This is a genomic window from Hydrogenophaga borbori (genome assembly GCF_003417535.1).
In the GTDB taxonomy this organism is placed as follows: Bacteria; Pseudomonadota; Gammaproteobacteria; order Burkholderiales; family Burkholderiaceae_C; genus Hydrogenophaga; species Hydrogenophaga borbori.
Map to the genome: position 1 here is coordinate 1 of NZ_QVLS01000011.1, position 56979 is coordinate 56979.

Annotated in this window: 49 protein-coding genes (1 of these 49 only partly in view); 42 read left to right on the forward strand and 7 right to left on the reverse strand. The window is 71.1% G+C overall.

Translation table 11 applies throughout. The features are described from left to right. The 3 genes from DY262_RS16225 to DY262_RS16235 form a co-directional block, all read right to left on the reverse strand. A partial coding sequence (locus tag DY262_RS16225; RefSeq protein WP_147326253.1) for an electron transfer flavoprotein subunit beta/FixA family protein occupies positions 1 to 609 on the reverse strand: 609 nt, incomplete at its 3' end. After that, positions 606 to 1451: an HpcH/HpaI aldolase/citrate lyase family protein gene (locus tag DY262_RS16230; RefSeq protein ID WP_116960152.1), complete on the reverse strand. Its 846-nt coding sequence runs from the start codon at positions 1449 to 1451 to the stop codon at positions 606 to 608. The genes DY262_RS16225 and DY262_RS16230, both read right to left, overlap by 4 nt. After that, a complete protein-coding gene (locus DY262_RS16235) occupies positions 1451 to 1771 on the reverse strand; it encodes a 2Fe-2S iron-sulfur cluster-binding protein (protein WP_116960153.1) in 321 nt (106 codons plus the stop codon). Before DY262_RS16235 ends, DY262_RS16230 begins: the two co-directional genes overlap by 1 nt. A 124-nt stretch (positions 1772 to 1895) precedes the next feature. Here DY262_RS16235 and DY262_RS16240 point away from each other — a divergent pair, with 124 nt between their 5' ends. The 21 genes from DY262_RS16240 to DY262_RS16340 all read left to right on the forward strand — a co-directional run bounded on the left by DY262_RS16240 (position 1896) and on the right by DY262_RS16340 (position 24610). After that, positions 1896 to 3185 carry an aromatic ring-hydroxylating oxygenase subunit alpha gene (locus DY262_RS16240; RefSeq protein WP_116960154.1) on the forward strand — a complete coding sequence of 430 codons (1290 nt, stop codon included), beginning with the start codon at positions 1896 to 1898 and terminating at the stop codon, positions 3183 to 3185. Beyond that, positions 3185 to 3676 (forward strand): aromatic-ring-hydroxylating dioxygenase subunit beta, encoded by a 492-nt coding sequence (locus DY262_RS16245; RefSeq protein WP_116960155.1) that lies wholly within the window; start codon positions 3185 to 3187, stop codon positions 3674 to 3676. The genes DY262_RS16240 and DY262_RS16245 overlap by 1 nt, the downstream gene beginning before the upstream one ends. Before the next feature lie 22 nt (positions 3677 to 3698). After that, positions 3699 to 4523: an enoyl-CoA hydratase/isomerase family protein gene (locus tag DY262_RS16250; RefSeq protein WP_116960156.1), complete on the forward strand. Its 825-nt coding sequence runs from the start codon at positions 3699 to 3701 to the stop codon at positions 4521 to 4523. Beyond that, positions 4524 to 5264, forward strand: a complete 741-nt coding sequence (locus DY262_RS16255; protein WP_116960157.1) for an SDR family NAD(P)-dependent oxidoreductase — start codon at positions 4524 to 4526, stop codon at positions 5262 to 5264. A gap of 116 nt (positions 5265 to 5380) precedes the next feature. Beyond that, entirely contained in the window at positions 5381 to 6280 is a 900-nt protein-coding gene (locus tag DY262_RS16260) for an alpha/beta hydrolase fold domain-containing protein (protein WP_116960158.1), read from the forward strand. Beyond that, complete coding sequence (locus DY262_RS16265) at positions 6277 to 7740, forward strand: 3-oxoacyl-[acyl-carrier-protein] synthase III C-terminal domain-containing protein (RefSeq protein ID WP_116960159.1); 1464 nt, start codon at positions 6277 to 6279, stop codon at positions 7738 to 7740. Before DY262_RS16260 ends, DY262_RS16265 begins: the two co-directional genes overlap by 4 nt. An 11-nt stretch (positions 7741 to 7751) precedes the next feature. Beyond that, positions 7752 to 8954, forward strand: coding sequence for an acetyl-CoA acetyltransferase (locus DY262_RS16270; protein ID WP_116960160.1), 1203 nt, complete (start codon positions 7752 to 7754; stop codon positions 8952 to 8954). A gap of 5 nt (positions 8955 to 8959) precedes the next feature. Continuing rightward, the gene (locus DY262_RS16275) at positions 8960 to 9754 is read left to right on the forward strand and encodes an enoyl-CoA hydratase/isomerase family protein (protein ID WP_116960161.1); all 795 of its coding nucleotides are present in this window, start codon (positions 8960 to 8962) and stop codon (positions 9752 to 9754) included. Then, a complete protein-coding gene (locus DY262_RS16280) occupies positions 9751 to 10533 on the forward strand; it encodes an enoyl-CoA hydratase-related protein (RefSeq protein ID WP_116960162.1) in 783 nt (260 codons plus the stop codon). The genes DY262_RS16275 and DY262_RS16280 overlap by 4 nt, the downstream gene beginning before the upstream one ends. Before the next feature lie 25 nt (positions 10534 to 10558). After that, on the forward strand, positions 10559 to 12076 hold the full coding sequence (locus DY262_RS16285; protein ID WP_116960163.1) for a 3-hydroxyacyl-CoA dehydrogenase: 1518 nt from the start codon (positions 10559 to 10561) through the stop codon (positions 12074 to 12076). Then, entirely contained in the window at positions 12073 to 12927 is an 855-nt protein-coding gene (locus tag DY262_RS16290; protein WP_116960164.1) for an HTD2 family dehydratase, read from the forward strand. The genes DY262_RS16285 and DY262_RS16290 overlap by 4 nt, the downstream gene beginning before the upstream one ends. Positions 12928 to 12963: 36 nt before the next feature. Then, the gene (locus DY262_RS16295; RefSeq protein ID WP_116960165.1) at positions 12964 to 14280 is read left to right on the forward strand and encodes a phytoene desaturase family protein; all 1317 of its coding nucleotides are present in this window, start codon (positions 12964 to 12966) and stop codon (positions 14278 to 14280) included. An 8-nt stretch (positions 14281 to 14288) separates the two neighbouring features. After that, positions 14289 to 15971 (forward strand): acyl-CoA dehydrogenase family protein, encoded by a 1683-nt coding sequence (locus DY262_RS16300; protein WP_245981053.1) that lies wholly within the window; start codon positions 14289 to 14291, stop codon positions 15969 to 15971. Between the two features lies 1 nt (position 15972). Further along, positions 15973 to 17196 carry a CoA transferase gene (locus tag DY262_RS16305; RefSeq protein WP_116960166.1) on the forward strand — a complete coding sequence of 408 codons (1224 nt, stop codon included), beginning with the start codon at positions 15973 to 15975 and terminating at the stop codon, positions 17194 to 17196. Between the two features lie 348 nt (positions 17197 to 17544). Then, positions 17545 to 18585: a TRAP transporter substrate-binding protein gene (locus DY262_RS16310; RefSeq protein ID WP_116960167.1), complete on the forward strand. Its 1041-nt coding sequence runs from the start codon at positions 17545 to 17547 to the stop codon at positions 18583 to 18585. A 3-nt stretch (positions 18586 to 18588) separates the two neighbouring features. Beyond that, entirely contained in the window at positions 18589 to 19080 is a 492-nt protein-coding gene (locus DY262_RS16315; RefSeq protein WP_116960168.1) for a TRAP transporter small permease, read from the forward strand. Between the two features lies 1 nt (position 19081). Beyond that, entirely contained in the window at positions 19082 to 20389 is a 1308-nt protein-coding gene (locus DY262_RS16320) for a TRAP transporter large permease (RefSeq protein WP_116960169.1), read from the forward strand. After that, a complete protein-coding gene (locus DY262_RS16325; protein WP_116960170.1) occupies positions 20386 to 21462 on the forward strand; it encodes a phosphotransferase family protein in 1077 nt (358 codons plus the stop codon). Before DY262_RS16320 ends, DY262_RS16325 begins: the two co-directional genes overlap by 4 nt. Continuing rightward, positions 21459 to 21914: a hypothetical protein gene (locus DY262_RS16330; RefSeq protein WP_116960171.1), complete on the forward strand. Its 456-nt coding sequence runs from the start codon at positions 21459 to 21461 to the stop codon at positions 21912 to 21914. The genes DY262_RS16325 and DY262_RS16330 overlap by 4 nt, the downstream gene beginning before the upstream one ends. A 5-nt stretch (positions 21915 to 21919) precedes the next feature. Next, on the forward strand, positions 21920 to 23035 hold the full coding sequence (locus tag DY262_RS16335; protein ID WP_116960172.1) for an Rv3169 family protein: 1116 nt from the start codon (positions 21920 to 21922) through the stop codon (positions 23033 to 23035). 21 nt (positions 23036 to 23056) lie between these two features. Then, a complete protein-coding gene (locus tag DY262_RS16340) occupies positions 23057 to 24610 on the forward strand; it encodes an acyl-CoA synthetase (protein WP_116960173.1) in 1554 nt (517 codons plus the stop codon). On the opposite strand, the gene DY262_RS16345 is transcribed toward DY262_RS16340, so the two are convergent. Further along, positions 24552 to 25226 carry a TetR/AcrR family transcriptional regulator gene (locus tag DY262_RS16345; RefSeq protein ID WP_116960174.1) on the reverse strand — a complete coding sequence of 225 codons (675 nt, stop codon included), beginning with the start codon at positions 25224 to 25226 and terminating at the stop codon, positions 24552 to 24554. The two genes, DY262_RS16340 and DY262_RS16345, sit on opposite strands and share 59 nt — an antisense overlap. A gap of 115 nt (positions 25227 to 25341) precedes the next feature. Between DY262_RS16345 and DY262_RS16350 the strand changes: the two genes are divergently transcribed. From DY262_RS16350 to DY262_RS16380, 7 genes are all read left to right on the forward strand, one after another. Continuing rightward, positions 25342 to 26607 (forward strand): NAD(P)/FAD-dependent oxidoreductase, encoded by a 1266-nt coding sequence (locus DY262_RS16350; protein ID WP_116960175.1) that lies wholly within the window; start codon positions 25342 to 25344, stop codon positions 26605 to 26607. Positions 26608 to 26738: 131 nt separating this feature from the next. Beyond that, positions 26739 to 27569, forward strand: a complete 831-nt coding sequence (locus DY262_RS16355) for an ABC transporter ATP-binding protein (protein WP_116960176.1) — start codon at positions 26739 to 26741, stop codon at positions 27567 to 27569. Then, the gene (locus DY262_RS16360) at positions 27566 to 28357 is read left to right on the forward strand and encodes an ABC transporter ATP-binding protein (RefSeq protein ID WP_116960177.1); all 792 of its coding nucleotides are present in this window, start codon (positions 27566 to 27568) and stop codon (positions 28355 to 28357) included. Before DY262_RS16355 ends, DY262_RS16360 begins: the two co-directional genes overlap by 4 nt. Continuing rightward, the gene (locus tag DY262_RS16365) at positions 28350 to 30212 is read left to right on the forward strand and encodes an AMP-dependent synthetase/ligase (RefSeq protein WP_116960178.1); all 1863 of its coding nucleotides are present in this window, start codon (positions 28350 to 28352) and stop codon (positions 30210 to 30212) included. Before DY262_RS16360 ends, DY262_RS16365 begins: the two co-directional genes overlap by 8 nt. 58 nt (positions 30213 to 30270) lie before the next feature. Then, positions 30271 to 31143 carry a branched-chain amino acid ABC transporter permease gene (locus DY262_RS16370; protein ID WP_116960179.1) on the forward strand — a complete coding sequence of 291 codons (873 nt, stop codon included), beginning with the start codon at positions 30271 to 30273 and terminating at the stop codon, positions 31141 to 31143. Then, positions 31143 to 32189, forward strand: coding sequence for a branched-chain amino acid ABC transporter permease (locus tag DY262_RS16375; RefSeq protein WP_116960180.1), 1047 nt, complete (start codon positions 31143 to 31145; stop codon positions 32187 to 32189). Before DY262_RS16370 ends, DY262_RS16375 begins: the two co-directional genes overlap by 1 nt. 53 nt (positions 32190 to 32242) lie before the next feature. Further along, positions 32243 to 33400: an ABC transporter substrate-binding protein gene (locus tag DY262_RS16380; protein WP_116960181.1), complete on the forward strand. Its 1158-nt coding sequence runs from the start codon at positions 32243 to 32245 to the stop codon at positions 33398 to 33400. Between the two features lie 21 nt (positions 33401 to 33421). Here DY262_RS16380 and DY262_RS16385 read toward each other — a convergent pair whose 3' ends face one another. Beyond that, positions 33422 to 34015 carry a TetR/AcrR family transcriptional regulator gene (locus DY262_RS16385; protein WP_070399268.1) on the reverse strand — a complete coding sequence of 198 codons (594 nt, stop codon included), beginning with the start codon at positions 34013 to 34015 and terminating at the stop codon, positions 33422 to 33424. A gap of 142 nt (positions 34016 to 34157) precedes the next feature. On the opposite strand from DY262_RS16385, the gene DY262_RS16390 reads away from it, so the two are divergent. Genes DY262_RS16390 through DY262_RS16410 form a run of 5 tightly spaced genes read left to right on the forward strand, consistent with a single transcriptional unit; the run spans position 34158 to position 39402 of the window. Then, positions 34158 to 35321: an acyl-CoA dehydrogenase family protein gene (locus DY262_RS16390; RefSeq protein WP_116960183.1), complete on the forward strand. Its 1164-nt coding sequence runs from the start codon at positions 34158 to 34160 to the stop codon at positions 35319 to 35321. A 3-nt stretch (positions 35322 to 35324) separates the two neighbouring features. Next, complete coding sequence (locus DY262_RS16395; protein WP_116960184.1) at positions 35325 to 36500, forward strand: CaiB/BaiF CoA transferase family protein; 1176 nt, start codon at positions 35325 to 35327, stop codon at positions 36498 to 36500. Further along, positions 36497 to 37036 carry a DUF2889 domain-containing protein gene (locus DY262_RS16400; protein ID WP_116960185.1) on the forward strand — a complete coding sequence of 180 codons (540 nt, stop codon included), beginning with the start codon at positions 36497 to 36499 and terminating at the stop codon, positions 37034 to 37036. The genes DY262_RS16395 and DY262_RS16400 overlap by 4 nt, the downstream gene beginning before the upstream one ends. Beyond that, complete coding sequence (locus DY262_RS16405; RefSeq protein WP_116960186.1) at positions 37033 to 37842, forward strand: enoyl-CoA hydratase-related protein; 810 nt, start codon at positions 37033 to 37035, stop codon at positions 37840 to 37842. The genes DY262_RS16400 and DY262_RS16405 overlap by 4 nt, the downstream gene beginning before the upstream one ends. 33 nt (positions 37843 to 37875) lie before the next feature. Next, on the forward strand, positions 37876 to 39402 hold the full coding sequence (locus DY262_RS16410; protein ID WP_116960187.1) for a cryptochrome/photolyase family protein: 1527 nt from the start codon (positions 37876 to 37878) through the stop codon (positions 39400 to 39402). A 9-nt stretch (positions 39403 to 39411) separates the two neighbouring features. Here the strand turns inward: DY262_RS16410 and DY262_RS16415 are convergent, their stop codons facing one another. Beyond that, positions 39412 to 40410, reverse strand: coding sequence for a sodium-dependent bicarbonate transport family permease (locus DY262_RS16415; RefSeq protein ID WP_116960188.1), 999 nt, complete (start codon positions 40408 to 40410; stop codon positions 39412 to 39414). 88 nt (positions 40411 to 40498) lie between these two features. Between DY262_RS16415 and DY262_RS16420 the strand changes: the two genes are divergently transcribed. The 5 genes from DY262_RS16420 (at position 40499) to DY262_RS16440 (ending at position 50546) form a co-directional block, all read left to right on the forward strand. Continuing rightward, the gene (locus DY262_RS16420; protein ID WP_116960189.1) at positions 40499 to 41386 is read left to right on the forward strand and encodes a LysR family transcriptional regulator; all 888 of its coding nucleotides are present in this window, start codon (positions 40499 to 40501) and stop codon (positions 41384 to 41386) included. Between the two features lie 161 nt (positions 41387 to 41547). After that, on the forward strand, positions 41548 to 42759 hold the full coding sequence (locus tag DY262_RS16425; RefSeq protein ID WP_116960190.1) for an efflux RND transporter periplasmic adaptor subunit: 1212 nt from the start codon (positions 41548 to 41550) through the stop codon (positions 42757 to 42759). Between the two features lie 10 nt (positions 42760 to 42769). After that, entirely contained in the window at positions 42770 to 45982 is a 3213-nt protein-coding gene (locus tag DY262_RS16430; RefSeq protein WP_116960191.1) for an efflux RND transporter permease subunit, read from the forward strand. 6 nt (positions 45983 to 45988) lie between these two features. Continuing rightward, the gene (locus tag DY262_RS16435) at positions 45989 to 49132 is read left to right on the forward strand and encodes an efflux RND transporter permease subunit (protein ID WP_116960192.1); all 3144 of its coding nucleotides are present in this window, start codon (positions 45989 to 45991) and stop codon (positions 49130 to 49132) included. A 4-nt stretch (positions 49133 to 49136) separates the two neighbouring features. After that, positions 49137 to 50546 carry an efflux transporter outer membrane subunit gene (locus DY262_RS16440; RefSeq protein ID WP_116960193.1) on the forward strand — a complete coding sequence of 470 codons (1410 nt, stop codon included), beginning with the start codon at positions 49137 to 49139 and terminating at the stop codon, positions 50544 to 50546. Between the two features lie 39 nt (positions 50547 to 50585). Here the strand turns inward: DY262_RS16440 and DY262_RS16445 are convergent, their stop codons facing one another. Beyond that, entirely contained in the window at positions 50586 to 52472 is a 1887-nt protein-coding gene (locus DY262_RS16445) for a hypothetical protein (protein WP_116960194.1), read from the reverse strand. Between the two features lie 304 nt (positions 52473 to 52776). On the opposite strand from DY262_RS16445, the gene DY262_RS16450 reads away from it, so the two are divergent. The 4 genes from DY262_RS16450 to tcuA form a co-directional block, all read left to right on the forward strand. Further along, positions 52777 to 54078, forward strand: coding sequence for an FAD-binding oxidoreductase (locus DY262_RS16450; protein WP_116960195.1), 1302 nt, complete (start codon positions 52777 to 52779; stop codon positions 54076 to 54078). A 52-nt stretch (positions 54079 to 54130) separates the two neighbouring features. Beyond that, positions 54131 to 54871, forward strand: a complete 741-nt coding sequence (locus tag DY262_RS16455) for an SDR family oxidoreductase (RefSeq protein ID WP_116960196.1) — start codon at positions 54131 to 54133, stop codon at positions 54869 to 54871. Between the two features lie 85 nt (positions 54872 to 54956). Beyond that, positions 54957 to 55922 carry a LysR family transcriptional regulator gene (locus DY262_RS16460; RefSeq protein WP_116960197.1) on the forward strand — a complete coding sequence of 322 codons (966 nt, stop codon included), beginning with the start codon at positions 54957 to 54959 and terminating at the stop codon, positions 55920 to 55922. A gap of 100 nt (positions 55923 to 56022) precedes the next feature. Further along, positions 56023 to 56979, forward strand: partial view of an FAD-dependent tricarballylate dehydrogenase TcuA gene (gene tcuA / locus DY262_RS16465; protein ID WP_281272930.1) — the 5' portion only. It continues 459 nt past the right edge of the window; only the first 957 of its 1416 coding nucleotides appear in the window; the start codon lies at positions 56023 to 56025; the stop codon falls past the right edge of the window.

Genomic DNA, 56979 nt, shown 5'->3' on the forward strand with positions numbered 1-56979 from the left:
CTTCACCGTCTCCAGCGGCTTCTTCTTGGCCTTCATGATGTTGGGCAGCGTCACGTAGCGCGGCTCGTTCAGCCGCAGGTCCGTGGTGATGACGGCCGGGGTGCTGATGGAGAGCGTCTCCAGGCCGCCGTCGACTTCGCGCGTGACCTTGGCCTTGTCACCCTCGATCTCGACCTTCGAAGCAAAGGTCGCCTGCGGCAGGCCGGCCAGTGCGGCCAGCATCTGGCCCGTCTGGTTGCAGTCGTCGTCGATGGCCTGCTTGCCCAGGATCACCAGGCCCGGCTGTTCCTTGTCCACCAGGGCCTTGAGCAGCTTGGCCACCGCCAGCGGCTGCAGCTCTTCAGCGGTTTCCACCAGGATGGCGCGGTCGGCGCCAATGGCCATGGCCGTGCGCAGCGTCTCCTGGCACTGGCTCACGCCGCAGGAGACGGCGATCACTTCGCTGACCACGCCCTTTTCCTTCAGGCGCACCGCCTCTTCCACCGCGATCTCGTCGAACGGGTTCATCGACATCTTCACGTTCGCAATGTCGACGCCGCTGCCATCGCTTTTCACGCGGACCTTGACGTTGTAGTCGACCACCCGTTTCACGGGCACCAGAATCTTCATGCGTTCTCCTTCGGGTTGTGGTCTTGGGCGAAGCGGCGCGCGCGCGCCAGCACCGGGGCGTCCACCATGGCGCCCTCGAACCGGAAGGCCCCTTCGCCGTGCGCGGCGGCGGCCACCAGTACGCGCCGCGCCCAGGCGCTCTGTTCCTCGCTGGGGCCCAGGGCCGCGTTGACCGGCGCGACCTGGGCCGGGTGTATGCACAGCTTGGCGCCGAAACCGAAGCGGCGCGCGCGGCGTGCATCGGCGCCCAGGCGCTCGGTGTCCTGCAACGCGGTGGTCACGCCGTCCACGGGCGGCGCCAGGCCGGCGCGGCGCGAGGCCTGCACGAAGGCGAAGCGCACCGGCGCCAGTTCGGCCTCGTCGCCGTCGCAGGCCATGCCCAGGTCGGCCTGGAAGTCGAGGTGGCCGAAGGCCAGGCGCAGCACGCCGGGCACGCGCGCGATGGCGTCGATCTGGCCCAGGCCTTCGGCCGATTCGATCAGCGGCAGCCAGCGCCGCGCGGGAAAGGCGGCGAACAGGCGCCGCAGGTCCGAAGGGCTTTCCACCTTGGCCGGCATGGCGGCGCCCAGGCCCTGCAGCCCGCCGAGCAGGGCCGCGTCGTCCGCGTGCCAGGGCGTGGCCGAGGCATTGAGCCGCACCAGCAGGCGCGAGCGAACGCTGGCGCCCAGCGTGGGCCACAGGCGCGCCAGCGCCTCGCGCGCGCCGGCCTTGCGCTCGGGCGCCACCGCGTCCTCCAGGTCGAGGACCAGCGCGTGCGCGCCGCTGGCGAGCGCCTTGGGCAGGCGCTCCAGCCGGTCGGCGGGCAGAAACAGGAGGCTGCGGGCGAGGGCGATGCCGTGCATCAGACCTGCTCGTCCGGCAGCTGGATGCGCATGCCCGCCAGCGCGGGCTGCATGCGGATCTGGCAGCACAGGCGGCTGTTGCCGCGCAGGTCGGGCACGCCTTCGAGCATGAAGACCTCGGTCTCCGAGCGCGGGGGCAACTGGTCGAGGAAGGCCGGGTCCACGTAGCCATGGCAGGTGGCGCAGCTGCACACGCCGCCGCAATCGCCCAGGATGCCGGGCACGGCGTGGTCGATCGCGACCTGCATGAGGCTGCGGCCATCGGGGGCCTCGACCGCGTGCTCGCTGCCGTGGGGGTCGATGAAAACAACGGTGGGCATGGGTGAATCGTCCTTGGTGAAAACCCCGAGATGGCGGTTTGACATAGTCCGTCTCGTCGGACTATTATTCCACCAACCGACGCACCGGACAACACACATTCCATCCCCAACGGAGGACCCCGAATTGGACCACTGCGCCCCCGTGATTCCCATCGCCAGCGCGCCCGCCGCCGAGCCGCGCTGGGACCAGCTCGTGCGCGACGAGCACGTGCACGGCTCGCTGTACACCGACCCCGCGATCTACCAGGCCGAACTGCAGAAGATCTGGTTCCGCACCTGGGTCTACGTGGGGCATGAGAGCGAGGTGCCGAACGCCAACGACTATGTCATGAAGTCCATCGGTCCCGAGCCGGTCATCATGACGCGCGACCGCCACGGCACGATCCACCTGCTGCACAACCGCTGCCCCCACCGAGGCAACCGCGTGTGCATGACCGAGCAGGGCAACGCGCGTTCCTTCACCTGCCCCTACCACGGCTGGACCTTCGCCAACGACGGCGCGCTCAAGGGCTGGCCCTTTCCCTCGGGCTACGAGGGCGTGGACCGGGGCGACTACGGTCTGGGCAAGGTCGCGCGCGTGGCCAGCTACCGCGGCTTCGTCTTCGGCTCCATGGCGGCCGAAGGCCCCAGCCTGGAGGAACACCTGGGCGCGGCCATGAAGTCCATCGACGCGCTGTGCGAGACCTCGCCCGAGGGCGAGGTGGAGATCACCGCAGGCTTCCTCAAGCACAAGGTCAAGGCCAACTGGAAGTTCCTGGTCGAGAACGAGACCGACGGCTACCACCCGTCCTTCGTGCACGCCTCCATCTTCGAGGTGGCTCAGAGTGGCATCGGCTCGCTCTACAGCGCCGAGTCCACGGCGGTGTCGCGCGACTTCGGCAACGGCCACACCGAGAACGACCTGCGCCCGGAGTTCCGAAAGCGCGACGTGCCGCTGTCCTGGTTCGGCACCACGGCCGACAAGCTGCCCGACTACACGGCGAAGATGAACGCCGCCTATGGCGAGGAGCGGGCGCGCAAGATCATGATCGACGGCACGCCGCACATCATGATCTACCCGAACCTGTTCATCGCGGAGATCCAGATCTTCGTGATCCAGCCGCTGTCGGTGGACGAGACCGTGCAGCACGTGACCGCGCTGCAGTTCAAGGGCGCGCCCGACCTGAACCGGCGCATGCGCCAGCAGACCATGGGATCGGTGGGCCCGGCGGGTTTCCTGCTGGCCGACGACGCCGAGATGTACGAGCGCACCCAGATGGGGGTGCGGATGCGCAATCCCGAGTGGCTGTTCCTGGGCCGGGGCAAGCACCGCGAGCGCCGCGACGCCGACGGCTTCCTGATCGGCGACAACACGGACGAGGTGCCCAGCCGTGGCATCTGGCGGCACTACCGCGCCACCATGGAGGCCGCGTGATGCCCATGACGACCGAACAACGCGCCACGCTGGAAGACGTCACGCAGTTCGTCTACCGCGAAGCGCGCCTGCAGGACGAGCACCGCTACGACGACTGGGAGTCGCTGTGGACCGACGATGGCGTGTACTGGGTGCCCGCGAACGGCGACGGTGGCGACCCCGAGAAGGTGATGTCCATCATCTACGACAACCGCTCGCGCATCGCGCTGCGCATCCGCCAGTTCCACACCGGCAAGCGCTTCAGCCAGACGCCGCAGTCGCGCCTGCGCCGCCTGATCTCCAACATCGAGGTGCTGGAGGACGATGGCCGCGAACTCAGCGTGGGCAGCAACGTGCTGATCTTCGAGAACCAGACGCGTGGCGACATGCTCTGGGCCGCGCGCACCGAGTACCGCCTGCGCCGCATGGATGGCCAGCTGCGCATGGCGCGCAAGACGGTGAACCTGGTGAACAACCAGGACGCGCTGTACTCGATGGCCTTCCTGATCTGACGCCGCCAAACGGAGACACTGCATGAGCAAGCCAACGAGTCCCGAGGTGCTGGTGGGCGAGGGCCCGGTGCGCCTGGACCTGCACGCCGATGGCGTGGCCCACCTGCGGCTGGCGCGGCCCGAGGCCGCCAACGGCCTGAACGTCGAGCTGCTGCGCGCGCTGCACGAAGCGGTGCTGCGCATCCACGGCGAAGGCCGCGTGCGTGCCGTGCTGCTGACGGGCGAGGGCCAGCACTTCTGCGCCGGCGGCGACGTGCACACCTTTCTTTCGAAAGGCGAGGCGTTGCCCGACTACATCCGCGTCGCGACGGCGCTGCTGCAACTCGCCACGGCCGCCCTGATCCGGCTGAACCCGCCGGTGGTGGCGGCGGTGCAGGGCTTCGCGGCCGGCGGCGGCGGCATGGGCCTGGTGTGCTCGTCCGACTTCGTGGTGGCCGGCGAGTCCACGCGCTTCCTGGCCGGCGCCACGCGCGTGGCCATGGTGCCCGACGCCGGCGTGTCGGTCACGCTCACGCAGCTCGTGGGCTTTCGCCGCGCCATGGAGATCCTGATGCTCAACCCCACGATCACGGCGGCCGAGGCCAAGGACATGGGCCTGGTCACGCGCGTGGTGGCCGACGAGCGCTTGATGGACGAGGCCTGGTCGCTCGCGCGCCAGCTCGCGGCCGGTGCGCCGGCCGCGCTGGCCAATACCAAGCGCCTGCTGTGGAACGGCATCGGCCAGGGCGTGGAAGCGGCCATGCCCGAGGAAAACCACATCCAGGCCCTGCTGTCCGGCATGGCCGACGCGCGCGAGGGCTTGTCGGCGGTGATCGAGAAACGCGCGCCGCGTTTCACGGGGCGCTGAATGGCGGCCGACAAGACCGCGCGACGGCGCGCACTGGTCACCGGGGGCGCCAGCGGCATTGGCGAGGCCATCGCGCGCCGCCTCGCGGCCGATGGCCTGGACGTGCTCATCGCCGACCGGCAGGCCGAGGCCGCCCAGCGCCTCGCGCAAGCGATCGGCGCCCGCGCCGTGGCGCTGGACGTCTGCGATTTCGATCGCGTGCACGCGGTGGTGGCCGAACAGGGCCCCTTCGATGTGCTGGTGAACAACGCGGGCGTGGACCAGCACGCCTTCTTCACGAACACCACGCCGGCCGACTGGCGCCGCCTGCTGGCGGTGAACCTGGAGGCCGTGCTCAACACCACGCACGCGGTGCTGCCGGGCATGCAGGCGCGTGGCTTCGGGCGCATCGTCAACGTGGCTTCGGAAGCGGGCCGGCTGGGCTCGCGCGGCGGTTCGGTGTACGCGGCGGCCAAGGGCGGGGTGATCGCCTTCACGCGCTCCATCGCGCGCGAGAACGGCCGCAAGGGCATCACGGCCAATGTGGTGGCGCCGGGGCCGATCGACACGCCGCTGCTGCGCCAGGCCGTGGCGCAGGGTGGCGACAAGCTCATGGAGGGCATGACCCAGGCCACGCTCGCGGGCCGGCTGGGCAGCACCGAGGAGGTGGCCTCGGCCGTGGCGTTCCTCGCCTCCGAGGGCGCGGCCTATGTCACCGGCGAGGTGCTGGGCGTCTCGGGTGGCATGGGGTGCGGCGCATGACACAGGACCCCCACGCTGAGCCGCGGCGCGGGTCGCCGACCGCCGGGGGGACCGGTCCGGCTGCGAGCGCCCCGGCGCCGGATCGGACCTCGTCGCCGTCGTCGGTCGAGACCGTCATGGCCCGCGTGAGAGCGGTCTATGGCCGCTGGCGCCGCGACACCCCCGTGGCGCAGATGCGCGCCGACTGGGACCGGCTCTTCGACGCCACCGGCGAGGCCGCGTTCGAGCCGCTGATCGCGGGCGGCGTGCCCTGCGCCTGGATCACCGCGCCCGGCGCGCGCACCGACCGCGCCATCGTCTATTTCCACGGCGGCGGTTTCCAGGTGGGCTCGCTGCGCTCGCACCGCGAGCTGATGGCGCGCCTGTCGGCCGCCGCTGGCGCGCGCGTGCTGGGCGTGGACTACCGCCTCGCGCCCGAGCACCGCCACCCGGCGCCGTTGCAGGACGCGCTGGCCGTGCTGCAGTGGCTGCGCGGCCAGGGCTTCGCGGCGCGCGACACCGCGCTCGCGGGCGACTCGGCGGGCGGCGGCCTGGCCCTGGGCGCGCTGCTGGCGCTGCACGGCCGGGGCGACGCCCTGCCGGCCGCGGCCTTGCTCCTGTCGGCCTGGACCGACCTCGCCGCCACCGGCGAGAGCTACGAGACCCGCGCCAGCGCCGACCCCATCCACCAGCGCCCCATGATCCTGGCGATGGCGCGCAACGCCCTCGGCCCCGACGGCGATCCGCGCGACCCGCTGGTCTCGCCGCTCTACGCCGACGAGCAGGCCCTGGCCGCGCTGCCCCCCCTGCTGCTGCAGGTGGGCGACCGCGAGACCGTGCTCAGCGATTCCGAGGCCTTCGCGCGCCGCGTGAACGCGGCCGGTGGCCAGGCGCGCTGCCAGGTCTGGCCCGGCATGGTTCACGTGTTCCAGCAATTTCCCCATGAGCTGCCCGAGGCGCGCGACGCGCTGGACGAGGGCGGCCGATTCCTCGCGTCTCACCTGGGGCGCGCCACTTCCGGAGACACCTCAGCATGATCGGAATCACCGCCTATGGCGGCTACGTGCCGCGCCTGCGCCTGTCGCGCCAGGCGGCGGCGCAGGCCAACGCCTGGTACGCCCCGCAGTTCGGTGGCCGCAAGGGCACGCGCGCCTTCGCCCACTGGGACGAGGACAGCATCACCCTGGCCGTGGCCGCCGCGCGCGACTGCCTGGGCCCGGCCAGCGCGCGCGAGCGCTCGACCGTGCGCGCGCTGCTGCTGGCCAGCGATACGCTGCCCTTCGCCGAGCGCCTGAACGCCGGCGTGGTGGCCGGTGCGCTCGATCTCGACGAGGGCATCGAGGCCCTGGACCTGGGCGGCACGCAGCGCGCGGCGCTCTCGGCCTTCACACAGGCCGTGGCGCGCGTGGCGGCCGGCGGGGGCGACACCCTGGTGCTGGCGGCCGACAACCGGCGCACGCGCGCGGCCAGCGCGCAGGAGCTGGAGTACGGCGACGCCGCCGCCGCCCTGCTGGTGGGCACGCAGAACGTGCTCGCGGAGTACCTGGGCGCGGGCACCGTCACGGCCGATTTCGTGGACCACTTCCGCGCCGCCGGCGAGAACCTGGACTACCACTGGGAAGAGCGCTGGGTGCGCGACGAGGGCATCGCCAAGCTGGTGCCGCGCGCGGTGCAGGCGGCGCTGGCCCAGGCCGGCGTGGCCGCCGCCGAGGTCGATCACTTCATCTTCCCCACCACCTTCGCCAAGATGGACCAGCAGCTGGCCAAGGCCTGCGGCATCCGCGCCGAGGCGGTGGTGCCCAACCTGGGCGACTGCGTGGGCGACAGTGGCGTGCCACACGGCCTGCTGCTGCTCGCCCACCTGCTGGAGCGCGCGCGGCCCGGCCAGCGCATCGTGCTGGCGCAGTTCGGCAGCGGCGCGCAGGCCCTGGTGTTCCGTGTCACCGAGGCCATCGATGGCTTCAAGCCGGCGCGCGGCGTGAGCGAATGGCTGGCGCGCGGCGTGGAAGAACGCCACTACACGCGCTTCCTCTCCTTCAAGGGCCAGCTGCAGCTGGAACGCGGCATGCGCGGCGAGCAGGACAAGAAGACCGCGCTGTCGACCGCCTGGCGCCACCACCGCGCGCTGCAGGCCCTGGTGGCCGGGCGCTGTGAGGTGACGGGCAGCGTGCACTTTCCGCCCTCGCGCCTGACGTACGACGCCCGGCCCCTGCAGGACACGCAGAAGCCCCACCCGCTGGCCGACCGGCCCGCGCGCATCCTGAGCTGGTCGGCCGAGTACCTGTCCTGGCACCCGGCGCCGCCGCACCACTACGGCCAGATCGACTTCGAGGGCGGCGGGCGCATCCTCATGGACTTCACCGATCTGGAGGTGGGCGAGGTGGACAGCGGCACCGCCATGGAGATGGTGTTCCGCGTCAAGGACGTCGACGAGCGCCGCGGCTTCACGCGGTATTTCTGGAAGGCCACCCCGGTGCGTGGCGCGTCCAAGACCTGAAGGAGAACCGCATGGCACAAGGCATCAAAGACAAGGTCGCCATCCTCGGCATGGGCTGCAGCAAATTCGGCGAGCGCTGGGACGCCAGCCCCGAGGACCTCATGCTGGAGGCCTACAACGAGGCCATGGCCGACGCCGGCATCGCGCCGGACCAGCTCGGCGCGGCCTGGTTCTCCACCCACATGGACGACGTGGGCACGGGACGCGGCGGCACGCCCATGGGCATCGCGCTGCGCCTGCCCAACATCGGCATCACGCGCGTGGAGAACTTCTGCGCCGGCGGCTCCGAGGCCATCCGCGCGGCCGTGTACGCCGTGGCCGCGGGCGCCTGCGACATCGCGCTCGCGCTCGGCGTGGAAAAGCTCAAGGACACCGGCTACGGCGGCCTGCCCATGGCCACCGTCGGCACCTACATCCCGCAGTGGTACCCGAACGCGGTGGCACCGGCCAACTTCGCGCAGCTCGCCAGCGCCTACCGCGCCAAACACGGTATCGACGCGGCCTTGCTCAAGCGCGCGATCTCGCACGTCTCGGTGAAGAGCCACGCCAACGGCGCCAAGAACCCCAAGGCCCATTTGCAGAAGCCCATCACCGAAGAGCAGTGCCTGAAGGCGCCCACCATCGCGGCGCCGCTGGGCCTGTTCGACTGCTGCGGCGTGTCCGACGGCGCGGCCGCCGTGATCGTCACCACGCCGGAGATCGCGCGCAGCCTGGGCAAGACCGACCTCGTCACCTTCAAGGCCCTGCAGGTCGCGGTGTCCAACGGCTGGGAGCTGCAGTCCAGCGAGTGGGACGGCAGCTATGTGCACACCGCGCGCATCGCCGCGAAACGCGCCTACGCCGAGGCCGGCATCGAGCGCCCGCGCGAGCAGATCAGCATGACCGAGGTGCACGATTGCTTCTCCATCACTGAGTTGGTGACCATGGAAGACCTGGGCCTGTCCGACGAGGGCCGCGCCGTGTACGACGTGCTCGACGGCGCCTTCGACGCCGAGGGCCGCGTGCCCTGCCAGATCGACGGCGGCCTCAAGTGCTTCGGCCACCCGGTGGGCGCCAGCGGCATCCGCATGCTCTACGAGATCTACCTGCAGCTGCAGGGGCGCGCGGGCGCGCGCCAGCTCGCGGACCCGAAGACCGGCCTGATCCACAACCTCGGCGGCCAGCCGTCGCAGAACGTGTGCTCGGTCTCCATCGTCGGACTGCAAGGGGTCTGAGCGCCATGAGCGAGCCTGTCGTTCTGCTCGACCACCCCGCGCCGCGGGTGGCGCGCCTGCGCATCAACCGCCCGGCGCAGCGCAACGCCATCGACGAGGCCGTGCGGCAAGGCTTCATCGATCGGCTCGACGCCCTGGTCCGGGACGCGTCGGTGCGGGCCCTGGTCATCGGCGGCGTGCAAGGCGTGTTCTCCGCCGGCGGCGACGTGCCCAGCATGCTGGGCCTGAGCGAGGCGCAGGCGCGCGCTCGCCTGGGCCATGTGCAGCAGGTCTGCCAGCGCGTGGCCGATCTGCGCCTGCCCGTGGTGGCCGCCATGGAGGGCGTGACCGCGGGCGCGGCCGTCGGCCTGTCGCTGCTGGCCGACCGCATCGTGATCGGGCGCGAGGCGCGCGTGCTCTTTCCTTTCCTCAAGATCGGCCTGGTGCCCGACTGGGGCCAGCTGCTCACCCTGCCGCGCCGCGTGGGCCTGCCGGTGGCGCGCCGCCTGCTCTGCGGCGGTGAGCCCGTGCGTGGCGAAGAGGCGCTGCGCCTGGGCCTGGCCGACGAGCTGTGCGAGGACGCGCAGGTGATGGACCGCGCCGTGGCCCTGGCCGGCGAGCTGGCCCTGCTGCCCGCCGAGCCCTTCGCCCGCATGAAGCAGCGCCTGCAGCACCCCAGCGCCACGCTGGCCGAGGAGCTGCAGCGTGACCAGGACGACCAGGCCGCCTGCCTGCTGGGCGCCGACTTCCGCGAAGGCTTCTCGGCCTTTCGCGAGAAACGCGCCCCCGATTTCATTCACCGCCCCGGAGACCGCGCATGAGCGAAGCCCCCCAGGAGCCGGTGCGCCTGTCGCGTGAAGGTGCGGTGGGCGTGCTCACGCTCAACCGCCCCGACAAGCGCAACGCGCTCGACCTCGGCATGCGCGCGGCCATCGCCGCCGCCGTGCGCGCTCTCGAGGCCGACGCCGCCATCCGGGCCATCGTCATCACCGGCGGCGACAGCGTGTTCGCCGCCGGCGCCGATCTGAACCTGCTGGTCGACAAGGGCGCGCAGGACGTGGCCGCCATCGACCTCGGCCAGTACTGGGCGCCGCTGGCGAACGCGCGCAAGCCCGTGGTCGCGGCGGTCAGCGGCTTCGCGCTCGGCGCGGGCTGCGAACTCGCGCTGATGTGCGACTTCATCGTGGCCGACGCCAGCGCCCGCCTGGGCCAGCCCGAACTGGCCGTGGGCATCATGCCCGGCGCCGGCGGCACGCAGCGCCTGGTGCGCAGTGTGGGCAAGCAGGTCGCCAGCCTCATGCTCATGACGGCCGAGCCGCTGACGGGCGAGCGCGCCTTCCAGCTCGGGCTGGTGGCCGAACTCGCGCCCGAGGGCCAGTCGCTGGCGCGCGCGCTGGAGCTCGCGCGCAAGGCGGCCCGTATGCCACCCAAGGCCATCGAAGCCACCAAGCGCGTGCTGCGCCAGGGCGCCGACCTGCCACTGGACGCCGCGCTGGCGCTGGAGAACCGAGAGTTCCTGCTGCTCTTTGACACCGATGACAAGACCGAGGGCATGCGCGCCTTCCTCGACAAGCGCAAGCCGCAGTTCAACGGCCGCTGAACGCGGCGCACCTGTTCCATTCCCCATGGCGACTGTTCCCCCCACCACCATTGGCGTCGTCGGCGCCGGCACCATGGGCCGCGGCATCGTGCAGCTCTTCGTGCAGGCCGGCCACACCGTGTATTGCCACGACGCGCAGCCCGGCGCGGCGACGAAGGCCATCGAGCATGTCGACGGCATGCTCGCGCGCGCGGTGGAGAAGGGGCGCATGGCGGCCGCCGACCATGAACGGGCGAGGCACCGCCTGAAGGCCTGCTCCCGCCTGGCCGATCTCGCGGACTGCGAGCTGGTGATCGAGGCCATCGTGGAGGACCTGGCGGTCAAGCGCGCGCTGTTTCGCGAGCTCGAGGGCCTGCTCGGCGAACAGGCCATGCTGGCGAGCAACACCTCGTCGCTCACCGTGGCCGAGATCGCGTCCGCCTGCCAGCGGCCCGAGCGCGTGGCGGGCCTGCACTTCTTCAACCCCGTGCCGCTGATGAAGGTGGCCGAGGTGATCGCCGCCGTGCGCACCGCGCCGGCCGTGGTGCGGCGCCTGAGCGAACTCACCGAAGGCGCGGGCCACCGCGCGGTGGTCGCGGCCGACCAGCCGGGCTTCCTCATCAACCACGCCGGGCGTGGCCTCTACACCGAAGGCCTTCGCATCGTCGAGGAGCGGGTGGCCACGCCGGCCGAGGTGGACGACGTGCTGCGCGAGGCCCTGGGCTTTCGCATGGGGCCCTTCGAACTGCTGGACCTCACCGGCCTGGACGTGTCCTCGCGCGTGATGGCCTCGATCTACGAGCAGTTCCAGCAGGAGCCGCGCTTTCGGCCGTCCTCCCTGGTGCCGCCACGCGTGGCCGCGGGCCTGTTCGGCCGCAAGAGCGGCGAGGGCTGGTACCGCTACGTGGACGGCCAGCCGCAGCGCCCGCCGGCCCGGCCGCTGCCCCCCTTGCCCGAGGCGCTGGCGGTGTGGGTGGACCCGGCCGCGAGCGGCGCCGACGGCCTGCGGGGTCTCGTGGTGGCGGCCGGCGCGCGCCTCGTCGACGGTCCGGGCAACGCCGACCTGTGCCTCGTGATGCCCTGGGGCGAGGACGCCACCGGCGCGGCGCTGCGGCTCGGCCTGGACGCCACCCGCTGCGCCGCCGTGGACCCGCTGCCGCCGCTGGCGCTGCGCCGCACGCTGATGTTGACGGCGGTGACCTCGCCGGCCGCGCGCGACGCGGCCCACGCGCTGCTGGCGAAGGACGGCACGGCCGTGACCCTGATCAACGACAGCCCCGGCTTCATCGCGCAGCGCGTGATGGCCACCATCGTCAACATCGCGGCCAACATCGCGCAGCGCGGCATCGCCAGCGTGGCCGACCTGGAGGACGCGGTGCGTCTGGGCCTGGGCTACCCGCAGGGCCCGCTGGGCTGGGGCGACCGGCTCGGCGCGGCGCGCCTGCTGGAGGTGCTGCGCGCGCAACTGGCCGCCACCGGCGACCCGCGCTACCGCCCCAGCGCCTGGCTGCAGCGCCGCGTGGCCCTGGGCCTGCCGCTGACCACGCCGGAGGCCGAGCGATGAGCGGGGTCGACCTCGAGCACCTGCGCCAATGGGTGGGCCGCAGCGAGACCCGCGAGCAGCACCTGGACCCCTTCCCGGCGCAGGCGCTGGCGGGCCTGCTGGACCGAAGCGACAGGCCGCAAGAAGGCGATGCCCTGCCGCTGCCCTGGCACTGGCTTTACTTCCTCGACGCGCCCAGCCGCGAGGGCACGGGCGTGGACGGCCACCCCCGCCGCGGCGGCTTCCTGCCGCCCGTGCCGCTGCCGCGCCGCATGTGGGCGGCGGGTGAGCTCACGCTGCACGAGCCGCTGCGCCTGGGCCGGGTGGCACGCAAGACGTCCACCGTGCGCAGCGTGGACCTCAAGCAGGGCAAGGCCGGTGCCTTGGTGTTTGTCACGGTGGCGCACGAACTGGAACAGGACGGCCAGCCCCGCCTCAGCGAGCGGCAGCACATCGTCTACCGCGAAGCGCCCACCGCGCCCGCGCCGCTGCCGCCCGGCGAGGCCGCGCCCGCCGACGCGGACTGGCGGCGCGACCTCGTGCCCGACCCCGTGATGCTGTTCCGCTTCTCCGCGCTGACCTACAACGGCCACCGCATCCACTACGACCGCGACTACGCGACGCGCGAAGAGTTCTACCCCGCGCTGGTGGTGCACGGTCCGCTGCTGGCCACGCTGCTGCTCGACCTGGCCGCACGCGAGCGGCCCGGCGCGGTGCCCACGCACTTCGGCTTTCGTGCCCAGCGCCCCGCCTTCGACACCGGCGCGCTGCGCCTCAACGGCCGCCTCAACGCCGGGGCCGACGGCGCCGCGCTCTGGACCAGCGACCCCCAGGGCTTCGTCGGCATGAGCGCCACGCTGCGCTGGCGCTGAGCGGCCCGCACACGAACTTCCACAGGAGACCAACAGATGACCCATCCCCCCTACGACGTGGTCGTGATCGGCGCCGGCGCCGGCGGCATGAGCGCGGCCGCCCACCTGGTGGCCGCCGGCCGCAAGGTGCTGATCGTGGAGTCGCAGGACCGCCTCGGCGGCCGCGCCTCCAGCGAGGAGATCGACGGCTTCATCGTCAACCGCGGCGCCATCGCCATCGAGCGCGGCAGCGGCTTCGAGCAGACCTTCGAGCTGCTGGGCGTGCCGCTGGACGTGCGCGAACCCCAGCCCGCGACCGTGTTTCGCATCGACGGCAAGATCATCGACCCGAGCAAGGGCGGCGGCTGGAACCTCATCCTTGGCGGCCTCACCAAGGCCGCGGCCAAGATCGGCGCGAGCTTCGGCGACGTGCGCAAGGGCAATGCCGAGCTGCCCGAGGAAGCCCTCAGCACCGAGGACTGGCTCAAGAAGTTCACCAAGAACGCCACGGTGCACCGGCTGTTTCGCAACTTCTGCGCGGCGATCTGGGCCGCCAACGCCGACGAATTGCCGGCGCGCGCCTTTCTGACCTACTTCGCCTTCAAGGGCGCCTTCAAGCGCTTCGGCTTCTGCCCACGCGGCACCATCGGTCTGTGGAACGACCTGGGCGCCGGCATCCGCGCCAAGGGCGGCGAGATCTGGCTCGACGCGCCGGTCCGCAAGATCCACGTCAGCGACGGCCGCGCCACGGGCGTGGACGTGGAGCGCAACGGGGTGACGAAACGCATCGACGCGCGGGTGGTCATCAGCAACGTCGGCCCGGCCGCCACCATCGCGCTGGCCGGCGAGGCGGCGCTGGGCGAGGCCTACGTGGCCAAGGCCCGGCGCGTGCTGCGCCCGGCCGCGAACATCGTGGTCAACTTCGCGACCCGGCAGCGCCTGATCGACCAACCCGGCCTCATCACCTTCGCCAACACCGAGCGGCTGTGCAACATGGGCGAGCTCACGGCGATGTGCCCCGAGATGGCGCCGCCGGGCTGGCACCTGTACGTGGCCTACGTGGTGCCCAAGCCGGCCCTGGGCGACTTCGACGAGAAGGCCGAGACCGAGCTGGGCCTGCAGGACCTGCGCAACGAGTTCCCCGGCTTTGCCGACGCCAAGATCCTCTCGATCCGCGTGATGCGCGGCGAGTGGCCGGCCCAGCGCTCCTGCGCCGGCTTCGACCTGCCGCAGGAGACGCCGCTGCCCAACCTCTGGAACGTGGGCGATGCCGTCAAGGACTACGGCGGTGGCGGCACGCAGGCCTGCGTGGACACCGGCCGCGAGGCGGCGCACAAGGCGCTGGGCCTGCTCGGCGTGGGCCAGGCCGCATGATGCGCGACATGAACAACGCCCTGCAACGGCCACTCGCCGACGCCTCGTCCGTGCTGGCGCGGCTGCGCTCGCTCTTCGACGCGGGTGTCCAGGTGCTGGCGCGCCATTGCCTGGAGAACGGCCGCCTGAGTGCGCGGCGCCTGGACGAGGTGCAGGTGGCCAGCTTCGAGATGGCCTGGGCCGGTGCCGAGCTGCTGGCCGCCGAGACCGCCATCGCCGCGCTCACCCCCGCCAGCGACCCGCTGGACGCGCAGCTCGCGCTGGTGTTCACGGTGGACGCGGTGGTCTCGCTGCTCGACCGCCTGGACGCGATGCTCGCCGAGACCGGCGAAGACCCGGCGGCGGTGGACGCGCTGCGCGCGGCGCCCGAGTGGCGTGCGCTGCGCCGCGCCGCGGGCGGCGCCGAGGCCTTGCAGGCCGCGGGCCGGGGCGTGATCGAGGCCCAGGGACTGGTCGGCGACATCGCCCTCGACGAGGCCCACGCGCTCGCGCAGGACGCCTTTCGCCGCTTCGCCGCCGAGGTGGTGGCCCCACAGGCCGAGGCCATCCACCGGCACGACCTCACCGTGCCCGAGTCGCTGCTGCAGCCCATGCGCGAGATGGGTGTGTTCGGCCTGGCCATTCCCGAGCGCTTCGGCGGCAGCGCACCCGACGACCGCGAGGACACCCTGCTCATGGTGGTGGTGACCGAGGCCTTGTCCGAAGGCTCGCTGGCGGCCGCGGGCAGCCTGATCACGCGGCCCGAGATCCTCACGCGCGCGCTGATCGCGGGCGGCACCGACGGGCAGAAGGCGCACTGGTTGCCGCGGCTCGCGGCCGGCGAGCCGCTGTGTGCCATCGCCATGACCGAGCCCGACTGCGGCTCCGATCTGGCGGCCTGCCAGCTCAAGGGCACGCGCGTGGACGGCGGCTGGCTGCTCAACGGCGCCAAGACCTGGTGCACCTTTGCCGGCAAGGCCGGCGTGCTGATGGTGGTGGCGCGCACAGACCCCGACCGCTCGCTGGGCCACAAGGGCCTGTCGGTGCTGCTGGCCGACAAGCCCTCGGTGGACACGCACCAATTCGAGGTGAAACAGGACGGCGGCGGCACGCTCACGGGCCGCGCCATTCCCACCATCGGCTACCGCGGCATGCACTCCTTCGATCTGTCGTTCCAGGACTACTTCGTGCCCGACGCCCACGTGGTGGGCGGCGAGGCCGGCCTGGGCAAGGGCTTCTATTACACGCTCGCGGGCATGGTGGGCGGGCGCATGCAGACCTCGGCGCGCGCCTGCGGCGTGATGCGCGCGGCCCTGCGCGCGGCCGTGCGCTACTCGCAGGACCGCCAGGTCTTCGGCGCGCCGCTGGCCGACTTCGCGCTCACCCAGGCCAAGCTGGCCCGCATGGGCGCGCGGCTGGCGGCCTGCCGCCGCCTGGCCTACACCGTGGCTGGCATCGTCGACGGCGGCCACGGCCGCATGGAAGCCAGCCTGGTCAAGCTGCTGGCCTGCCGCTCGGCCGAGCTGGTGACGCGCGAGGCCCTGCAGCTGCACGGCGGCATGGGCTACGCCGAAGAGACGCCGGTGAGCCGCTACTTCGTCGACGCGCGCGTGCTCTCCATCTTCGAGGGCGCCGAGGAGACGCTGGCGCTCAAGGTGGTGGCGCGAAGCCTCATGGAGCGCGCGCTCGGCATCGCGCCGGCGGGGGCTTGAGATGGCCCAGCCCAAGGGCATCCTGAGCGGCCTGCGCGTGGTAGAGGCCGCGGCCTTCGTGGCCGCGCCGCTGGGCGGCATGACGCTGGCGCAGATGGGCGCCGACGTGATCCGCATCGACGCCCTGGGCGGCGGGCTCGACTACCGCCGCTGGCCCGTGACCCGGGACAACACCAGCCTGTTCTGGTGCGGGCTCAACAAGTCCAAGCGCTCGGTGGCGCTGGACCTGGCCTCGCCCGAGGGCCGAGAGATCGCCATGGCCCTGGCCTGCGCGCCCGGCGAGGACGCGGGACTGTTCCTCACCAATTTCCCGCCACGCGGCTGGCTGGACCACGAGGCCCTGAAGGCGAAGCGGGCGGACCTGATCCAGCTCACGCTGATGGGCGATCGCCACGGCGGCTCGGCCGTGGACTACACCGTCAACCCGCGCCTGGGCCTGCCCTACGTGACGGGTCCTGTGGACGGCGAAGGCGCCGTCAACCACGTGCTGCCGGCCTGGGACCTGATCACCGGCCAGATGGTGGCCGTGGGCCTGCTGGCCGCCGAACGCCACCGTCGCCGCACCGGCCAGGGGCAGCACGTGAAGCTGGCCCTCGAGGACGTGGGGCTGGCGGTGATGCAGCACCTGGGCTTCATCGCCGAGGCGCAACAGGGCCAGCCGCGCGAGCGCCATGGCAACGCGCTGTTCGGTGCCTTCGGCCGCGACTTCGTCACACAGGACGGCGAGCGCGTGATGGTGGTGGGCCTCACCCCCCGGCAGTGGCGCTCCCTCGTCGAGGCCATGGGGCTGGGCGCGGCGGTGGACGCGCTGGGCGCCCGGCTGGGGGTGGACCTCTCGCACGAGGGCGAGCGCTTCAAGGCGCGCGAGGCCTTGGCCGAACTGATCGGCCCCTGGATCGGTGCGCGGCCGTTCGCGCAGGTGGCGCAAGCCTTCGAGGGGCACGGCGTGTGCTGGAGCCGTTACCAGACCGTGGCCGAGCTCGTGCGCGACCCCGAATGCTCGCCGGCCAACCCGCTGTTTCAGCGGGTGGAACAACCGGGTGTGGGCGAGATGCTCGCCGCGGGCATTCCGCTGGACTTCGGCGCCGTGCCGCGACTGCCGGTGCAGGCCGCGCCGCGCCTGGGCGAGCACACCGAGGAGGTGCTCACGCAGGTGCTGGGCATCGATGCCGCGCAGTTCGGGCGTCTGCACGACCGGGGTGTCGTGCGCGCGGCCGGGTGCTGAGAGGCCATGACCATGGCCGCTTCTGCGGGTTGGCGGGGTGAGGGTCCGGGGTGCCTTGCTGCGTGTGGACGGGCCGAGGCCCCGGCGTGCGCTGCGGCGGGGCGTCGGCCAGCGACGCAGCTGACACGCCAAGCACGCTGGCAGCCGAGAGGCCACAGGCGTTGGGCGCGGTCGCGGGCCTTGCGCGGGATGCCCTTGACGCCTTCTGTCTGACAGACAGGGGAAACCCCAAGTGATCACCACACACAAACCCTTCTCATATACCGTCCCGTCGGACTATTATTGAGACCGTGCAGCGCAGGCTGTCCTGCGCCGTTTTCCGTCCCGCCAACACCTAGGAGACCCGCCATGATTTCCCGCACCCGCCGCCTCGTCGGCGCCTTGGCGCTGATCGGCGCTTTCGCGGCCGCCGCGCCCGCGTCCGCCCAGACCACGGTCATCAAGTACTCCAACTGGCTGCCGGTGGGCCAGGCCATGCGCATGGAGGTGATCGAGCCCTGGATCGCCGAGGTGGAGAAGGTCACCGCCGGCCGCGTGAAGATCGACACCCTGCCCAAGGTGGTGGGCACGCTGCCCGCGCAGTTCGACGTGGCGCGCGACGGCCAGGCCGACCTGGTGGTCTTCATTCCGGGCTATACGCCCAACCGCTTCGACATCCTCGAGGCGCTGCAGATGCCCTTCGTGAGCGACAACCCCGAGGTGCTCGCGCCCCTCGCCGACCGCTTCTTCCGCAAGCACCTCGCCAGTTATGGCGAGTTCAAGGGCGTGCACCCGCTGTCGGTCTACGTGGTGTCGCCGGGCCAGCTGTTCAACAACAAGCGGCCGCTGCGCAGCATCGCCGACTTCAAGGGCCTGAAGTTCCGCAGCCCGCAACCCAGCGCCACGCAGGCGCTCACGCTGCTGGGCGCGGTGCCGGTGAACAAGCCGGTGAGCGAGACCTACGAGTTGATGTCGTCCGGCGTGCTCGACGGCACGCTGATGCCACCCGAGTCCATCCCCGCCTTCAAGCTCAACGACCTGGTGCCCTACGCCACCATCGTGCCGGGCGCCATCTACAACACCGTGCTGGTGCTGGGCATCAACGAAGACAAGTGGAAGTCGCTGCGCGCCGAGGACCGGGAGGCCATCACGCGCATCAGCGGCGACGCCTTCGCCGCCAAGATCGGCGCCGCCTACGCCAAGGGCGATCGCGCGGCCTTCGACGGCCTGCGCAAGGCGGGCAAGAGCGTGGAGACCGCGTCGCCCGCGCTGGTGGACGAAATGAAGAAGGTGCTCGCGCCGGTCGAAAAGGACTGGATCGAGAAGGCCAAGAAAAAGGGCGTGGCCGATCCGCAGAAGCTGCTGGACGAGCTGCGCGCCGAGGTGGCCGCCGCCTCGCGCGGGAAGTAAGGCATGGCGCGCGCACGGGAAGGACGCCTCGAACGCGCCCTGACGGCGGTGGGCACGCTGAGCCTGCTGGCGCTCATGGCCATCGTGTTCATCGACGTCGCCGGCCGAAACCTCCTCAACAGCCCGCTGCCCTGGGGCACGGAGGTGATGGAGGTGCTGCTCGGCCTGATGGTGTTCGTGTTCTATCCCGTGCTGGCGCGTCGGCACGGCCACATCGTGGTCGACCTGGTGCCGCTGCCGCGCGCGGCGCGCGCGGCCCAGCGCCTGCTCGCGGGCGGCGTGGGCGCGGCGCTGTTCGGCGTCATCGCCTGGACCTGTGGCCGCCAGGCCATCCGTTCTGCGGGCTATGGCGACGCCTCGGCCATCCTTGGCATTCCCACGGCCTGGGTGCTGTGGGGCATGGCGGCGCTGGCGGGCCTGAGCGCGCTGGTGTTCCTGGCGCAGGCCTTCGGCGCCTGGCGCGACGACGCGGCCTGCGCCGATCACGGGGCTTGAGATGCTCGCGGTCTCCCTTGGATTCCTGGTCGCCTTCGCGCTGATCTTCCTGCAGGTGCCGATCGCCACTGCCCTCGGGCTGGTGGGCTTCGGCGGCGTGGTGGTGCTCAATGGCTGGACGCCCGCGCTCAGCATGGCCGCCACCATCACGCGCGACAGCACCCTGGTCTACACGCTCATCGTGCTGCCGCTGTTCGTGCTCATGGGCAATCTGGTGGCGGGCGCCGGCATCTCCGGCGACCTGTTCCGCGCCGCGCAGACGCTGATCGGCCGGCGCCGCGGCGGCGTGGCCATGGCCACGGTCGCGGCCTGCGGGGCGTTCGGCGCCATCTGCGGCTCCAGCGTGGCCACGGCCGCCACCATGGGCAAGGTCGCCATTCCCGAGATGCGCCGCCTGGGCTACGGCGACCGGTTGGCCTCGGCCGCCGTGGCGGCCGGCGGCACGCTGGGCATCCTGATCCCACCCTCGGTGATCATGGTGGTGTACGGCGTGGCCACGCAGACCCACATCGGCAAGCTGTTCGCGGCCGGCATCGTGCCGGGCCTCATCGCCGTCGTCGGCTACCTGCTGGCGGTGCGCTACCTGGTCTGGCGCGACCCTGCGCAGGCCCCCGTGAACAGCGAGCGCCCGGCGATCGACGTGCCCGGGCTGGTGCGCACGCTGTGGCCCGTGGTGGCGATCTTCGGCATCGTCATGGGCGGCATCTACGGCGGCCTGTTCACCTCGGTCGAGGCCTCGGGCATCGGCGCCACGGCGGCGCTGCTGTTCGCGCTCACGCGGCACAACCTCACGCTGGCGCAGATCCGCGGCATCTTCGTGGACAGCGCGAGCACCTCGGCCATGATGTTCGCCATCATCCTGGGCGCGGCCCTGTTCGGCGAGTTCGTCAACATCACCGGCGTGCACGAGGGCTTGCTGGCCATGGTGCAGGGCAGCGGCCTGTCGCCCTTCGGCGTCATCCTGGCGATGATTGCGATCTACCTGGTGCTCGGCTGCGTGCTCGAGAGCCTGTCCATGATCCTGCTGACGGTGCCGATCTTCTTTCCCATCGTCACGGCGCTGGGCTACGACCCGGTGTGGTTCGGTGTCCTGATCGTGGTGGTGGTGGAGATCGGCCTCATCACGCCCCCCATCGGCGTCAACCTGTTCGTGATCCGCTCGGTGACGCCCGACATCGCCATGGGGTCCATCGTGCGCGGCGTGCTGCCCTTCATCACGGCCGACCTGCTGCGCGTGCTGCTGATCGCCTCCGTGCCCGCGCTCAGCCTGTGGCTGCCCAACCTGTTGTTCAAGAGCACCGGCGGATGAAACAGCCCAGCCTGGACCTGTCGGCGGACACGCTCGAGCGCCGACTCGCGCCGTTTCTCTCGCGCGCCCTGAACCGCCCGCTGCGCCTGGACGGCTGGCGCCGCTTTCCGGCGGGTTTCTCCTGGATCACCCTGGGCCTGCGCGCCACGCCGGGGGACGGGGGCGAGCCGCTGGACCTGATCCTGCGCATCGGCGACCCGCGCGGCCTGCTCGCGCCCTACCGCGCCGAGCCCGAGTACCGCGCGCTGGAAGCGCTGCAAGGCCTGGCCTCGCTGCCGGTGCCGCGCGTGTTCGCGTTCAGCGACGACCCCTCGGTCATCGGCGCGCCCTTCCTGGTCACCGGCCGTGTCGACGGCGACACGCCCATGCCCTGGAAAGGCGCGGCCGAGGCGCGCGGCGAACAACACAACGCCAGCCTGGCGCGCGACTTCAGCGACGGCCTGGCCGCGCTGCACCGCGTGGACTGGCGCGCCACGCCGCTCAAGCGCCTGTGGGGCGAGGTCGACCCCGCCACGGTGGCGCGCGAGCAGACCCTGCACTGGTGGCGCCATGCCGGCTTCGGCGACGACGCCGCGCACGCGCCGCCGCAGCTGCACCACGCCATGCGCTGGCTGCTGCGCCACGCGCCCGCCGCGCCGCGCGTGGTCATCGTGCACGGCGACTACCGCGTGGGCAACTTCCTGCAGCGGGACGGCCGCATCACCGCCGTGCTGGACTGGGAGCTGGTGCACGCGGGCGATCCGCACGAGGACCTGGCCTGGGCCGCGTTGCGCGTGTTCTCGGGCGGCACCGGTCGCGTGGGCGGCCTCATGGACCGCCAGGCCTTCGTCGAGCGCTACGCGCGCCAGGCCGGCTTCACGCCCGACCCAGTGGCTTGGCGCTACTACGAGGTGCTGGGCCTGTTCAAGAGCGCGTCCATGCTGCTGAGCGCGGCGCAGCGCGTGCAGAGTGGGCGCGCGCGCGACATCCGCATGGCCTCCATGGGCTTTCAGGTCGCGTCCACGCTGTTGGAACTCAATCGCCTGATCGGCGAGGCCGCCGCCGAATCGCGCGGCGCGGAGGTGACGCCATGACCACCGACCTGGGACGGTTGATCGAGGCCTTGCGCCGCACCCTCAGCGACGCGGTGGCGCCCGAGCTGAGCAGCGACTTCGCGCGCGGCCAGCTGGCCGCCGTGAACGACATCCTCGGCAAGCTCGCCGGCATGGCCGTGTGGGACCCGCAGGCCCTGCAGGCCCAGGCCCAGGCGCTGCGCGAAGGCCATCGGCGCTTCGCCGAATGCGCCGCGCGCGCCGGCCTGGTGCTGCCGGCGGGTGGCGACGCCGCCGGCCTGGACGCCGCGCAGGCGCGCACGCGCGAGCTCAGCGATTGGCTCGATACGAACGGCCCCGCGCTGGGGCCGGCGCTGGCCGCCGAACTCGACGCCATCCTGCGCCAGGCGCTGCGCGAGCAACTGCGCGTGGAGCGCCAGCGCATCCCCCTCACCGACTTCAGCGCCATGACGGCCGCTGCACCGAAGGACTGAACCCCATGCTGACCCCCCAGGACGACCTGCCCGGCCACCAGACGCCCGGCACCTTCGCTCAGGCCGGCCACGGCGATCCGCGCTTCACCGAGCGCTGGTGGTACACCGCGCACCCGCTCGACGGCCGCCCGCTGATCCTCGACGTCGGCTTTGGTTACTACCCCAACCGCGGCGTCATGGACGCCTTCGCCGGTGTCACCGTGGGTCGCACGCAGTTCAACTTCCGCGCCTCGCGCCGCCTGGGCGCGAACCCGCTGGAGCTGGCGGTCGGCCCGCTGCGCCTGGACATCGCGCAGGGGCAGCGCCTGCATCGCCTGGCGCTGCGCGACAACGCCTCGGGCATTGCCTTCGAGCTGGACTTCGAGGCCAGCTTTCCCGCGGCGCAGGAAAAACAGAGCCGGCGCGAGCGCGATGGCGCGGTCGAGGAAGACCTGGCGCGCGTGGCCCAGTTCGGCCGCTGGCGGGGCTGGCTGCAAGTGAACGGCGAACGCCACGCGGTCGAGCCGGCCAGCTGGTGGGGTCAGCGCGACCGTTCCTGGGGCATCCGTTCCGAGATGCGCACCGACTGGGCCGCGCCCCCGATGCAGACGCACAAGAAGTTCTTCTGGACCTGGTCCATGTTCCAGACGCCCAGCATGGGCGCGTCGATCTTCCTCAAGGAGCGCGAGCCGGGTCAGCCCTACTACCTGTCGGGCGCCGAGTTCCAACGCCTGCCCGACGGCAGCGTGCGCCACCGCGAGGTCGCGTCGGTGGCGCACGAGCTGCAATGGGCCGATGACCCGCTGGGCCAGACCATCGCCGCCGGCGAGTTCACGCTGGGTTTTGCCGATGGCGGCTCGCGCCTGATCCGCGTCGAGGCCCTGCCCGCGCGCTATTACCTCAAGGGCGGGCTGTACGGTGGCTGGGGCGGCTGGAACCACGGCGACGACAAGGGTGCCTACGCCGAGGCGCACGACGCCTGGAACCTGGACGACCCGCTGACCCGAGAACGCGCCCGAACCCTGGGCGACCACGTGGTTCGCGTGAGCGTGGATGGCGAGACCGGCATCGGCATCAGCGAGTACGGCGTGGCCGCCGGTTACCCCAAGTACCCGCTGCCGCAGAAGCAGCCGGCGCTATAAAGTCGGGAGCAGGAGACACACATGCAGCTGACACAGGCGCTCACGCGGGCGGTGCAGACCCGCCACCGCTTCGCGGCCACCCTCTACAACGACCGCCAGCGCAGCTGGGCCGAGGTGGGCGAGCGCGTGCCGCGCCTGGCCGCCGGCCTGCGCGCGCTCGGCCTGCAGCCGGGCGACCGTCTGGCCGTGCTGGCGTTCAACAGCGACAACTACATCGAACTGTTCTTCGCCGCCGCCTGGGCGAACCTGGTGATCGTGCCGCTGAACACGCGTTGGGCCATCCCAGAGAACGTCTACAGCCTGCAGGACGCGGGCTGCGCGGGCCTGGTGGTGGACGACGGCTTCGCGGCGCAGGTGCCCGAACTGCTCAAGGGCCACCCCATGGACCGGGTGGTGCACATGGGCGATGCGCCCACGCCCGCCGGCATGCAGGCTTACGAGGCGCTGATCGCGCGCACGCCGCCCATGGCCGACGAATGCGGCCGCGACGACGAACTCTGCGGCATCTACTACACGGGCGGCACCACCGGCCACCCCAAGGGCGTGATGCTTTCGCACAAGAACTTCATCGCGGCGTCCATCAACTGGATCGCCACCTTGCATTTCTCGGACGAGACGCGCTACATGCACTCGGCGGGCCTGTTCCACCTGGCCGGCGCGTCCCCGGCCTTCGCGCTCACGCTGGCCGGCGGCACCCATGTGTGCCTGCCCAAATTCGACGCGGTGCTGGCCTTCGAGGCGATACAGACCCACCGGGTCAACTACGTGCTGTTCGTGCCGACCATGATCAACATGATGTTGAACCACCCGGACTTCGAGCGCTACGACCTCAGCAGCGTGCGCTACTGCGAGTACGGCGCCTCGCCGATCCCCGATGCCGTGCTGGCCGCGGCCATCGCCAAGCTGCCCAGCTGGGAGTTCATCCAGGGCTATGGCATGACGGAGACGGCCGCGCTCACGGTGAGCCTGCCCTGGCGTTTCCATTTCGATGGCGAGCACGGCCCCCACAAGCGCCAGGCCGCCGGCCGCGCGGCCTATGGCGTGGACGTGAAGATCGTCGACCCCGACGGCCAGGAGCTGCCGCGCGGCACGCCGGGCGAGATCGCGGTGCGTGGCGCGCAGGTGATGCTGGGCTACTGGAACAAGCCCGAGGCCACGGCCGCCGCCATCCGCGACGGCTGGATGCACACCGGCGACGGCGCCTGGATGGACGAGGATGGATTCATCACCATCGTCGACCGCGTCAAGGACATGATCATCAGCGGGGGAGAGAACATCTACTCGCGCGAGGTGGAGAACGCCGTGCACGCCCACCCGGCGGTGCGCGAGTGCGCCGTCATCGGCGTGCCCGACGAGAAGTGGGGCGAGGCGGTGATGGCCGTGGTGGCGCTCAAGGACGGCCAGCGCGTGAGCGAGCAGGAGATCATCGACCACTGCCACACGCTCATCGCCAACTACAAGTGCCCGCGCCAGGTGGTGTTCCGCGAGGCCCTGCCGCTGTCGGGCGCGGGCAAGATCATGAAGAACGTGCTGCGCGAGCCTTACTGGCAAGGGAAGAAGCGGTCGGTGAACTGATGCGCTGCGCCACAGCGCCCGCGTCGCCTGCCTTGAACCCGTGCACGAACAGGTGCGAGATGCGCGCCGCCAGCTCCTTCGGGCCGATGTCGCCCGATGGCCGGTACCAGCTGAAGGTCCAGATCATCATGCCGAAGAGCAGCAGCGCGTAGGGCTTGCGCACGCGCGCGGTTTCCATCAGGCCGGGGTTGAGTTCCTCCAGCAGGCCGTTGAGCAGCTCGGTCATGCTGCTCTCCAGCGAGCGGATGGTGCGCAGCTCCGTGCGCGGCAGGTACTTCAGGTCGTTCATCAGGATGATGTGCTCGTCGCGCTCGCGCGCCGCGCCCTGCATGAAGCTCTCCACGAACTGCTGAAAGCGCGCCTCGGCCGGCAGCGCTTGCGCCACGATGCGCGTCAGGTCCTCGGCCTGGCGCGTGATGTGGTCGTGCACGATGGCGTAGAGCAGCTCTTCCTTGCTCGGGAAGTAGTGGTAGATGTGCGACTTGGAGGTGCCGCAGGCCTTCGCCACGTCCTGCATGGTCGCCTGGTCGAAGCCCTTGCGCGCGATCAGCGCGGCGGCCTTGTCCAGGATGGTGGCCTTCTTGTCCTCGTAGTCGTCCGCCCGCGTTCTGGTCATCGCTGCTCCTTGAAAGTGTGTCCAGCCCCATTGCGCTCGGGCCCGAAGCTGTTTATATTTAGACCGACGAGACGGACTATATATTGACCTGGATCAACCACTCATCAGGGTAAGCATGGAGACTTCGCACAAGCATCTGGTGATTGTGGGCGCGGGCCACGCCGGCAGCGAGCTCGCGGTGTCGGCGCGACAGAACGGCTGGGCCGGCCGCATCACCCTGCTGGGCGAGGAATCCGTGCTGCCCTACCAGCGTCCGCCCCTGTCCAAGGCCTGGCTGGCCGGCCAGGTGGACGCCGACGGCCTGCTGCTGCGCCCGCGCAGCGCCTACGACGCGGCCCGGGTTGAGCTGATGACCGGCGCGCGCATGCAGGCCATCGACCGCGCGAGCCGCCGCCTCGTGCTGGCCGACGGCAGCGCCCTGGCCTACGACAAGCTGGCGCTGTGCACCGGCGGGCGGCCCCGGCCCCTGTCCTGCGCCGGGCTGGCGCCGGGCCAGCGGCCCCGCAACCTGCACTACCTGCGCAGCATGGCCGACGCCGAAGGCATCCGCGCCCAGCTGCGGCCCGGCGCGCGGGTGTTGATCATCGGCGGCGGCTATGTCGGGCTGGAGGTGGCGGCCTCGGCGCGCGGCCTGGGCGCCGAGGTCACGCTGCTGGAACTGCAGCCGCGCGTGCTCGCGCGCGTCGCGGGTCCGGACGTCTCGGCCTTCTACGAGCGCGTGCACCGCGCCGCCGGCGTGGACCTGCGCACCGGCACCGAGCTGGCCTCGGTCGAGGTGGAGGACGACAGGGTTCGCGCCGTGGTCTGCCGCGACGGCGCGCGCCTGCCGGTGGACCTGGTGGTGGCTGGCCTGGGCATGCTGGCCAACGTGGAGGCCGCGCGCGCCGCCGGGCTGGCGCAAGAGGGCGGCATTGCGGTGGACGAGTTCTCGCGCACGCGCGATCCGGACGTACTGGCGGCCGGCGATTGCACGCTGCAGTTCAGCAGCCTCTACGGCCGCGAGCTGCGCATCGAGTCGGTGCCGAACGCGCTGGAGCAGGCGCGCGCGGCCGGGTCCTGGCTGGGCGGCAAGCCCAGGCCGAACCGCGCCGTGCCCTGGTTCTGGTCCGACCAGTACGCGCTCAAGTTGCAGATGGCGGGCCTGTCGCAGGGCCATGATCGCTGCGTGCTGCGCGGCGACCCGGCCACGCAGTCGTTCAGCGCCTTCTATGTGGCAGGCGAGCGCCTGCTGGCCGTGGACGCGATCAACCGGCCCGCCGATTTCATGCTGGCCAAGCGCGCGCTGGCGCAGGCCTGCACGGTGGATGCGGCGCGCCTGGCCGACGAGTCGGTGCCGCTGAAAGACCTTCTGCAGACCGCCTCGGCGGTCCCCGCCATCTAGGGTATTCCCCAGGGAGTCGACAGGAACCAGGCACCATAATTCGCGTCAATTAAAGACCGACGCGACGGACTAATTATTAAGGAGTGACCTCCTTCCGCGCAGCGATGCGCGGGAGAGGAACAGAGACACCCATGACACCCCATACCGCCGCCAGCGCATCGCCCGCGCCCGCGCTGGCCATCCACAACATCCAGGTCGTCTACGGCGGCGCCATCGAGGCCGTGCGCGACGTCTCCCTCGAGGTGCGCCCCGGCCAGATCGTGGCCCTGCTGGGCTCCAATGGCGCCGGCAAGTCCACCGTGCTCAAGGCCGTGTCGGGCGTGCTCGACGCCGAGGACGGCGTCATCGAGAAGGGCAGCATCCTGCTCGGTGGCCGCGCGGTCGAGAAAGACCCCGCGCCGGCCATCGTTCGCCAGGGCATGGTGCAGGTGCCGGAAGGCCGGCGCCTGTTCCAGACCCTCACGGTCGAGGAAAACCTGATCACCGGCGCCCACCTGCAGAGCGCCGCCCACCTGGCGCAGACGCGCGACGAGGTGTTCGCGCTGTTTCCGCGCCTGGCCGAGATGCGCCAGACCACCGCGGGCTACCTCTCGGGTGGCGAGCAGCAGATGGTGGCCATTGGCCGCGCGCTGATGAGCCGGCCCAAGGTGCTCGCGCTCGACGAGCCCTCGCTGGGCCTGGCGCCGCTGGTGGTGAGCGAGATCTTCCGCTGCATCCAGACGCTGCGCGAGACCACCGGCCTGACCATCCTGCTGGTCGAGCAGAACGCCAGCCGCGCGCTGGCCATCGCCGACTACGCCTACATCATGGAGAACGGCCGCGTGGTGCTCGACGGCACCAGCGAGCAGCTGCGCCGCAACGCCGACGTGCGCGAGTTCTACCTGGGCCTGAGCTCTCAGCCCGGCCGCACCAGCATGAAAGACGTGAAGCACTACAAGCGCCGCAAGAGGTGGCTGTCATGAGCGCCGCGCAGCAGACCCCCGTGCTCGAGGCCACGCGCATCTCCAAGCGCTTCGGCGGCGTGAAGGCCGTCAACGAGGTGAGCCTGAAGGTGATGCCGGGCGAGATCGTGAGCCTGATCGGCCCCAACGGCGCGGGCAAGACCACCACCTTCAACCTGGTGAGCGGCGTGCTGCCCCCCAGCGAGGGCCGGATCGTCTTCCAGGGCCGCGACACCGCGGGCCTGAAGTCGCACCAGTTCGCGAACCTGGGCATCGGCCGCACCTTCCAGAACCTGGCGCTGTTCCGCCATGGCACGGTGGTGGAGAACCTGCTGGTGGGCCGGCACATCCACTTTCGCTACCCGGTGTGGGAAGCGCTGGCCTTCTGGGGCCGCTCGCGCCGCGAGGAGATTGCCGCGCGCGAAAAGGTGGAACGCATCATCGAATTCCTCGAGATCGAAGAGCTGCGCGACAAGCCGGTGAGCCAGCTCGCCTACGGCCAGCAAAAGCGCGTGGAGCTGGGCCGGGCCCTGGCCTGCGAGCCCAGCCTGCTGCTGCTGGACGAAATCGTCGCGGGCATGAACCGCGAGGAAAAGGAAGACATCGCGCGCTTCACGCTCGACATCCGCGACGAGTTCGGTATCGCGGTGCTCATGATCGAACACGACATGCAGGTGGTGATGGACCTGTCCGACCGCGTCTATGTGCTGGACTTCGGCTGCCTGATCGCCGAAGGCACGCCGGCCGAGGTGGCCGCCAACCCGGCCGTGCTGGCCGCCTACCTCGGCGAGGAGGGCGCGCATGCTTGACCATCAGACGCTGCTGCGTGGCGAGGGAACGCTGCCCGGCCTGCTGCGCCTGCGCGCGCGGGAGCGCGGCCAGCAGGTGGCCCTGCGCGAAAAGGTGCAAGGCATCTGGCGCGGCCGCACCTGGGCCGACTACTACCGCGACGCGCGCCGAACGGCCCTGGGCCTCATGAAGCTGGGCCTGCAGCGCGGCGACCGCATCGTCATCGCGTCAGAAGACATCCCCGAGTGGTTCTACGCCGATCTGGGCGCCCAGATGCTGGGCGTGCAGGTGGTGGGCATCTATCCCACCAACCCCTGGGCAGAGGTGCAGTACATCGCGGGCCACTGCCAGGCCAAGGTGGCGATCACCGGCGACCAGGAGCAGACCGACAAGGTGCTCGACGCCATGAAGGCAGGCCCCGGCCTGCCGCACCTGCGGCACATCTTCTGCGTCGACATGAAGGGCCTGCGCCGCTACGCGCCGGGCGAGCCCCACAGCTACGAGCACCTGATGGCGCTGGGCGACCAGTTGATTCAGGAGGACCCGCTGGCCGAGCAGCGCCTGGATCGGAGCATCGACGCTCTGGTGCCCGACGACGTGAACATCCTCGTCTACACCTCGGGCACCACCGGGCCGCCCAAGGGCGCCATGCTCACGCACCGCAACTTCATCTTCGCGGCCTACTCCTATGCGGCGGCGCGCCAGATGGTGGACAAGCGCTTCGAGTCGGTGTGCTACCTGCCGCTGTGCCACGTGGCCGAGCGCGGCTACTCCACGGTGCTGCACCTGCTCACCGGCGGTTGCGTGAACTTCGCCGAATCCATCGACACGGTGTCGGCCAATATCCGGGAGATCGCGCCCACCTTCTTCCTGGGCGTGCCGCGCATCTGGGAGAAGCTGCAGCAGCACTTCGAGTTCCGCATGAAGGACAGCGGCCGCGTACAGCGCTGGCTGTACCGCGTGGGCATGAAGCGCGGGCGCGCGCTGTCGGACCGGCGCGCCGTGCGCGGGCGGCTGGTGTCCCTGGGCGATCGGTTCGAATTCGGCTTCTGGTACCTGCTGCTGTTTCGCAACATGCAGCGCCACATGGGCCTGAACCGCACACACACCCGCATGTGTGGCGGCGCCTCGGTCTCGCCTGAAACGCTCAAGTTTTTCGACGTCATCGGCCTGCCCGTGGGCCAGGGGTATGGCCTCACCGAGGCCGGCGGCCTGGCCTTCGTTCAGGTGCCGGGGCGGCCGTTCGTGCCGGGCAGCTGTGGGCCGGCCATGCCAGGCGTGGAATGGCGCGTGGGCGAAGACGGCGAGGTGTTCGTGCGATCACCGGGCGTGTTCCAGGGCTACTTGTTCGACGACAAGGGCACCCAGGACATCCTGGCGCCGGACGGCTGGCTCGCCAGCGGCGACATCGTCGAGGTGCGCGCGACGGACGAGATCGCCGTGGTCGACCGCAAGAAGGCCATCATCATCACCAGCGGCGGCAAGAACATCGCGCCGTCGGAGATCGAGAACGCGCTCAAGGACAGCCCCTTCGTGCGCGAGGCCATCGTGGTGGGCGAGGGCCGCAAGTTCCTCGGCGGCCTGATACAGATCGACTTCGACAGCGTGGGCCGCTGGGCCGCCGAGCGCGAGTTGCCCTACACCACCTTCAAGTCGCTCACGCAGATGGGCGAGGTGCGAGAGCTCATCCAGCAGGTGGTGGACGAGGTGAACTCGAAGTTCGCCCGCGTGGAGAACATCCGCAAGTTCGTGCTCCTGGAAAAGGAGCTGGACCACGACGACGGCGAACTCACGGCGACGCAGAAGGTGCGCCGCGGCCTCATCAACAAGAAGTTCGCGCGCGAGCTCGAACAGATCTATGGAGGCGCGTCATGAGCCCCGCACGGCCGCCCGCAAGGGCCCTCACCGCAGCGCGTCGCGCGGAGGTTTCCGAATGAACTACTTCATCGAACTGGTCGTCTCCGGGCTGGCCATCGGCGCGATCTATGGCCTGGTGGCCATGAGCTTCGCGGTCATCTTCAAGGCCACCGGCATCGTCAACTTCGCCCAGGGCGAGATGGGCATGCTCACCGCCTACACCTCCTGGTCCATCGCCACGGCGCTGGGCACCGACGCGGTGTCCACCATCGTGGTGGCGGTGGCCGTGGGCGCGGCCCTGGGCCTGGTCTGCGAGCGCCTCATCATGCGGCCCATGCTCGGCGAGCCGGTGCTGTCGGTGGTGCTGGTGACCGTGGGCCTGGCGGTGGTGCTGCGCGCCCTGGTGACGCTGATCTGGGGCGCCGCGCCGCACAAGTTCAACGTGGAGGGCGCCGACACCATCGTTCACCTGGGCGACATCGGGCTGCGCGCGAGCCAGCTCACGGTGATCGCGGCACTGCTGGTCGCCATCGGCGGCTTCTGGTTCTTCCTGCGCCACAGCCGCTTCGGCGTGGCCATGCGGGCGGTGGCGGCGGACGAGAAGACCGCGCGGCTCATGGGCGTGTCCACCGCGCGCGTGCAGGCCGTGGCATGGGCCTCGGCCTCGGGCCTGGCGGGCCTGGCCGGCGCCTTCTTCGCGGTCATCTACGGCCTGGCGCCCACCATCTACGAGATCGGCCTGAAGGCCTTCCCGGCCACGGTGCTGGGCGGCTTCGACTCGGTGCTGGGCTCGGCCTTCAGCGGCCTGTTCATCGGCGTGCTGGAGAACCTGGTCGGCGGCTACCTGCCCAGCACGCTCAAGGAGATCGCCGGGTTCCTGCTGATCCTGGTGGTGCTCATGGTGCGGCCCTTCGGGCTGTTCGGCGAAAAACGGATCGAGAGGGTCTGATGCGCAGCGGTTTCTTCAAGCAAAGCTATGGCGAGCTGGTCGTCCTGACGGACTCGCCAGCGGTCAAGGGGTGGACGGTGGCGTTGCTCGCCGCACTCGCGCTCGCGCCCTTCGTGCTCGGCAACTTCATGCTGTCGCACCTGACCGTCATCCTGTTCACCACCGTGGGCGCGCTGGGGCTGATGGTGTTGACCGGCTTCACCGGCCTGATCTCGCTCGGCCACGTGGGCTTCCTCATGCTGGGTGGCTATGCCTACGCCATCGCGGTCACGCGCTGGGGCCTGCCGGCGGAGGTCGCGCTGCTGCTGTCGGCGGCGCTGCCGGCGCTGTTCGGGCTCATCGTGGGCATTCCTTCGCTGCGGCTGCACGGGCTGTACCTGGCCATCACCACGCTGGCCTTCGCGCACATCGTGACGGCGGGCATCCTGGCCGGCGGCGAGCTCACCGGTGGCGGCAGCGGCATCATGGTCGACCGCCCGGTGGTGCTGGGCATGGACCTGTCCAGCGACCGCGCCTTCTACTGGTTCTGCCTGGGCGTGTGCGCGCTGGCCGTGCTGGCCGTGCTCAACCTGCGCCGCTCCTACGCGGGCCGCGCCCTGGTGGCCGTGCGCGACAACGACATCGCGGCTCGCACCATGGGCATCAGCCTGGTGCACTACAAGCTGCTGGCCTTTCTCATCAGCGCAGCGCTCACCGGCCTGGCGGGCGGCCTCATGGCCATCTACATGAGCTTCGTATCGGTCGAGGGCTATCCCTTTCTGCTGAGCATCGAGGCCCTGGCCATCGTCATCGTGGGCGGCATCGGCTCGGTGCTGGGCGCGGTGCTGGGCACGGTGTTCATCGTGACGCTGCCCGAGGTCTTCTCCAGCCTGATGTCCTTCCTCGGCGGTCGGCTCGCCGACACCATGACCACCAGCGCGCACGAGATCAAGACCGTGCTCTACGGCGTCGCGATCATCGCCTTCCTGCGCTTCGACCCGCGCGGCCTGCGCGGCATCTGGCACGACCTGCGCCATACCTGGGTGCACTGGCCGCTGCGCTACTGATTCCCTTCCCCCCACCCAACGGCTTCGGCCACGAACGACAAACAGGAGACAGCATGAACAGCCAACTCACCGCCCTTGCCATCGGCCTGCTGGCCGCGGCCGCCACCTTCAGCGCCGCCGCGCAGCAGCAGGGCGTGACCGACACCGAGATCGTGCTCGGCGACATCCTGCCGCTGAGCGGGCCGCCCGCTCTGTTGGGCGTGGCCCACAACCTGGGCGTGAAGGTCGCCGTGGCCGAGGCCAACGCGGCCGGTGGCATCAACGGCCGCAAACTGCGCCTCATCACCGAGGACGACGGCTACGTGCCCTCGCGCACGATCCAGGGCGTGCGCAAGCTGGTCAACAGCGACAAGATCTTCGCCTTCACCTCGATCTCGGGCACGGCGCAGTCGCAGGCGGCCATGTCCATCATCAAGCAGTCGGGCCTGCCGGCCATGGCGCCGATCACCACCTACGAGGGCCTGTACAAGCCTGCCATCAAGAACGTGTTCGCCGTGGGCTACGACATGCGCGAGGCGGTGTACGGCCTGGTCTCGATGATGGCGGACCGCTACCCGAACAAGAAGTGGGCCGTGATCTCGCAAGACGACGAGTACGGCGAGAACGTGCGCGACGGTTTCGAGCGCGTGGCCAAGGAGAAGAAGCTGCAGGTGGTCTCCAGCCAGATCTTCAAGAAAGGCCAGTCGGACTTTTCGTCCGAGATCCTGAAGGTCAAGCAGTCGGGGGCCGAGGCGCTGATGGCCGGCGGCGTGCTGGGCGAGAACATCACCATGACCAAGGAACTGGAGCGCATCGGCCACAAGATTCCGGTGGGCGTGACCTATGTGTCGCGCGTGCCCGCCAGCGCCAAGATGATGGGCAGCGCCGGCGAGAACGTGTACACGGTGGACTACGTGTACCTGGAGAGCTCGCCGGAGGCCAAGGGCTTCATGGACAAGATGGAGAAATACCTGACGGCCGAGGAGCGCGGCCGCGCGAACCGCTACAGCTTCACCGGCTACGCCGCGACCCGCGCCCTGTTCACGGCCATGGAGCGCTGTGGCAAGGCCCTGACGGCGGACTGCACCAACGCGGAGCTGGCCAAGCTGAAGAACCTGGAGACGGGGGCGATGACGCCGATCGGCTTCACCGCCGAGAACCACCTGGCCGCGCCCAAGCTGTTCTTGCTGAAGGCGGACCCGGCGGCGTCGACCTATAAGCTGGCGCAGTGAGCGCCCGGGGCCGGGGAGGGCTCAGCCCTTCTCGGCCAGGAAGCCCTTGAGGAACAGCCGGGACAGCCGGTCGCACAGTTCCTGGGGCTTCACCTCGCCGGAGGGCTTGTACCAGAAGTCGGTCCAGTTCAGCATGCCCAGCAGCATCATGGTGTAGGGCTTGTAGACCGGCTCCGGCAACTCGGGGTTGAGGTCGTGCAGCAGCCGGGTCACCTGTTCGGTCAGCTGGCGCTGCAGGTTGATCAGCGGGGTCTGCTTGGCCTTGGGCAGGAACTTCACATCGTTCATGGCCACCATGTGGCGGCGGCGCGACTGCGCGGACTTCTGCGTGTAGGCCTCCACCACCATCTGCAGCCGCTCGCGCGCGCTGGCCTTGCTCACCAGGGCCTCCTCGATCGCGCCGATCAGGCGCTGCAGGTGTTCCTGCAGCATGGCGAACAGCAGGTCGTCCTTGGTGGGGAAGTAGTGGTACAGCATCGACTTGGTCGCGCCGCAGGCCTTGGCCACGTCCTGCATCTTGGCGGCCGGGTAGCCTTCCTTCGCGAAGATGGCTGCCGCCGAATCCATGATGGCCTGGGCCTTGGTTTCGTAGTCGTCCGAACGGATGCGCGGCATGGGTCCTCCTGGCGAAAAAGAGCGGCGCGAGTGTAGCAAGGCGCCTTGCGGGCCCCACCGCCCGCCCATAAAATAAACCGACACGCCGGACTATGAATGGAAAAGGCCCGGTTTTCCTTGACCCGCATCAACGCCGCTTCACATGACCGAATTCGAATTCCTCGAGCCCGACTTCCTCGATGAGGACCTGCGCATGGTGCGCGACCAGGTGCGTCGCTTCTCCAGGGAACGCATCGTGCCCTTCGCCGACGCCTGGGAGGCCTCGGGCGAGATTCCGCGCGCCCTGTTCCGCGAGCTGGGCGAGCTGGGCTTCCTGGGCATGCGCCACCCGGTGGAATACGGCGGCGGCGGCCTGGGGCCGCTGGCTTCGGTGGTGCTGGGCGAGGAGCTGGCGCGCTCGGGCTACGGCGGCGTGGCCTCGGCGCTCACGGTGCACAGCGACATGTCGATCAGCCACATCGCGCACCGCGGCTCGCACGAGCAGAAGCAGAAGTACCTGCCCGACGCCTGCGCCGGCCGCAAGGTCGGCGCGGTCTGCGTGACCGAACCCGGCGCCGGCTCCGACGTGGCCGGCCTGCGCACGCGCGGCGAGCGCATGGCCGATGGCGGCTGGCTCATCAATGGCTCCAAGACCTTCATCACCAACGGCGTGCATGGCGACATCTACATCGTGGCCGCGCGCACCGACCCCGAGGCCAAGGGCAGCCGTGGCATTTCGCTGTTCATCGTGGAGAAGGACAACCCGGGCCTCAAGATCACGCGCCAGTTCGACAAGCATGGCTGGCGCTCGTCCGACACGGCCGAGCTGTTCTTCGACGACCTGAAGTTGCCCGCCGATGCGCTGCTGGGCGAGGAGGGCAAGGGCTTCTACTACATCATGGGCACCTTCCAGAACGAGCGCCTGGTGGTGGGCGCGCTGGTCTCGGGCACCTGCGCGCGCGCCATCGAGCTCACGGTGGACTACGTGCGCCAGCGCCAGGCCTTCGGCAAGTCGCTGTGGGACCAGCAGGTGGTGCGCAACAAGCTGGCCTGGATGGCCTCGAAGGCCGCGGCCGTGCGCGCGCTGACCTACCAGTGCGCGCTCATGATCGAGCAGGGCAAGGACACGGTGCGCGAGGTCTCCATGCTCAAGGCCTTCGGCGCCGAGACCCTGCAGGAGGTGGTGCACACCTGCCTGCAGCTGCACGGCGGCACCGGCTTCATCACCGGCACGCCGGTGGAGCGCATGGCGCGCGACGCGCGCATCCTCACCATCGGTGGCGGCGCCACCGAGGTGATGCTGGAAGAAGTCGCCAAGCGCATGTGACCCATGCCCGGACCGCTCGCCCACCTCACCGTCATCGAGCTCGCGGGCATCGGCCCCGGGCCCTTCGCCTGCATGGTCCTGGCCGACCTGGGCGCCACCGTCGTCCGCGTCGACCGCCTGCCAGGCCCGCCCTCGCGCGGCGGCCTGGAGGACCTGATGCGCAACGACGGCATCGTGGACCGCGGCCGCCAGTCGATCGCCGTGAACACGAAGGACCCGCGCGGCGTGGAGGCCGTGCTCCGGCTGGTCGCATCCGCCGACGTGCTGATCGAGGGCTTTCGCCCCGGCGTGGCCGACAAGCTGGGCCTGGGCCCCGAGGCCTGCCGCGCGCGCAACGCCCGCCTGGTCTATGGCCGCATGACGGGCTGGGGCCAGAGCGGCCCGCTGGCCCAGGCCGCCGGGCACGACCTCAACTACATCGCGCTCAGCGGCGCGCTGCACGCCATGGGCCCGGCCGACCGGCCGCCCGCCCCGCCGCTCAACCTGGTGGGCGACTACGGCGGCGGCGGCATGCTGCTGGTGGTGGGCGTGCTGGCCGCGCTGGCCGAGGCCCAGCGATCGGGCCAGGGCCAGGTGGTGGATGCCGCCATGACCGATGGCGCGGCCCTGCTGATGAGCGCCCAGTACGGGCTGATGGCCAAGGGCTTCTGGCAGGACCGCCGCGAAAGCAACTTCCTCGACGGCGCGGCCCCCTTCTACGGCACCTACGAATGCGCCGACGGGCGCTACGTGTCCGTGGGCGCCATCGAGCCCCAGTTCTACCGCCAGTTGCTCGAGCGCTGCGGCATCGAGGACCCGGCCTTCCAGCGCCAGTGGGCGGCCGGCGAATGGCCCGCGCTGCGCGGGAAGCTGGAAGCGCTGTTTCGCACCCGCACGCGCGACGCCTGGTGCGCGCTGCTGGAGGGGACGGACGCCTGCTTCGCGCCCGTGCTGTCGATGGCCGAGGCGCCCGCGCACCCGCACAACGCCGCGCGCGGCACCTTCGTGCGCGGCGAGGACGGCGTGGTGCAACCCGCGCCCGCGCCGCGCTTCGACCGCACGCCCGCCCAACTGCCGCAGCGCGCCCCCGTGGTGGGCGCCGACACGCGCGCGCTGCTGGCGCGGGCCGGCTACGCGGCCGCCGACATCGAGGCCCTGTGCGCGGCCGGCGTGGTGCACGCGGCGGAGGCGGTGCGATGAGCGGGCGCCGGCCGCTGCACCTGCGACGCATCCAGTGCGAGGCCTTCGAGCGCGAGGACGGCCTGATCGACCTTGACGGCCTGCTGGTCGACACCAAGCCGCAGCCGCTGCAGTTGGTGCACCGCGCGGTGCCGGCGGGCCAGGCCATCCACCAGATGCGCGTGCGCCTGACCATCGACCGCGAGCGTCGCATCGTCGACGCCCGCGTGTCCAGCGACCACGCGCCCTACCCGGACTGCCGCGGGGTCGAGGCGGCCTACCGACAGCTCGTGGGCCTGCGCATCGAGCCAGGCTTCACCCTGGCGGTCAAGCGCCTGTTCCGCGGCACGGCGGGCTGCACCCACATGACCGAGCTGCTGCCGACCCTGGCCAGCACGGCCTTCCAGGTGCTGTGGGCCAGCGGCGATTTCGCCGACACCGAGGCGGCGGCTGGCGCGCGTGGCCATTCGCCGCTGGGCGGCTGTCACGCGCTGCGCCTGGACGGCGCGGTGGTGCGCACCCACTTCAAAGAACACGCCCGGGAGACCCCGCCATGAAGCCTGCCGTCCTGTTCGAGTCGCGCGAAGGCATCGCCACGCTCACGCTCAACGAAGGCGATCGCCTCAACCCCCTCAGACCCGAGCTGCAGCAGGGCGCGCTGGACGCCTTGCGCCGCGTGCGCGAGGACCGGTCCATCCGCGCCCTCATTCTCACCGCCGCCGGTCGCGCCTTCTGCGTGGGCGCCGACCTGAACGACTTCAGCGAACGCGCGAAGGACGCCTCGCGCGGCTCGCTGGGCACGCAGGTGGGCCAGATGCTGGACGAGACCGGCAACCCCCTGGTGGCCGAGCTGCGGTCCCTGCCCGTGCCGGTGGTCTGCGCCGTCAACGGCGTGGCGGCGGGCGGCGGCGTGGGCCTGGCCCTGGCGGCCGACCTGGTGATCGCCGCGCGCTCGGCCTACTTCTACCTGCCCTTCGTGCCCGCGCTGGGCGCCGTGCCCGACATGGGCGCGAGCTGGGCGCTGCCGCGCGCCGTCGGCCGCGCTCGCGCGCTGGGTCTGGCGCTGCTGGGCGACAAGCTGGACGCGCCGCGCGCGGCCGATTGGGGCCTGATCTGGGCCTGCGTGGACGACGCCGCGCTGGCGCCGCAAGCCTGGGCCCTGGCCAGGCGCCTGGCCGCGCTGCCGGCGCACGCCATCGCCGAGACCCGCGCGCTGTTCGCGGCCAGCGAGCGCAACCACCTGGTGCAGCAGCTGGCGCTGGAGCGCGAACGCCAGGCCGAGCTGATCGACGGCGAGTCCTTCGCCGAGGGCATGCGCGCCTTCATCGAGCGGCGGCCACCGGTGTTTCGCGGGCGGGACTGAACCGCCGCCCGGGCGCCGTGTAAGGTGGGCGGGATGAGCCCCCCGTGCCGCCACCTGGTCGTCGTGCTCGGCGACCAACTCGATCCCCAGAGCAGTGCCTTCGATGGCTTCGACGCCACGCGCGACCGCGTGTGGATGTGCGAGGCCGCCGAAGAGAGCACGCACGTCTGGAGCAGCCAGCAGCGCATCGTGCAGTTCCTGGCCGCGATGCGGCACTTCGCGGCCGCGCTGCGCGAGCGGGGCCTGCCGATCGACTACCAGACCCTGCGCGAAGGCGGCCTGGCCGATGCGCTGGGCGAGGCGGTCGCGCGCTGGCGCCCGCAGCGCGTGCGGCTCACCTGGCCGGGCGACTGGCGGGTGCTGCAGGCCCTGCGCCTGGCGGTGGGCGACACGCCGCTCGATCTGCTGGAGGACCGGCACTTCTTCTGCAGCACCGAGCGCTTCGCCCGGCACGCGCGCGGGCGGCGGAGCTTGCGCCTGGAGTCCTTCTACCGCGAGATGCGGCGAGAACACGGCGTGCTCATGGACGGCGACGGCCCCTGCGGCGGCGTCTGGAACCTCGACGGCGAGAACCGGGCGGCCTTCGGCGCGCAGGGCCCGGGCTTCTTGCCGCCGCCCGCGCGCTTCGAGCCCGACGCGCTCACCGCGGAGGTGATCGCGCTGGTGCGCGCCCGCTTCGGCGACCATCCCGGTCAGGCCGAACCGTTCGGCTGGCCCGTGACGCGCGCGCAGGCGCTGCAGGCGATGCGCCAGTTCATCGACGAGCGTCTGGCGCACTTCGGCCACTGGCAGGACGCGATGTGGGGTGGTGAGCCCTGGCTCTACCACGCGCAGCTCTCGGCGGCGCTCAACCTCAAGCTGCTGCATCCGCGCGAACTGGTCGCCGCCGCCGAGGGCGCCTGGCGCGCGGGGCGCGTACCCCTCGCCTCGGCCGAGGGTTTCATCCGCCAGATCCTGGGCTGGCGCGAGTACGTGCGCGGCGTCTACTGGCTGAAGATGCCGGCGTACGCCGACCACAACGCGCTGGACGCGCGGCGGGCGTTGCCGGCCTGGTACTGGAGCGGCGACACGCCCATGCGCTGCCTGTCCGATGCCATCGGGCAGACGCTGCGCCACGGCTATGCGCACCACATCCAGCGCCTCATGGTCACCGGCCTGTTCGCGCTGCTGTACGGCGTGGAGCCGAAGCAGGTGCACGCCTGGTACCTCAGCGTCTACGTGGACGCGGTCGAATGGGTCGAACTGCCCAATACGCTGGGCATGAGCCAGTACGCCGACGGCGGCCTGCTCGCCAGCAAGCCCTACATCGCCACCGGCCGCTACATCGAGCGCATGAGCGACCATTGCCGCGGCTGCCGTTTCGATCCCGGACAGCGCACGGGTGAGCGTGCCTGCCCGTTCACCACCCTGTATTGGGACTTCCTGGTGCGCCACGCGGCGCGCTTCGCGGCGCACCCTCGGCTGGCGCCGCAGCTCCGGCACCTCGATCGGATCGGCCCCGAAGAGCGCGCCGCCATCGCCGCGCGCGCCGCCTGGGTGCGCGCCGGCGGTCTGGGCTGAGGCGCCGCCTCAGAGCGCCGTCGCCAGCCAGGTGTAGAGCGGGATGCCCAGCAGGATGTTGAGCGGGAAGGTCAGGCCCAGCGACAGGCCCAGGTAGAGCGAGGGGTTGGCCTCGGGCACGGCGTGCCGCAGCACGGCGGGGACCACGATGTAGGACGCGCTGGCGCTCAGCACCATCAGCAGGGCCGTGTCGGCCGGCGGCAGCCCGAGCAGGCGCGCCAGGGCGAGGGCGATGGCCGCGTGCGTCAGCGGGCCCAGGACCGCATAAGCGATGAGCACCGGCGAGGCGCGCCGCGCGTCGGCGAAATTGCGCGCCACCAGCAAGCCCATGTCGAGCAGGAAGAAGGCCAGCAGCCCCTTGAACAGGTCGCCCGCGAAGGGCTGCATCACGGCCCGGCCGGCGTCGCCGCTGACCCAGCCCACCACCAGCGAGCCCAGCAGCAGGAGCTGCGCGCCGTCGGTGAAGGACTCCCGCAGGATGCCGCGCAGCGGCGTGCCGCCGGCCCCGGCCCTCGGTGAGAGGGCGGCCTGTCCGGCGCCGACCACGATCGCTGCGCGCGAAGCGTGGCGCGCGGCGTTGGCCAGCAGCACCGCCATCAGGATCGCGGGCGACTCCATCAGCACCATGGCCACGGTCATGTGCCCGCCCGGCGCCAGCCCCAGGTTCTCCAGGTGCTGCGTGGCGGCGACGAAGCTCACCGCGCTGACCGAGCCGTAGGCCGCGGCCACGGCGGCGGCGTCGAAGTGGGAGACGCGGTGCCGCAGGAAGGCGTACCCCAGCGCGGGCACCAGGAAGGCCATGAACAGCGCCGCGGCCAGGCTGCCGAGCATGGCCGGCGTGAGGCCCGCGGCGGCCAGCGCGAAGCCGCCCTTGAGGCCCAGCGCCATCAGCAGGTAGAGCGAGAGGAATTTGCCGATGGCGGGCGGGATCTCCAGGTTGGAGCGCAGGGCGCCGGCGAATACGCCGAAAACGAAGAACAGGATCGCGGGGTCCAGCAGGCCGGTCATGGGGAAGCTCCAGGTTGGCCGGCATGCTAGGCAATGCCGCATGCTTCGTAAAATCGATTTGTTCTGGCGTTCACATAGGGAAAAGTCTATGAACGTGAGTTTTCGGCAGTTGCGCCTGTTCCTTGCCCTGCACGAAACCGGCAGCGTGAGCGGCGCCGCGCGGGCCATGCACGTCACCCAGCCCACCGCCTCCATGCAACTGCGCGAGATCGGCGAGGCCGTGGGACTGCCGCTGTACGAGGTGATCGGCCGCAAGGTGCACCTCACGCCGGCCGGGCACGACCTGGCCCGGACCGCGCGCGCCATGGTGCGCGAGTGGGACAGCTTCGGCCAGCAGGTGGCGGCCACCAAGGGCCTGGCGCGCGGCCGGCTGAAGGTCTCGGTGGTGAGCACCGCCAAGTACTTCGTGCCGCGCCTGCTGGGGCGCTTCTGCCACAAGCACCCGGCCATCGACGTCGCGCTGGAGGTGCTCAACCGCGACGGCGTGGTGCAGCGCATGCGCGAGAACCTCGACGACCTCTACATCATGTCCATGCCGCCCGCGGACCTCGCGGTCGAGGGCGAGGTGTTCATGGCCAATCCCCTGGTCGTGATCGCCGCCTCGCGCCACCCGCTGGCCCGCGGCCAGGGCCTGGCGCTGCGCGCGCTGGCCGAGCAGCGCTTCATCCTGCGCGAGCGTGGCTCGGGCACGCGCATGGCCAGCGACCGGCATTTCCGTGCCGAGCGCTTCGTGCCCGATGTGCGCATGGAGCTGGGCAGCAACGAGGCCATCAAGGAGGCGGTGGCCGGTGGGCTGGGCCTGGGCGTGGTGTCGCAGCACGCGCTGCACGGCCACTCGCGCGAGCACGGCGTGGTGGTGCTCGACGTGCAGGGTTTTCCGATCGCCTCGCAATGGAGCATCGTGCACCTGGCCGGCAAGCGCCTGTCCCCCATCGCCCTGGCGTTTCGCGACCACCTGCTCGGACACGCCCGCTGAGGGCCGGGCCCCGCGCGCGCGGCCGTGGCGAGGGCGCCCGCGCGGCCGGGTCTTTCAGGCCGGAGTTGTTGCGACTGGCTATCATTTGCCGCGATACCTCCCCGACGCGCCCCGCGGCGCCTCGCGCGCGCCGTGCCGCCCGCGCTTTCCACGCTGTTCCCATGCCCGAATCCGATCGAACGCCCGCGCTCCCGTCTCACCGTTCCTGGGCGCGCGGCCTGCTCTGGCTGGGCCTGCTGTTGGCCGCGGGCGCGGCGGCCTGGTGGTTTTTGCTGCGCCCGCCGCAGACGCCGCCGCCCGCGCCCAGCCAGTGGCGCGGCCCGGTGGCGGTGCGCGTGGAGCCGGCCCGCACCGAAGACTTCACGGTGCAGGCGCGCGCCGTCGGCACCGTGGCGCCCTACAACACGGTGGTGGTGCGCAGCCGCGTCGCGGGCCAGCTGGCCCGCGTGCTGGTGCGCGAAGGCCAGCGCGTGGCGCGCGGCCAGTTGCTGGCCGAGATCGACCCCGAACCGCTGCGCGTGGCGCTGGCCCAGGCTCAGGGTCAGCAGCAGCAGAACCTGGCCCAGCTGCGCAATGCCGAGAGCGAGCTCGCGCGCTACGAACAGCTGTTCACGCGCGATGCCATCGCCCGCCAGCAGCTGGACCGCCAGGCCGCGCTGGTGCAGCAACTGCGCGGCACGCTCAAGGCCGACCAGGCGCAGGTGGACAACGCGCGGCTGCAGCTCTCCTACACCCGCATCGAGGCGCCCATCGCGGGCCGCGTGGGCCTGCGCCGGGTGGACGCCGGCAACCTGATCGCCGCCAACGACGCCAACGGCCTGTTCACGCTCACGCAGACGCAGCCCGTGGCCGTGCTCTTCAGCGTGCCCGAGCCCCAGGTGGCCGACGTGCGCGCCGCGCACGCGGACAAGACCCCGGCCGTGGTCGAGGCCTGGGACCGCGACAACCGCCAGCGCCTGGCCATCGGCCGCCTCGACACGCTGGACAACCAGATCGACGCGGCCACCGCCACGCTGCGCCTGAAGGCGCGCTTCGAGAACGCGGACGACGCGCTCTTTCCGAACCAGTTCGTCAACGTGCGCCTGGCGCTGCGCCAGTTGCCCGGCGCGGTGACCATCCCCACCGACGCCGTGCAACACGGCTCGCGCGGCAGCTACGTCTACGTCATCGCCGACAACAAGGCCCGCGTGCGCGACCTCGTGCTGGGCCCGGCCAGTGGCGGGCGCACCGTGGTGACGAAGGGCCTGGCCGAGGGCGAACCGGTGGTGCTCGAAGGCCTGGACCGCCTGGAGGAAGGCCGCGCGGTGAAGGTGGTGCAGGCCACCGAGCTGCCGGCGAACTCGCCGCTCGCGCCGGACGCCGCCCCGCGCTGAGAGCGTCGCCATGTCCGCCGCGCCCTCGCTCTCGCGCCCCTTCATCCTTCGGCCGGTGGCGACCTCGCTGCTGATGCTGGCGGTGCTGATCGCCGGCCTGCTGGCCTGGCGCCAGCTGCCGGTGTCCGCGCTGCCACAGGTGGACTACCCGGTCATCCAGGTCTTCACCTTTCAGCCCGGCGCCAGCCCCGACGTCACCGCGCGCACCGTCACCGCGCCGCTGGAGCGCCGGCTCGGCCAGATCCCGGGCCTGGCGCAGATGTCGTCCACCAGCTCGGGCGGCGCCTCGGTCATCACCCTGAAGTTCGCGCTGGAGGTGGACCTGGGCGTGGCCGAGCAGGATGTGCAGGCCGCGCTGCAGAGCGCCAACAGCCTGCTGCCGTCCGACCTGCCGGCGCCGCCGATCTACCGCAAGGTGAATCCGGCGGACGTGCCCATCCTCACCCTGGCCATATCGTCCGAGACCCTGCCGCTGCCGCGCGTGGTCGACCTGGTGGACACGCGCATGGCGGGCCAGCTCTCGCGCCTGCCCGGTGTCGGCCTGGTCAGCCTGGCGGGCGGGCAGCGCCCGGCCATCCGGGTGATGGCCAACAGCCGCGCGCTGGCGGCCAACGGCCTCACCCTGGAGGAGCTGCGCACGGCCATCGCCGCCGCCAACAACAACCAGCCCAAGGGCAGCTTCGACGGCGAGCTGCGCAGCACCATGCTCGACGCCAACGACCAGCTGCGCTCGGTGGCCGAGTACCGGCGCCTGATCGTGGCCTGGCGCGACGGCGCGCCGCTGCGCCTGGCCGACGTGGCCCAGGTGGAAGAGGGCGCCGAGGACCGGTTCCTGGCCGCCTGGGCCGGCATGGCCTGCGTCCCGGGCCAGGCCGGCGGCTGTGGCCTGGCGCCGGCCGTGCTGCTCAACATCCAGCGCCAGCCCGGCGCCAACGTCATCGCCGTGGCCGACCAGGTGCGCGCGCTGCTGCCGCAGCTCACGGCCACGCTGCCGGCCACGGTGAAGGTGCAGGTGGTGTCCGACCGCACCGAGAGCATCCGCGCCTCGGTGCGCGACGTGCAGAAGGAGCTGCTGTTCGCCATCGCGCTGGTGGTGCTGGTCACCTTCGTCTTCCTGCGCACGCCGGCGGCCACGCTCATTCCCAGCGTGGCCGTGCCGCTGTCGCTGGTGGGCACGTTCGCGGCCATGCTGCTGCTGGGCTACTCGCTCAACAACCTGAGCCTGATGGCGCTGACCATCGCCACCGGCTTCGTGGTGGACGACGCCATCGTGATGCTGGAGAACATCGCGCGCCACCGCGAGCAGGGCGCGGGGCCCATGGAGGCGGCGCTCAAGGGCGCCAGCGAGATCGGCTTCACCCTGGTCTCGCTCACGGTCTCGCTGGTGGCGGTGCTGATCCCGCTGCTGTTCATGGCCGACGTGGTGGGCCGCCTGTTCCACGAGTTCGCCGTCACCCTGGCCGTGGCCATCGCCATCTCCCTGGTGGTCTCGCTCACGCTCACGCCCATGATGGCCGCGCGCCTGCTGCCGCGCCCGCCCGCGCACGGCGAGGATCGCGACTGGCAGGGCGAACGCCGGGCCGCCCCAAGTTCGCCCGCCCCCCTTGGGGGGGAAGCCGGGCTTGCCCCGGTGCGGGGGGCGCTTGACGGCACCATCGAGCGCTACGGCCAGGCGCTCGACTGGGTGCTCGCGCGCCAGCCCCTGGCCCTGCTGGCGCTGGCCGCCACGCTGCTGCTCACCGGCCTGCTCTACCTGGCCGTGCCCAAGGGCTTCTTCCCGGTGCAGGACGCGGGCGCGATCCAGGTGGTGACCGAAGCGCCGCAGAGCGTGTCCTTCGGTGCCATGGCCGAGCGCCAGCGCGCGCTGGCCGAGGCGCTGCTGGCCGAAGCGCCGGTGCAGAGCATCGCGTCGTACATCGGCGTGGATGGCAGCAACGCCACGCTCAACAGCGGGCGCATGCTGATCACGCTGGCGCCACACGCGCAACGCGCGGTCTCGGCCGGCGAGCTGATCGAGCGCCTGCGCGAGCGCGCGCGCGGCGTGGGCGGCATCCAGGCCTGGTTCCAGCCGGTGCAGGAGCTGGGCATGGAAGACCGCATCAGCCGCACGCAGTACCAGTTCACCCTCAGCTCGCCCGACAGCGCGCTGCTGGCCGAGTGGAGCGAGCGCCTGTTGCAGGCCCTGGCGCAGCGGCCCGAGCTGGCCGACGTGGCCGGCAACCTGCAGCGCGAGGGCCTGCAGGCCTACCTGGAGGTGGACCGCGACGCCGCCGCCCGCCTGGGCCTGCGCATGAGCGACATCGCCTCCGCGTTGCAGAGCGCCTTCGGCCAGCGCCAGGTCAGCACCCTGTTCACGCACGCCAGCCAATACCGCGTGGTGCTGGAGAGCGACGACGCGGCGCGCGGTGGCCTGCAGGCGCTGGAGGGGGTGTACGTGCGGCCCGCGACCGGTGCGAGTGGCGCGGCCGATGCGCGTCCGGTGCCACTGTCCGCCGTGGCGCGCGCGGTGGAGCGGCGCGCGCCGCTGGCCATCGAGCACCAGGGCCAGTTCCCGGCCGTCACCCTGTCCTTCAACCTCGCGCCCGGCCATTCGCTGGGCGAGGCCGTGGCCGCCATCGACACCGTGCGGCGCCAGATCGAGCTGCCGATCGCCGTGGAGCTGGCCTTCCAGGGCGCGGCCGAGGGCTTTCGCAGCTCGCTGACCAATACGCTGTGGTTGATACTGGCCGCCGTGGTGGTGATGTACCTGGTGCTGGGCATGCTGTACGAAAGCGCGGTGCACCCGCTGACCATCCTGTCCACGCTGCCCTCGGCCACGGTGGGCGCGCTGGCCGCGCTGCTGCTGGCGGGCCGGCCGCTGGACCTGATCGCGGTGATCGGCGTGGTGCTGCTGATCGGCCTGGTGAAGAAGAACGGGATCATGATGGTGGACTTCGCGCTCGACGCCCAGCGCCGACTGGGCCTGTCGCCGCGCGAGGCGATCCACCGCGCCGCGCTGCTGCGCTTTCGCCCCATCCTCATGACCACGCTGGCCGCGCTGTTCGGTGCCGTGCCCCTCATGCTGGCCAGCGGCTCGGGCGCCGAGCTGCGCCAGCCGCTGGGCATCGTCATGGTGGGCGGCCTGGTCGTGAGCCAGGTGCTCACCCTGTTCACCACGCCGGTGGTCTACCTGGCCTTCGACCGCCTGGCGCGCCGCCGCGCCGCGCGCGCCCCGCTGGCCTGAGCCGCCATGCACGCGCTGGCCCGCTTCTTCATCCGCCGCCCCATGGGCAGCGCGATGCTGGCCGCCGCCATCGTGCTCACTGGCCTGCTGGCCCTGCGGCTGCTGCCGGTGGCGCCGCTGCCGCGTGTGGACTTCCCCGTCATCCAGGTGCGCGCCAGCCTGCCCGGCGCCAGCCCCGAGAGCATGGCGTCCACCGTGGCCGCGCCGCTGGAGCGTGCGCTGGGCAGCATCGCCGGCGTCACCAGCATCCGCTCCAGCAGCAACCAGGGCAGCACCGGCGTGACGCTGCAGTTCGACCTGAACCGCGACATCGACGACGCGGCGCGCGAGGTGCAGGCCGCCATCAACGCGGTGCGCGGGCAATTGCCTTCCGGCATGGTGGGCAATCCCAGCTTCGTGAAGGTCAATCCCTCGCAGGCGCCCATCATGGCGCTGGCCCTGTCCTCGCCGCGGCTGCCCCCGTCGGCGCTGTACGACAACGCGTCCACCGTGCTCGCGCAGAAGCTTGCGCAGGTGGCCGGCGTGGGCGAGGTCACGGTGGACGGTTCCTCGCTGCCGGCGGTGCGCGTGCAGGTGCAGCCCCAGGCGCTGGCGCACCGCGGCCTGTCGCTGGACGACGTGCGCCGCGCGATCGCCGACGCCAACGCCTGGCGGCCCGTCGGCGCGGTGGAGCGCGACGCCTCGCGCTGGCAGATCGCGCTGCCGGCGCCGCTGCGCACGGCGGCCGATTTTTCGACGCTGGTGGTGCGCAACGAAGGCGGCGCGCTGGTGCGCCTGTCCGACGTGGCCGAGGTCAGCGACTCGGTGGAGAACCGCTACACCGCCGGCTACCACAACAACCGCCCCGCCGTGGTGCTGCTGGTGAGCCGGCGGCCGGGCGCCAACATCGTGCAGACCGTCGACGCCATCCACGCGCAGCTGCCGCAGCTGCGCGCCCTGCTGCCGGCCGACACGCAGCTCAGCGTGGTGATGGACCGCTCGCCCGGCATCCGCGCCACGCTGCGCGAGGGCCGCTTCACCCTCGTCCTGAGCTGCCTGCTGGTGATGGCCGTGGTCTGGGCCTTCCTCGGCAGCCTGCGCACGGCGCTCATCCCCGCGCTGGCCCTGCCGGTGTCGCTGGTCGGCGCGCTGGCGGCCATGTGGTGGCTGGGCTTTTCGCTCAACAACCTGTCGGTGATGGCCTTGATCGTGGCCGCCGGCCTGGTGGTGGACGACGCCATCGTGGTGCTGGAGAACATCCAGCGGCACCTCGAGCGCGCGCGCGCCGCCCAGGCCGCCGCCGGCCAGCGCGAGATCGGCCGGCGCACCGTCTGGCGCGCCGCCTTCACCGGCGCGGGCGAGGTCGGCTTCACCCTGCTCGCCATGAACGGCGCGCTGATCGTGGTCTTCGTCTCCACCCTGTTCATGGGCGGCGTGGTGGAGCGCCTGTTCCGCGAGTTCTCCCTCACCCTGGTGGCGGCCATGCTGATCTCGCTGGCCGTGTCGGTCACGCTCACGCCGGCGCTGTGCGCGCATGGCCTGCCGGCCGGCCCGCGCGCGCGCGCGCCGGGCCCGCTGGCGCGTCTCATCGCCACCGCGCTGGCCGACGTGCAGGCCGGCTACGCGCGCAGCCTGGCCTTCGCGCTGCGCCACCACTGGCTCACGCTGCTGCTGCTCGTGGGCACGGTGGCGCTCAACGTCTGGCTCTACGTGGCCATCCCCAAGGGCATGCTGCCGCAGCAGGACACCGGCCAGCTCAGCGGCTTCGTGCGCGGCGACGATGGCTTCTCCTTCCAGGGCATGCAACCCAAGGTGGAGGCCTACCGCCGCCTGCTGGTGGCCGACCCGGCCGTGGCCGACGTGACCGGGGTCAGTGGCGGGCGCACCGGCACCAGCAACTCCTGGTTCCGCATCCGCCTCAAGCCCCTGGCCGAGCGCGGCGAGCCGGCCTCGGCCGTGGTCGCGCGCCTGCGCGCCGCCGCCCCGCCCATTGCCGGCGGCATCCTGTTCGTGTCGGTCGACCAGGACATCCGGCTGGCCAGCGGCGGCGGCGACGGCGAGTACCTGTTCGTCATGCGCTCCGACTCGCTGGCCGACCTGCGCCAGTGGACGCGCCCGGTGGGCGAGGCGCTGCGCGCGCTGCCCGAACTGGCCGGCGTGGACTTCGGCGCCGGCGAGGACGCGCAGCAGGTGGTGCTGCAGGTGGACCGCGAGGCCGCGCGCCGCCTGGGCGTGGGCATGGACACGGTGACCACCGCGCTCAACAACGCCTTCTCGCAGCGCCAGGTGGCCACGCTGTACGACGCGCTGAACCAGTACCGCGTGGTCATGGAGGCCGACCCGCGCGGCAACAGCGAGCCGAGCGCGCTGGAGGAGGTGCAGCTGCTCAACGGCGCGGGCCAGCGCGTGCCGCTCAGCGCCATCGCCACCTGGCGCTATGGCCTCACGCGCGACCGCGTGCAGCACGACGCGCAGTTCGCCTCCGCCGGCATCAGCTACGGCCTGGCGCCGGGCGTGAGCCTGCAGCAGGCGCAGGCGGCCATCGAGCGCGCCGTCAACGGCCTGCTGTTGCCCAGCAGCATCTCCACCGGCGAGCGCGCGGGCGACCCGAACAGCCTGCAGGCCACGCTCAAGCGCCAACCCTGGCTGATCCTGGCCGTGCTGGTCACCGTCTACCTGGTGCTGGGCATGCTCTACGAAAGCCTGTTGCACCCGCTGACCATCCTGTCCACCCTGCCCTCGGCCGGCGTGGGCGCGCTGCTGGCGCTGCGGATCTCGGACACCGAGTTCAGCCTGATCGCGTTGCTGGGCCTGTTCCTGCTGATCGGCGTGGTGATGAAGAACGCCATATTGATGATCGACTTCGCCCTCGCCGCGCAGCGCCGGCGCGGCCTGGCGCCGCGCGACGCCATCCACGAGGCCGCGCTGCGCCGCCTGCGCCCCATTCTCATGACCAATCTGGCCGCGCTGCTGGGCGCGGTGCCGCTGGTGCTGGGCCTGGGCGAAGGCTCGGAACTGCGCCGCCCGCTGGGCATCGCCATCATCGGCGGCCTGGCCGTGAGCCAGCTGCTCACGCTCTACACCACGCCGGTGGTCTACCTGATGCTGGAACGGCTGCGCGCGCGGCTGAGCCCCTTGCCCACGGGCGCGTCCGCCGCCACGCCCGCCTGACGCCATGCCACCTTCGTCTCTGTTCGCCTCGATGTCGCCTCGCCTCGCGCTCGCCGCCCTGCCGCTGTTCCTGGCCGCGTGCGCCAGCGGCACGCGCGAGGCGCCCGCGCCGCGCATCGAATTGCCACCCGGCTTCCACCACGCCAACGCCGACCGCAGCGCGCCGGCCGCGCCCATCGACCCCGAGTGGTGGCGCGCCTATGGCGACCCCGAACTCGACGCCCTGTTGCGCCGCGTGGCCGAATCCAACCCCGAGCTCGCGCGGGCCGAGGCGCGCTGGCGCCAGGCCCTGTCGCAGGTGGACGCGGCGCGCGCGCTGGCGCTGCCGCAGCTCGGCGCGGGCGCGTCGGTCACGCGCCGCGGCGGCGGTGCCAGCACCGGCGCGCGGCGGCTCTACGACGCCGGTCTCGACCTGTCCTGGGCGCCCGACCTCTGGGGCCGCGCCGCGCGCTCGCGCGAGGCCGCGGCGGCCGATGCCGACGCGCAGGCCGCGCTGCTCGACGCCGCGAGACTGGCGCTGCAGCTGGCCGCCGCGCAAGGCTACGTTCGCCTGCGCGCGCTCGACGCCCAGCTGGCGCTGCAGGCCGAGGCCGAGGTCGCCTACACGCGCTCGCTGCAGATCACGCGCCTGCAGTACGAGGCTGGCCTGGTCGCGCGCGCCGACGTCATCCAGGCCGACACGCAGCTGCAGTCCCTGCGCACCCAGGCCTTCACCCTCCAGCGCCAGCGCGCGCTGGAGGCCAATGCGCTCGCGCTGCTGGCCGGTGCCACGCCCACGGACTTTCCCGTGGCGGCGCGTGAGGGCGCCTTGCCCGCGGTGCCGCCCGTGCCCGCCGCGCTGCCCGCCGAGCTGCTGCGCCGCCGCCCGGACCTGGCCGCCGCCGGGCGCCAACTCGCCGCCGCGCACGCGCGCCTGGGCCTCGCGCAAACCGCCTGGCTGCCGGACCTCACGCTGTCGGCCAGTGCCGGCTGGCAGTCGACGGGCTTCGCGCGCCTGCTCGACGCGCCGTCACGCGTGTGGTCGCTGGGCCCGCGCCTCGCGGCCACCTTGTTCGACGGCGGCGCGCGCCGCGCCAACGAAGCCCTGTTCGGCGCCGCCTACGACGAGCAGGCCGCGGCCTGGCGCGCGGGCGTGCTCGCCGCGGTGCGCGAAACCGAGGACGCGCTCGCGCAACTCGCCACCCTGGCCGAGCAGGAACGCCAACAGGCGCGCCTGGTGGAACTGGCCAGCGAGAACGAGCGCGTGGTCGGTTACCGCTACGAGGCGGGCGAAATCAGTTTCCTGGAAGTGGCCACCGCGCAGAACCTGGCGCTGTCGGCGCGTCGCGCCGCGCTGGACGTTCGGGCCCAGCGGCTGGCGGCGAGCATGGCCTTGGTGGCGGCGCTGGGGGGCGGCTGGCAGCCGATGCCTTGAGTGCCCCTGCCGTGCGGCATGGCCGCGTCGGGCCAGCGGTCATTGGCCCGTTGGGTGCGCCGAATCCCAGGACAGCACGCACAGCCTGACCGACAGCTGCGGGGCAAACCAGGGGATGGGGCCGCTGGGCGCCTGGATCGACAGGCCGAGGACCCGGTCTTCCGGGCGGCTCTCGGCATTGAAGAAGCGCGCCGCCGCTTCGGTGGAGACCAGCGCGGGTGACAGCAGGAAGCCGGTCTGGCCCGCCTCGCGCAGGTAACGGAAGTCGGCACTCCCCGTCGGGGTGGCCATCGTCATGCGAAGGGCGGGGGGGCCGGTCAGCACGCCCAGGACCCGCCCGAGCCAGGTGCTGGCGACCTCGATCTCGGCCCAGACCGCTTGATCCGGACCCACCCAGGGAACCAGCACGGGCTGATCGAATTCCACGTCGGCCGTGCGGCACACCTCGGACTGGGTCAGCGGCGACGCACGGCGCGTCAACAGCAGGGCGTTCGGTGCCTGCCGGTCCAGCCGGTATTGCCGGCGGTAGGCGGCCAGGGCGAGCGGATCCTCCTGCGCGGCGTAGCGACCATCGATGGGCTCGACGCTGAACACCACCGACCGCGGCGCCTGCGGGCTGGCGAGGAAGTCCGCGTTGCGCTCGGACATATAGCGGCTGGTCGCGAAGTAGGACTGAAAGGCGGGTCGCGTGGCGATCGGCAGCCCGGACGCGTAGGCCAGACTGAACTCGAAGGGGAAGACGTCCATCGGTCCTTCGATATCAGCAAACGGAATGGCCGAGCGCGCCTGCGCGACCGACATCGCCTGGAGACGACCCAACTCGGCGTTCAGGAGGGTTCCGTAGCCGGGGTCCACCACGCGGCGGACGCGATCCTCCACCGTGTGGGCATACCCCTTGATGAACCCCACCTGGTACAGCGATGCCGTGATGTAGGTGACCAGCGCGGCCGCTGCAACGGCCACCGCGGCGATCACGCGCCGCTGGTTGCGGGTCATGCGGTCGACGCTGGGGCTCCAGAGTTGCACCAGGCACACGAAGGCCAGCGCGAGAAACGCGTTGCCGGGGTGGGCACCGTGCCGCACAAAGCCCATCTTGTAGGCGACCAGCAGATACCCCAGCGTGAGGAGGCTGAGCACGGTGCTGGCGGCATGGGTCATGCGCAGGGTCGTCGCGACCAGGACCGCCGCGCCAGCGATGTAGGCGCCGTGCAGCGCCAGCGGCGCGGGCAGTCCCATGTCCGCGTTGTAGGCCAGCGAGACATCGACATACCCGCGCACGAAGTCGGCAAAGCCCGAGACCTGCTGGCCCGACAGCCAGAACAGCAAGACGACGGACAAGCCGAAACACACGGGGACGATGGGCCTGTAGTCCCGCACGCTGAAGCGGTAGAGGCTCGCCAAGGCAATGGCGGGCACGGTGAAGAACAGGGCATTCGCCTTGACCAGGCAGGCAAACGCGGCGCCGAAGGCGAGCAGAATGGACAGCGCGAGTTGCGCCGCATGGCCTGGCTGTCTGCGGCACTCGTGGTGGCACAGCAGCAAGGCCGGCAGGAGCAGGTACACATCCCGCCACATCAGCAGGTGCAGGGTCAGGCCGCACCAGGCCAGCAGGGCCCACACACTCCGGATGCGCAGTACCGAGAAACAACCGATGCCCAGGATCAGCAGGTAGACGGCCCGGTAGAGCAGCTTTTCCGGATGGGACGACTCGACGTATATGGCCGATTCAATAAAGGACAAAGGTCCGTAATTGAATAGGATCTGACTTCCGTGTTGCAGCTGGTTGTCGTGGGCGTATGCCAGCATGGCGTGCCAGGACAGATCGAGCCCCCGCATGGACGGTGCGTAGACCACGTCGATCAGGTAGGCCAGAACGAACAGCGCGCCAGTGACCGGCACGGCAAAAGAGAATAGTCGGGCCTTCATGTCGTGCTTGTGCCGCGCGGGTGCTGACTAATGTTGGAAAGGCCCGTGTGAGCTCGCCGTGCCAGCACATGGTCCGGCCAACACCCATGGTAGCATCGCCCACCATGCCTCCGTACCGCCCCTCTGTTGCAGTGCCATTCCAAGGCATTGGGCGCCAAGGCATTTCCCCAGGCATCTTTGCGCGCCAATCCATGCAATGTATGGATGAGGGCGCCGGCGGGGCCTTCGGCCGCGGCATGGCATGCCGGCCGGACAGGCGCGAAGTCCGGGTGCGCGGCGAACGCGCTGCGGCCGAGGCGGGCTGATGGAGTTGCACGGCTGGGGCCGCTATCCGAGGCAGGAAGCCCAGGTGGTCGAGCCCTTGTCGGGACAGCACTGCCTGCGTGCGGTGTCTGGCACCTCGCCACTGATTGCTCGCGGACTGGGCCGCAGCTACGGCGACAGCGCGCTGGGCCCACAGGTTCTTTCAACGCGCCTGCTGGATCAGCTTCATGCCTTTGATCCGGAGACGGGTTTGCTGTCGTGCGCCGCGGGTACTTCGCTGGACGACATTCTGCGAACCTTTGTCCCCCGTGGCTGGTTCCTGCCGGTCATACCCGGCACGCGCTTCATCACCGTGGGCGGTGCCATCGCCAGTGACGTTCGTGGAAAGAACCACCACCGCGATGGCACGTTCAGCGCGCATGTGGCGTCCATTCGGATTCTGTTGGGCAATGGAGAGTGTGTCGGGGCTTCCCCATCGGACAAGGCCGAGCTTTTTCACGCCACCTGTGGCGGGATGGGGCTGACCGGCGTCATCGTGTCCGCCGTGTTGCGGCTCAAGCGAATCGCCGCCAGCGACATCCTGGAGACGCGGATCAAGGCGCCCAGCCTCGACGCTGTTCTCGAGGCATTCGATGCGCACGCCGCCAGCGCCTATTCGGTTGCCTGGATCGACTGCATGGCGCGCGGCGCCAGCCTGGGCCGCTCCATTCTGGTCACGGCCGAGCCGTGCGTTGATGGCCCGCTGGTGGCACGGCGGGTCAAGGCCCCTGGCGTGCCCATCGAAATGCCCTCGGGCCTGCTTCGCCGGCCGTTGGCCAGGATGGTCAACGCCACGTATTACCGGCGGGCGCGCGCGCAGGCCCAAACGAAGCGAAAGCCGTTCGAATCATTCTTTGCCCCTTTGGATGCGATGGCCGGGTGGAGCGGCTGGTATGGCCGGTCGGGATTCCTTCAGTACCAGTTGGTTCTGCCCAAAGAAGCCGGCGCGACCGGATTGCGGGAAATACTCCAACGCATTGGCCAGTCCGAACTGGGTGCCTTTCTCGCCGTCCTGAAACTGTTTGGCGACGCGAACGCCAACCCCTTGAGCTTTCCCATGACGGGGTACTCGCTGGCCGTGGATTTCAAGGCGGAAGGGGCCACATTCGAACTGCTCGATCGGTTGGACGGCGTCGTCGCGGCGCACGGGGGGCGACTCTATCTCGCCAAGGACGCTCGCATGAGCGAGGCCACGTTCAAGGCGGGCTACCCACGGTGGCAGGCGTTCGAGGAGGTGCGCGCACGCTGGCATGCCCACGGCAAGTTCATGTCGACCCAGTCCCGCCGGTTGGGTCTGGCCTGAGCGAGCGCCCGGCCCCCGCAACGCCCTTCACGTTCATCCCCAGCCCCCAAACATGACCAGGATTTTGATCATCGGTGCGACATCGGCCATCGCGAAGGCGACCGCGCGCCTGTGGGCGTGCGAAGGGCATGCGCTCTACCTGGTCGGGCGCGACAAGGACCGTCTGCACGAGATCGCGGACGATCTCAGGGTCCGCGGCGCGCGGTCCGTCGCCTGCGCGGCCCTGGACGTGAACGACCTGGCGCGGCATGCCGACGTGATCGATGCCGCCGCCGGCGCGCTGGGGGGGCTCGATGTGGCCCTCATCGCCCACGGCACGCTGGGGGACCAGAAGGCCTGCGAGCAAGATGTCCAGATCGCGCTCCAGGAACTGAACACCAACGCCCTCAGTGTCATTTCACTGCTCACGCACCTGGCCAACCGATTCGAAGCGCAGCGGCACGGCTCGATCGTCGTTCTCGGTTCGGTGGCCGGCGAACGCGGCCGGCAGTCCAACTACGTGTACGGCACCGCGAAAAGCGCGGTGGCGACGTTCATGCAAGGCGTGCGCAACCGATTGCACCGGTCTGGCGTCCAGGTGCTGACGGTCAAGCCCGGGTTCGTGGACACGCCGATGACGGCCGCCTTTGACAAGAAGGGGCCGCTCTGGAGTCCCCCGGACGCCATCGCCCGCGCCGTTCTCCGCGGGGTGGCCAAGCGACGCGATGTCGTTTACGCACCGTGGTACTGGTGGGGCGTGATGCTGGTCATTCGGTCGATCCCAGAGCGCCTCTTCAAAAGGCTGTCGCTCTGACCCGTCCTGCCGGTGCCTCCCCGACAATGCGCGGCGTGGTGACCGCGGCCAGTGGCCCGGCCAGCGGCGCCTGTGGGAGCCATCCATGGAATTGAGGCAACTGCGCTACTTCGTCCGCATCGTCGAGCTCGGCGCCATGAGCCGCGCGGCGGCGGAACTCGACATGGTCCAGTCCGCGCTGAGCCAGCAGATCAGCCGGCTGGAGAGCGAACTCAGCACACGCCTGCTGCAGCGCACGCCGCGCGGCGTGCTGCCTACCGAGGCCGGCATGGCCTTCTTCCGCGAGGCCAAGCTCACCCTGCGCCACGCCGAACAGGCCGTGCGCGCCGCGCAGGCCGCGCGCCTGTCGGGCTCCGTCAGCGTGGGCCTGGCGCCCACCACGGCGGCCGTGCTGGGCCTGCCGCTGATGCAGGCCATGCGCGAGCGCTACCCCGATGTGCGCCTGCACCTGGTGGAGGGCATGTCGGGTCATCTCGCGGCCCAGCTCAAGGCGCGCGAACTCGACCTGGCCGTGCTGTTCGATCCGCAGGCGGGACAGGGTGGGCCGGTGCCGGGCGACCGCCTGATGGACCGCCAGCCCCTTTTCACCGAGGACATCTTCCTCGTCACCCAGGCCAGGCGGCGGCGGCGCAAACGCCTGGCGCTCGCCGACCTTGACGACGAGCCCCTGATCCTGCCCACGCACCCCCACGGCCTGCGCCTGACGCTCGACGCTGCCTTCGCGCGTGCCGGCATCCGTCCTCAGGTGGTGATGGAGGTGGACTCCTTGTCCATGGTGATGGCCGCCGTCGACGCCGGCCTGGGCAGCAGCCTGCAGCCCTACGCGGCCGTGCACGGTGTCCCCGATGCGCAGCAGCGCCTGCGCCTCTCGCTCATCGACGACGCCCAGGTGCGCCGCACCAACCTTCTGTGCAGTCTGAGCGAGGACGAGCTGTCGCCCGCCGCCCTGGCCACGCGCGTGGTGGTGGTGGACTGCGTCAAGCGCCTCATCGGGGGTGGGGCCTGGACTGGCACGCGGCTCTGGTCGCCAGACAGGCTTCACAAAGACTGATACCCCCATGCCAAGCGCCCGCTTCCCCGCGAAGCGGCGCCTGCCTAGAGTGCGGTCATCGCCAGCGGAAGGCCGCTGGCGGCATTCCCGCGAGGCTGGTTTGGAACCCGATGTCCTGGTCATCGGCGGCGGCAACGCCGCCCTGTGCGCCGCGCTCATGGCGCGCGAAGCGGGCGCCAGCGTGCTGCTGCTCGAAGCCGCGCCGCGCGCCTGGCGCGGCGGCAACTCCGCCCACACGCGCAACCTGCGCTGCATGCACGACGCGCCGCAGGACGTGCTGGTCGACGCCTACCCCGAAGAAGAGTTCTGGCAGGACCTGCTCAAAGTCACCGGTGGCATCACCAACGAACACCTCGCGCGCCTGACCATCCGCGCGTCGTCGACCTGCCGCGACTGGATGCGCCGCCACGGCGTGCGCTTCCAGCCGCCACTGTCGGGCGCGCTGCACGTGGCGCGCACCAACGCTTTCTTCATGGGTGGCGGCAAGGCGCTGGTCAACGCCTACTACCGAAGCGCCGAGCGCCTGGGCGTGGCGGTGCGATACGAAGCGCCCGTCGACCGCCTCGAGCTCAAGGACGGCCATTTCGTCGCCGCCCACCTGCGCGGTGGCGAGCGCATCGCCGCGCGCGCCTGCGTGCTGGCGGCCGGTGGCTTCGAGTCCAACCGCGACTGGCTGCGCGCGGCCTGGGGCCAGAACGGGCGCGGCGAATGGCCGGCCGACAACTTCCTCATCCGCGGCACCGCCTTCAACCAGGGCGTTCTGCTCAGGCACCTGCTCGACGAGCAGCGGGCCGACGGCATCGGAGACCCGACGCAGGCCCACATGGTCGCCATCGACGCGCGCGCCCCGCTGTACGACGGCGGCATCTGCACGCGCATCGATTGCGTCTCGCTGGGCGTGGTGGTCAACCGCGAGGCGCACCGCTTCTACGACGAAGGCGAGGATTTCTGGCCCAAGCGCTACGCCATCTGGGGCCGGCTGGTGGCCCAGCAGCCGGGGCAGATCGCCTACTCCATCATCGACAGCCAGGCCATCGGCCGCTTCATGCCGCCCGTG

Bases quoted from the DNA above. Each gene is read 5' to 3' on its own strand.
- DY262_RS16230 (WP_116960152.1), bottom strand. From the start codon at position 1,451: ATGCACGGCATCGCCCTCGCCCGCAGCCTCCTGTTTCTGCCCGCCGAC.
- DY262_RS16235 (WP_116960153.1), bottom strand. From the start codon at position 1,771: ATGCCCACCGTTGTTTTCATCGACCCCCACGGCAGCGAGCACGCGGTC.
- DY262_RS16245 (WP_116960155.1), top strand. From the start codon at position 3,185: ATGCCCATGACGACCGAACAACGCGCCACGCTGGAAGACGTCACGCAG.
- DY262_RS16250 (WP_116960156.1), top strand. From the start codon at position 3,699: ATGAGCAAGCCAACGAGTCCCGAGGTGCTGGTGGGCGAGGGCCCGGTG.
- DY262_RS16255 (WP_116960157.1), top strand. From the start codon at position 4,524: ATGGCGGCCGACAAGACCGCGCGACGGCGCGCACTGGTCACCGGGGGC.
- DY262_RS16260 (WP_116960158.1), top strand. From the start codon at position 5,381: ATGGCCCGCGTGAGAGCGGTCTATGGCCGCTGGCGCCGCGACACCCCC.
- DY262_RS16265 (WP_116960159.1), top strand. From the start codon at position 6,277: ATGATCGGAATCACCGCCTATGGCGGCTACGTGCCGCGCCTGCGCCTG.
- DY262_RS16270 (WP_116960160.1), top strand. From the start codon at position 7,752: ATGGCACAAGGCATCAAAGACAAGGTCGCCATCCTCGGCATGGGCTGC.
- DY262_RS16275 (WP_116960161.1), top strand. From the start codon at position 8,960: ATGAGCGAGCCTGTCGTTCTGCTCGACCACCCCGCGCCGCGGGTGGCG.
- DY262_RS16280 (WP_116960162.1), top strand. From the start codon at position 9,751: ATGAGCGAAGCCCCCCAGGAGCCGGTGCGCCTGTCGCGTGAAGGTGCG.
- DY262_RS16285 (WP_116960163.1), top strand. From the start codon at position 10,559: ATGGCGACTGTTCCCCCCACCACCATTGGCGTCGTCGGCGCCGGCACC.
- DY262_RS16290 (WP_116960164.1), top strand. From the start codon at position 12,073: ATGAGCGGGGTCGACCTCGAGCACCTGCGCCAATGGGTGGGCCGCAGC.
- DY262_RS16295 (WP_116960165.1), top strand. From the start codon at position 12,964: ATGACCCATCCCCCCTACGACGTGGTCGTGATCGGCGCCGGCGCCGGC.
- DY262_RS16300 (WP_245981053.1), top strand. From the start codon at position 14,289: ATGAACAACGCCCTGCAACGGCCACTCGCCGACGCCTCGTCCGTGCTG.
- DY262_RS16305 (WP_116960166.1), top strand. From the start codon at position 15,973: ATGGCCCAGCCCAAGGGCATCCTGAGCGGCCTGCGCGTGGTAGAGGCC.
- DY262_RS16310 (WP_116960167.1), top strand. From the start codon at position 17,545: ATGATTTCCCGCACCCGCCGCCTCGTCGGCGCCTTGGCGCTGATCGGC.
- DY262_RS16315 (WP_116960168.1), top strand. From the start codon at position 18,589: ATGGCGCGCGCACGGGAAGGACGCCTCGAACGCGCCCTGACGGCGGTG.
- DY262_RS16320 (WP_116960169.1), top strand. From the start codon at position 19,082: ATGCTCGCGGTCTCCCTTGGATTCCTGGTCGCCTTCGCGCTGATCTTC.
- DY262_RS16325 (WP_116960170.1), top strand. From the start codon at position 20,386: ATGAAACAGCCCAGCCTGGACCTGTCGGCGGACACGCTCGAGCGCCGA.
- DY262_RS16330 (WP_116960171.1), top strand. From the start codon at position 21,459: ATGACCACCGACCTGGGACGGTTGATCGAGGCCTTGCGCCGCACCCTC.
- DY262_RS16335 (WP_116960172.1), top strand. From the start codon at position 21,920: ATGCTGACCCCCCAGGACGACCTGCCCGGCCACCAGACGCCCGGCACC.
- DY262_RS16340 (WP_116960173.1), top strand. From the start codon at position 23,057: ATGCAGCTGACACAGGCGCTCACGCGGGCGGTGCAGACCCGCCACCGC.
- DY262_RS16345 (WP_116960174.1), bottom strand. From the start codon at position 25,226: ATGACCAGAACGCGGGCGGACGACTACGAGGACAAGAAGGCCACCATC.
- DY262_RS16350 (WP_116960175.1), top strand. From the start codon at position 25,342: ATGGAGACTTCGCACAAGCATCTGGTGATTGTGGGCGCGGGCCACGCC.
- DY262_RS16355 (WP_116960176.1), top strand. From the start codon at position 26,739: ATGACACCCCATACCGCCGCCAGCGCATCGCCCGCGCCCGCGCTGGCC.
- DY262_RS16360 (WP_116960177.1), top strand. From the start codon at position 27,566: ATGAGCGCCGCGCAGCAGACCCCCGTGCTCGAGGCCACGCGCATCTCC.
- DY262_RS16365 (WP_116960178.1), top strand. From the start codon at position 28,350: ATGCTTGACCATCAGACGCTGCTGCGTGGCGAGGGAACGCTGCCCGGC.
- DY262_RS16370 (WP_116960179.1), top strand. From the start codon at position 30,271: ATGAACTACTTCATCGAACTGGTCGTCTCCGGGCTGGCCATCGGCGCG.
- DY262_RS16375 (WP_116960180.1), top strand. From the start codon at position 31,143: ATGCGCAGCGGTTTCTTCAAGCAAAGCTATGGCGAGCTGGTCGTCCTG.
- DY262_RS16380 (WP_116960181.1), top strand. From the start codon at position 32,243: ATGAACAGCCAACTCACCGCCCTTGCCATCGGCCTGCTGGCCGCGGCC.
- DY262_RS16385 (WP_070399268.1), bottom strand. From the start codon at position 34,015: ATGCCGCGCATCCGTTCGGACGACTACGAAACCAAGGCCCAGGCCATC.
- DY262_RS16390 (WP_116960183.1), top strand. From the start codon at position 34,158: ATGACCGAATTCGAATTCCTCGAGCCCGACTTCCTCGATGAGGACCTG.
- DY262_RS16395 (WP_116960184.1), top strand. From the start codon at position 35,325: ATGCCCGGACCGCTCGCCCACCTCACCGTCATCGAGCTCGCGGGCATC.
- DY262_RS16400 (WP_116960185.1), top strand. From the start codon at position 36,497: ATGAGCGGGCGCCGGCCGCTGCACCTGCGACGCATCCAGTGCGAGGCC.
- DY262_RS16405 (WP_116960186.1), top strand. From the start codon at position 37,033: ATGAAGCCTGCCGTCCTGTTCGAGTCGCGCGAAGGCATCGCCACGCTC.
- DY262_RS16410 (WP_116960187.1), top strand. From the start codon at position 37,876: ATGAGCCCCCCGTGCCGCCACCTGGTCGTCGTGCTCGGCGACCAACTC.
- DY262_RS16415 (WP_116960188.1), bottom strand. From the start codon at position 40,410: ATGACCGGCCTGCTGGACCCCGCGATCCTGTTCTTCGTTTTCGGCGTA.
- DY262_RS16420 (WP_116960189.1), top strand. From the start codon at position 40,499: ATGAACGTGAGTTTTCGGCAGTTGCGCCTGTTCCTTGCCCTGCACGAA.
- DY262_RS16425 (WP_116960190.1), top strand. From the start codon at position 41,548: ATGCCCGAATCCGATCGAACGCCCGCGCTCCCGTCTCACCGTTCCTGG.
- DY262_RS16430 (WP_116960191.1), top strand. From the start codon at position 42,770: ATGTCCGCCGCGCCCTCGCTCTCGCGCCCCTTCATCCTTCGGCCGGTG.
- DY262_RS16435 (WP_116960192.1), top strand. From the start codon at position 45,989: ATGCACGCGCTGGCCCGCTTCTTCATCCGCCGCCCCATGGGCAGCGCG.
- DY262_RS16440 (WP_116960193.1), top strand. From the start codon at position 49,137: ATGCCACCTTCGTCTCTGTTCGCCTCGATGTCGCCTCGCCTCGCGCTC.
- DY262_RS16445 (WP_116960194.1), bottom strand. From the start codon at position 52,472: ATGAAGGCCCGACTATTCTCTTTTGCCGTGCCGGTCACTGGCGCGCTG.
- DY262_RS16450 (WP_116960195.1), top strand. From the start codon at position 52,777: ATGGAGTTGCACGGCTGGGGCCGCTATCCGAGGCAGGAAGCCCAGGTG.
- DY262_RS16455 (WP_116960196.1), top strand. From the start codon at position 54,131: ATGACCAGGATTTTGATCATCGGTGCGACATCGGCCATCGCGAAGGCG.
- DY262_RS16460 (WP_116960197.1), top strand. From the start codon at position 54,957: ATGGAATTGAGGCAACTGCGCTACTTCGTCCGCATCGTCGAGCTCGGC.